The sequence below is a fragment of the Aureimonas sp. CAS genome (genome assembly GCF_059838215.1).
Window position 1 is genome coordinate 1,511,866 of sequence record NZ_CM187563.1, and the last position, 55,764, is coordinate 1,567,629.

Below are 55,764 nucleotides of genomic sequence, written 5' to 3' on the forward strand. Positions count from 1 at the left end.
CAGGCGGTGTCGCTGAAGGAGGTTCAGACGGCGGCGGACCAGATGGACAAGGTCACGCAGCAGAACGCGGCGATGGTGGAGGAGGCGACAGCTGCGGCCCAGTCTCTGGCGGCGGAGACGGACGAGCTGGGCCGGCTGATCGCGGAGTTCAAGCTGGCGAGCGCGCAGAGCCGCGCCGCAGCTCCCGCGCAGCGCACGGCGGCCAACCGCACGGCGCCGTCCCAGCGCCCGGTGGTGCAGATGCGCCCGACGTCCCAGGGCAACGCCGCGCTGAAGACGCTGGAGGACAATTGGGAGGAGTTCTGACGCGGAACGCCACACCGGGCTAGAACATGACGAACCCGCGGGTATCCCCCGCGGGTTCAACTTTTCGTGAAATTGCTTTGCCGCGACGCACGCGTGCCGGTTGTCAACATCTTGGAAGGATTCCGTCCGCCACATGGAGCCGTTCTAAGAATCTCGGCGGACCGAAGACGCGAACGGGCCTGCCGAGCCCCTTGGGGCAGGGCGTACGCACCCAAGGTTGCGACCGGATGGCGACGTGAGCCCGACCCCGCTGCTCGCGATGAGGTCGAACCATGATCCCCAAACTTTCGCTAGCCGCCAAGATCGTGGCGATGCTGATCGGCGGCCTTGTCGTTCTGACGAGCCTCAATCTGGCCGCGAGCTACATGCGTCTGGACGGCGAGGCGCGCGAGGCCGCAGCCGAGCGTCAGGCTCTCAACATGGCGATCGCCTGGGAGGTGCTCGGACGCTACGGCGACGATTTCCGCCTTGCGGACGGCGCCATCTACAACGGAAGCACGCGACTGAACGGGCTCGACGAAGCGGTCGATCGCATCACCGAGATCGGTGGCGGCACGGCGACGATCTTCATGGGCGACACCCGGGTGGCCACGAATGTGCGTGCGCCGCAGGGCGGGCGGGCGGTCGGAACGCAGCTCGCGGCGGGACCGGTCTACGACGCGGTGCTTCGCGACGGCCAGCCCTATCGCGGCGAGGCGATGATCCTGGGAACGCCGTTCTTCACGGCTTACGATCCGATCAAGGATGCGAGCGGCCGGACGATCGGCATCCTCTATGTCGGCATACCGCAGGCCGAGTTCTTCGCCGAGACGGTCGGACTGCTGCGCGATCTGGCGCTCCAGTCGATCGTGCTCACGCTGATCGTCGCGGCTCTTGGCTTCTGGTTCGCCCGGCGGACGCTCGCCCCGCTGCAGCGGCTGGTGCCGACGATCGCGGCCGTCGCCGAACGCCGTGTCGACGTGACGGTCTCGGCAACCGAGCGCCGCGACGAGATCGGCGGCATCGCGCGTGCCGTGGAGCATCTTCGCCTCGCCGTCATCGATCAGATGCGTCTGGAAGACGAGGCGCGCGCGGCGGCCGAGGCCCAGGAAGCCGATCGCGAGCGCAAGGCCGCGGCGGACCGGCAGACGCAGGCTGAGCTTCAGGAGTTCGTGGATTCGATCGAGGGCGGCTTCGCGCGTCTGTCGCAGGGCGACATGACGGTGCGCATCGGGCGCGCGGTGGCGGCGCAGTACGAGCCGATCCGGGGCCAGTTCAACGACACGGTCGAGAAGCTGGAATCGACGCTGGGCTCGGTGGTGACCTCGATCGGCTCGATCCGCACGGGCCTGGGCGAGATCAACGTGGCCTCCAACGATCTGGCGCAGCGCACCGAGCAGCAGGCGGCGAGCCTTGAGGAGACGGTGGCGGCGCTGGCGGAGGTGACGCGGGCGGTGAACGAGACGGCGCAGGATGCGGGCCGGGCGCAGGAATCGGCCGAGAGCGCCAACCGCAACGCGGCCAAGGGCGGCGAGATCGTCGGCAAGGCGGTGGAGGCGATGCGGGGCATCGAGCAGTCGTCGGAGAAGATCGGCAAGATCATCGGGGTGATCGACGAGATCGCCTTCCAGACGAACCTCCTCGCTCTGAACGCGGGCGTGGAGGCGGCGCGCGCGGGCGAGGCGGGCCGGGGCTTTGCGGTGGTGGCGCAGGAGGTGCGGGGTCTGGCGCAGCGCTCGGCGGAGGCGGCCAAGGAGATCAAGGACCTGATCTCGACCTCCAGCGAGCAGGTGGAGGCGGGTGTCGAGCTGGTCTCGGCCTCGGGGCGCTCGCTCGACCAGATCATCACCGAGGTCGGCGACATGAGCCGGACGGTGGCGGAGATCGCGCGCCGGGCGAGAGAGCAGGCGGTGTCGCTGAAGGAGGTTCAGACGGCGGCGGACCAGATGGACAAGGTCACGCAGCAGAACGCGGCGATGGTGGAGGAGGCGACAGCTGCGGCCCAGTCTCTGGCGGCGGAGACGGACGAGCTGGGCCGGCTGATCGCGGAGTTCAAGCTGGCGAGCGCGCAGAGCCGCGCCGCCTCGGCCCCGGCGCAGCGCCAGCCGGCTGCGGCGAACCGCGCCGCGCCGTCCCAGCGCCCGGTGGTGCAGATGCGCCCGACGTCCCAGGGCAACGCCGCGCTGAAGACGCTGGAGGACAATTGGGAGGAGTTCTGAAGCGGCACCGCGCCTGAACCCCGGACCGAACGAACACGAGGAAGGCCGGCGGAGCGATCCGCCGGCCTTCCTCGTTCCAGGGCGTGACGCCCATGACGGAGGACGGATGCCGCCGGATTCGTCACTTCACCCGACCGGAGGGGGTGGAGCCGTCTATCGCCTCGAGCGCAGCCATGCGAGCCCGGCATGGGTGTCGGCGCGCGGACGATACTCGCAGCCGATCCAGCCATCGTAGCCGGCTTCGTCGAGCCGATCGAACAGCCAGGGATAGTTCACCTCGCCCTCGTCCGGCTCGTGCCGGTCGGGCACGGAGGCGACCTGGATATGACCGACGCCGCTGCGATGGGTCTTGAAGAGGCGCCACAGGTCGCCGTCCATGATCTGGGCGTGATAGAAGTCCATCTGGACCTTCAGGTTCGGGGCCCCGATCTCCTTCATAAGCGCGTGGGCCTCGCGCTGGTGGTTCAGGAGATAACCCGGCATGTCGCGCGTGTTGATCGGCTCGATCAGGAGCGTAAGCGCGTCTTCTGCCAGCCGCTGCGCCGCGCGGGAGAGATTGGCCTTGTAGACCATGAGATGCTCTCGCCGGTCGGCGCCCTCGGGAACGAGCCCGGCCATGGCATGAAGGCGCTCGCAGCCGAGGGCCTTCGCGTAGGCGATGCCCGTCTCCACGCTTTCGGCGAACTCCGCCTCGCGACCGGGAAGGCCGGCGAGACCGCGCTCGCCGCCCGCCCAGTCGCCCGGCGGCAGGTTGAAGAGCGCCTGCGTCAGCCCATGGCGCCTGAGTTCGTCCGCGATCTCGGACGCGCCCCATTCGTAGGGGAACAGAAACTCGACGCCCGAGAAGCCCGCCGTCGCGGCCTGCGCGAAGCGCTCCAAAAAGGGCACTTCGTTGAACATCATGGTGAGGTTGGCGGCAAAGCGCGGCATGGCGGGTTCCTTGGTGCGGGTCGTTTCTACCAGACGGCCTTGAAGGCCTCGCGCAACGGCTGAATCTCCGCTTCGCCGAGCGTGCGCACGGGCCAACCATGCAGGAGGAGCACGAGGCGCGCGGTCTCTTCCAGCTCCTCCATGGCGCTCTGCGCCGCTTCCAGCGTGGGGGCCGAGACGACCGGCCCGTGATTGGCGAGAAGCACGCTCGTTATGCTACGAGCCGATAGCCGATCCCCGGTTCGGTGACGATGAGCCGGGGCGTCGACGGATCGTCCTCGAGCTTCTGTCGAAGCTGGCCGACATAGACGCGCAGATACTGCGTGTCGCCCTCGTTGGCCGAGCCCCAGACCTCCCGCAGCAATCGAGAGTGCGTGACGACCTTGCCGGCGTTACGCAGCAGAACGAGGAGAACGTCGAACTCGCGCCGCGTCAGCCGGATCTCGACCCCGGCCTTCCTGACCTGATGGGCCTCGACGTCGATCTCGATCGGCCCGCTTCGCATGATGCCGCCGTGGCCGAGGGTCTGTCGGGCATGGCGCAGCCCCGCCCGCAGCCGCGCCATCAGCTCGCCGACTCCGAACGGCTTCTCCACATAGTCGTCCGCCCCCAGATCGAGGGCCTGGACCTTCTCCGATTCCCGGTCGCGCGCCGACAGAACGACGATCGGAACCTGCGAGAGCTTGCGGATGCGGCGGATGACCTCCTTTCCGTCGAGATCGGGCAGCCCGAGGTCGAGGACGATGGCATCGGGCGGGCTTTCGGTCGCGGTCCGGACGGCCTCGGCGCCCGTCAGCGCCTGCACGACGAGGTATCCTTCGGCCGTCAGGACGGGTGTCAGGAAACGATGGATCGCGGGTTCGTCGTCGACGACGAGAATGGTCGGCTGGATCATGGGTTCGCTACGGGTTCCACCGGGAGGCGGATGCGGAAGGCGGCGCCGTGCGGGCGCGCGGCGTCGGGTTCGAGGAGTTCGACGCTGCCTCCGTGCGCCTCGACGATCCCCTTGGTGATGGCGAGGCCGAGCCCGGCGCTGTCGCCCCCGTCGGCGGCCGAGGTCCGCAGGCGCGCGAACTTCTCGAACACCTGGTCCCGGATGTCGGCCGGGACGCCGGGGCCGTCGTCGGCGATGTCGATCGTGACGGCATCAGCCCGGCTCCACGCTTGCAGCGTCACGGTCGCCTTCGCCCCGGCGTGCTTCACGGCATTGCCGACGACGTTGCCGACCGCCTGGTCGAGCAGGGTGCCGTCCCCCCAGCAGAGGACCGGCTCGGGCGGGCGATCGACGACGAAGCGTTGCGGTGCGCCCCGGCGGCGGGCCTGATCGACGATGCGGTCCAGCATTTCGCCGACGTCGACCCAGTTCTTCGTGATCTCCAGCGCCCCGGCCTCCAGCCGTGTCATCGAAAGGAGGTTGCGAACCATCTGGTCGAGATGGCGCGCCTCGTCGCGGACCTGTCCGAGAAGATCGTCCCGGGCCGGCGGGTCGAGGCGCTCGCGATACTCGATGAGCGCCGTCGAGGCGCCGAGGATGGAGGCGAGGGGTGTGCGGAAATCGTGGCTGATCGAGGCGAGGAGGATATTGCGCACCCGCTCGGTCTCGGCCGCCGTCCGCGCGCTGCGAACCTCCGTCGAGAGAACGGCGCGCTGGAAGGCGACGGCCGTCTGCTCGGCGAGAGCGGAGAGGAGGGCGCGGAGCTCCGGATCGGGCGCGGCGTCGTTCGGCGCCTGTTCGATGCCAAGCACTCCGATGCGGACGTCCTGCACGGCGAGCGGCAGAAAGGTCCAGCCGGCGGATGGCAGGGTCTGGCTGCCCGCGCCGGCCGTTTCGCCATGTTCGTGCGCCCAGCGCGCGGCGGTGCGGGCGGGCATGTCGAGCCGGTCGTCCGGCGGCCAGGAGGCGACGATCGAAAGGTCCGCGCCCTCGGGCCTGAGGATCGCGACGGCTCGTCCCGTCGCGGCATGGATCTCGCTGGCCGCGGCCTCGGCCACGGTCTGCGCGTCGGGCAGGGCCGAGAGCGTGCGGGTGAACTCGTAAAGCCGCCGCGCCGCGCGGGTGCGCCGGGCCGAAGCGCGCATCTGCTCGCGGGCTTGGCCTGCCACGGCCGAGATCACGACGGCGATGATCAGGAAGATCGTCAGCGCAAGCAATTCGTGCGGGCGCGCGATGGTGAAGGTCCCGGTCGGGTCCAAGAAGAGGTAGTTGTAGGCCGCGAAGGACAGGAAGGACGCCAGGACCGCGGGCCAGACCCCGTAGAGCAGCGCCGGCGCCAGCACCGCGAGCAGATAGAGCATCGAAACGTTGGGCAGCGAGACGAAGCGCGCCAGGACGTTGCCCGCGAACGAGGCGGCGACGACGAAGGCGATCGCGGCCAGATAGCCGGTCCAGCCGCCCGCCTCCGGCCACCGCAGTTTCGGCGCCAGCGGGGTGTCGCTCTCGGTCAGGACGAGCACCGACACGCCGCGCGCCCCGCGCACGATGGCGTCGGCGAGATTGCCTTCGTCCCAGGGGAGCCGGATCCACCGCGAGCGCGCCTTACCGACGACGATCTGGGTGACGTTCTCGAAGCGGGCGAAGCGCAGCAGCTCGGCCGGAAGGTCGGCGGCGGCGAGGTTGTGCGTCTCGGCGCCGAGGCTTTTAGCCAGCTGCAGCGAAGCGTCGAGCCGCGAGGCGGCGCCCTGTTCGAGCGTCGCGCCGGGGCGCTCGATCGTGACCGCGAACCATGGCGCGTGGAGGAGGTCCGCGAGCCGCTTGCCCTCACGCACCAGCCGCTCCGCCTGCGCGTCCGGGCCGACACAGACGAGAAGCCGCTCGCCCGCCGCCCAGGGCCCTTCGATGGCGCCGCCCTGCATGCGTTCGACCAGATCGGAATCGACCTGTGCCGCGACCTGCCGCAACGCGAGTTCGCGCAGCGCGGTGAGGTTCGACGGCTTGAAGAAGTTCTGCGTCGCGCGGGTCGCCGTGTCCTCGACATAGACCTTGCCCTCGGCAAGCCGCCGGATGAGCTCGTCGGAGGGAAGATCGACGAGCACGATCTCGTCGGCGACCGTCAGCGTCGTATCGGGCACGGTCTCGCGAACCCGAACTCCCGTAATGCGCTGCACGACGTCGTTCAGGCTTTCGACGTGCTGGACGTTCATCGTCGTCCAGACGTCGATCCCCGCCTTCAGGCACTCGGCGACGTCCTGCCAGCGCTTGGGGTGGCGCGATCCCTCGACGTTGGAATGCGCGTATTCATCGACGAGCAGCAGAGAGGGTCGACGCCTGAGAGCTTCGTCGAGGTCGAGTTCGGGAACGAGCCGTCCCTTGTAGGGGATGAGGCGGCGGGGCAGGATCTCCAGATCGGCGATCATCGCCTCCGTGTCGGCACGCCCGTGCGTTTCGACGATGCCGACGAGAACGTCGCGGCCGCCCGCCTTCTCGGGCCGCGCCGCCTGGAGCATTGCGTAGGTCTTGCCGACGCCGGGCGCTGCGCCGAGGAACATGCGCAGCTTGCCCCGACCCTCGCGCTCGGCCTGGCCGAGAAGGGCGTCGGGCGAGGCGCGGGGGCCGTCGTGTTCGCTCATGGAAGGTCTTCTACCGCCTTTTCGAGGCCCTCGGCCACGGGATGCCCGAGGCCGAACGGCCCATCGCGTCAGCTCCCCGAAGGGTTGGGCGCCAGCGCGTCGAGGCCGAGATTCACACCGAGGACCGAGACCCGCGGCTCCCCGAGGATTCCGAAGGTGCGGCCGGCGGTGTTCTCGGTGATCACGCGGCGCACCTCCTCGGCCGGGACGCCGCGCGCCTCGGCGATGCGGGGCACCTGGAGCGCGGCGAAGGCCGGCGAGACGTGCGGGTCGAGGCCGCTGCCGGAGGTGGTGATCGCATCCGCCGGAAGGAGGCTTGCGCCGGCGGCCCGGCTCATCGCCTCGCCGTCCGCCTTCAGCCGTTCGGCGAGTTCGGCGCTCGTCGGTCCGAGATTGGTGCCGGACGAGGCCGAGGCGTCGTAGCCGTCACCGGCCGCCGAAGGGCGCGGCTGGAGATAGCCGCTTCCCGAGAAGGACTGGCCGACCACGATGGAGCCGATCGCGGTCCCGTCCCGGATGACGAGGCTGCCCGACGCCTGGACGGGGAAGGCGAGGCCGGCGATGGCGGTCATGGCCAGCGGATAGGCGAGCCCGAGGAGAAGGGTGAAGAGACCGAGAAGCGTTGCGGCGGGCCGCAGTTGCGAGAGCATGGGGGTCGTCCTTGGGAAGGGGTCAGGCGAGGCCGAGCGCGGAGACCGCGACGTCGATCAGCTTGATGCCGAGGAACGGCACGAGGATGCCGCCGAGGCCGTAGATCAGGAGGTTGCGGCGCAGGACCGTCGCGGCGTCGAGCGCGCGATAGGGCACGCCGCGCAGCGCCAGCGGGATCAGCGCCACGATCACCAGCGCGTTGAAGATGACGGCCGAGAGGATCGCGCTTTCCGGCGTCGACAGGCCCATGACGTTCAGGACGCCGAGTTCCGGGATCGCGGCGATGAACAGCGCCGGGATGATCGCGAAGTACTTCGCGACGTCGTTGGCGATCGAGAAGGTCGTCAGGCTGCCGCGCGTCATCAAGAGCTGCTTGCCGATGCCGACGATCTCGATGAGCTTGGTCGGGTCGGAGTCGAGGTCCACCATGTTGCCGGCCTCGCGCGCGGCCTGCGTGCCGGTCTGCATGGCCACGCCCACATCGGCCTGCGCGAGCGCGGGCGCGTCGTTGGTGCCGTCGCCGCACATGGCGACGAGGCGACCCTGGCGCTGCTCGTTGCGGATGTAGTTCAGCTTGTCTTGCGGGGTGGCCTCGGCAATGAAGTCGTCGACGCCGGCTTCCGAGGCGATCGCCGCGGCGGTGACCGGGTTGTCGCCCGTCACCATGACCGTGCGGATGCCCATGCGCCGCAGTTCCGCGAAGCGCTCCTTGATGTCGGGCTTCACGACGTCCTTCAGATGGATCACGCCGATGAAACGGCCGTTCTCGGCAAGGCCGAGCGGCGTGCCGCCGCTCTTGGCGATGCGCTCCACCGCCGCGGTGAAGGCGGAGGGCTCGGGCACGTCGCGGCCTGCCGTCTCGCGCACGAAGCGGCGGACGGCTTCGATGGCGCCTTTACGGATGCGCGTGTCGCCGAAATCGACACCCGACAGGCGGGTGACGGCGGAGAATGGAATGAAGGTCGAGCCCTCCCGCGGGGCATCGGGCACGGCGATGCCGTAGCGCTCGCGCGCGAGCGTCAGGATGGAGCGGCCCTCGGCGGTCTCGTCGGCGAGCGAGGCCTCGACGGCGATGTCAGCGACCTCGATTTCGGTGACGCCCTGCACGGCGACGAACTCCGAGGCCATGCGGTTGCCGAAGGTGATCGTGCCCGTCTTGTCGAGGAGGAGCGTGTCGACGTCGCCCGACGCCTCGACGGCCTTGCCGGACATGGCGAGGACGTTGTGCCGGATCAGCCGGTCCATGCCGGCGATGCCGATCGCCGACAGGAGGCCGCCGATGGTCGTCGGGATGAGGGTGACGAGAAGCGCGATCAGGATCGGCACCGAGACCGCCGCGCCGGCATGGGCCGACAAGCCCGTCAGCGTGACGACGGCGATCAGGAAGATCAGCGTCATGCCGACGAGGAGGATCGTCAGCGCGAGCTCGTTCGGCGTCTTCTGCCGCTCGGCGCCTTCCACCAGCGCGATCATCCGGTCGAGGAAGGAGGAGCCGGGCGCGGCGGTGATGCGGACCACAAGCCAGTCGGAGACGACGGTGGTGCCGCCGGTGACGGCCGAGCGGTCGCCGCCCGCCTCGCGGATGACCGGCGCGGATTCACCCGTCACCGCCGCCTCGTTGACGGACGCGATGCCCTCGACGATCTCGCCGTCACCCGGAATGAGGTCCCCCGTCTCGACCAGCACATGGTCGCCCACCTTCAGGTCGAGCGCCGAGACCGACTGCACGGCGCTGCGGTCCCTCGGCGAGGCCAAGCGCCTGGCGACCGTGTCGGTGCGGGCCTGTCGAAGGCTGTCGGCCTGCGCCCGGCCTCGCCCTTCTGCGATGGCTTCCGCGAAGTTGGCGAAGAGGACGGTGAACCAGAGCCAGGCCATGATCTGGCCGGTGAAGAGGAGCGGGTTGCCCGCGAGGACGTCGCGCACGAACAGGATGGTGACGACCAGGGCGACGATCTCGGTGACGAAGATCACCGGGTTGCGCAGGAGGGTGGCGGGGTTCAGCTTCTTGAAGGCGTCGACCGAAGCCCGGCCGACGAGGTCGGGCCGGATGGTAGAGTGTGTGGCCTTGGCAGCCATGGAGTGTGTCCTTGTGGTCAGATACGCATGGGACCGACGGGAAATGGAGACGGGTTGGAGAGGCGGCCCGCGCATGGGGCCGCCTCCGGGTCGTCAGAAGGTCTTGCCCGAGAGCATCTGCACCTGTTCGGCGATCGGGCCGAGGGCGAGCGCGGGGAAGAACTGAAGCCCGCCGAGGATCAGGATGATGCCGGCGAGGAGACCGACGAAGAGCGGTCCGTGCGTCGGGAAGGTGCCCGCCGACGGCGCCAGCTTGGTCTTGGCGACGAGCGAGCCGGCGATCGCCATCATCGGCACGATGTAGGCGAAGCGGCCGAGCAGCATGGCGAGGCCGAGCGTCGTGTTCCACCAGGGCGAGTCGGCCGACAGGCCGCCGAAGGCCGAGCCGTTGTTCCCCGCCGCCGAGGCGTAGGCGTAGTAGATTTCGCTTAAGCCGTGCGGCCCGGCGTTTCCGAGCCCCGACAGCGCCGCCGGCAGAACGGCGGAGACGGACGAGAAGCCGAGGATCGCCGCGGGCAGGACGAGGATCGCGAGAATCGCCATCTTCATCTCCTTGGCCTCGATCTTCTTGCCGAGATATTCGGGCGTGCGCCCGACCATCAGCCCCGCGACGAAGACCGTGACGATGGCGATGACGAGCATGCCGTAGAGGCCGGCGCCGACGCCGCCCGGCAGCACTTCGCCGAGCATGATGAGCACCATCGGCACCATCCCGCCGATCGGCGTGAAGGAGCCGTGCATCGAATTGACCGCGCCGTCCGACAGGCCCGTGGTGACGGCCGCGAACAGGGCGGAGGCGGCGAGGCCGAAGCGGACTTCCTTGCCCTCCATGTTGCCGCCGGCGGGATCGATCCCCGCCGAGGCGAGGACGGGGGTGCCCGCCGCTTCCGCCCAATAGGCGACGCCGATGCCCGTTACGAGCAGGAGCCCCATCACCGAGAGGATCGCCACGGCCTGCCGCCGGTCGCCGATCAGGCGCCCGAAGGCGAAGACGAGCGCGACCGAGACCACCAGCATCTGCCAGACGGTCAGCGCGTTCGAGAGCGGCGAGGGGTTCTCGTAGGGGTGCGCCGCGTTGACGTTGAAGAAGCCGCCGCCATTCGTGCCGATCTGCTTGATGGCGATCTGCGAGGCGACCGGACCGAGCGCCAGCCTCTGCTCGCCGCCTTCCAGCGTCTGGACCGTGGCCGAGGCCTCGAGCGTCTGCGGCGTCCCCATCGCGACCTGCGCGAGACCCGTGACGACCGCGAGCGGCAGGAGGACGTAGAGGGTCGCCCGCGTGACGTCGGTGAAGAAGTTGCCGACGGTCTGCGCCCCGGAGCGCGCGAAAGCGCGCACGAGCGCCACGGCGAGCGCGATGCCGGTGGCGGCCGACAGAAAGTTCTGGACCGTCAGCCCGGCCATCTGGCTGAGATGGCTCATCGTCGTCTCGCCGCCATAGGCCTGCCAGTTCGTGTTGGTCACGAAGGAGACGGCCGTGTTGAAGGCGAGATCGGGTTCGAGACCCGCGAACCCTTGCGGGTTCAGCGGCAGCGCGCCCTGGAACCTCAGAAGCAGATAGAGAAGCAGGAAGCCGCCCGCGTTGAAGGCGAGCATGGCCAGCGTATAGCCGAGCCAGCCCTGCTCCTTGGCGGGATCGACGCCCGCGAGGCGGTGAAAACCCAGCTCGACGGGGCCGAGCACGGGCGAGAGGACGTGGCGCTCGCCCGAGAACACCTTCGAGAGGAAGGCGCCGAGCGGCACGGCGAACGCGACGACGGCCGCGAGGATGACGAGGATTTGCAGCCAGCCGACGACGGACATGGCACCTGCCTTTCGGTGGGAAAAGGGTTCAGAACCGCTCTGGGCGCACGAGGGCGAAGACCAGATAGCCGGCGAGGAGACACGCGACGGCGCCGCCGAGGACGAGGTCGAACATCGTCAGGCCCGCCCGGCCCAGCGCGCATAGGCGCCCATCAATGCGAAGAACCCCAGCCCCGTGGCCAGGTAGAGAAGATCGAACACGAGCGAGCCCTCCTTTCGGGATCGCCCGCCAAGTGGACCCGACCGGCATAAAGGCGCCATACGAATTTCGAGGCGGCCGGAGAGGCGTCGCGACCGCGTTTAGGCGCTGGCACCGCTCCCCGGACCGCGGACGCGCACGCCACCCGCTGCCGCGGACCGCGGCGTCATCTAGTCTTTCAGCGCACGCGCATGCCGTTGAAAAGCAGGTCCACCAGATGGTCGACGCGGGGTGCCGGTGCGCTGTCCTTCTCGACCGCGATGGAGATCGCGCTCACCACGCAGATCACGTCGTCGAAGCTGGCGTCTTCGCGCACGACGCCGGCCTCCTTCGCGCGTCGAAGAAGGCGATGCCCTTCCTCGGTGATGGCGTTGCAGCCGGGCGTTCCGTGCTGGATGACGGTGCCGAGCGAAGCGGCGAGGCTTTGGTAGACGCTCGTGTTCAGCGCAAGCTCTGCGAGGAAGCGGCGTAGCGCTTCCTCGGGCGCATGATCCACATCCCGCCCGCGGCTCGCGTCCGCGACCGACATGAAGCGCTCGTCGCTGGTGGCCGCAAGAAGCGCTTCCCGCGTCGGGAAACGGCGGTAGAGCGTGCCGGCCCCGACCTTGGCCCGCTTGGCCACCTCGTCGAGCGATACGCCCGCTCCCCGTTCGAGGAAGAGCTCCTCCGCCGCGACGAGGATGCGTCGGCGGTTCCGTTCCGCATCGGCGCGCAGCCCGTTTTCGCTCATGCTTCCTCCTCGGCTTGCAAAGTGGAGAATGTCTCCATATCGTAAGTGGAGAAGCAGTCCACTTGTTGGGATGATATGATGGCAAAGCGGTTCGAAGACAAGGTCGTGGTGGTCACAGGCGGAAGCGACGGGATCGGTTTGGCGTCCGCCCGGCGCTTCGCGCAGGAAGGCGCGCGCGTCTACATCACCGGACGGCGGCCGGATCTGCTCGACGAGGCGGTCGACCGGATCGGACACGGCGCCGTCGGCGTGCGGGGCGACGCCGCGAACCTTGCAGACCTCGCGTCGCTCTACGAGCGCGTCGGGCGTGACCACGACAGGGTCGACGTCGTCTTCGCGAACGCGGGCATTCACCAGCCCGTCCCGCTCAAGGCGATCGAGGAAGCGCATTTCGACGCGACGTTCGGCCTCAACGTGAAGGGCCTGCTCTTCACCGTGCAGAAGGCGCTGCCCCTGATGCCGCAAGGGGGCGCCATCGTCCTCAACGGCTCGATCGCGGGATCGAAGGCCTATCCCGGACAGTCGCTCTACAACGCCAGCAAGGCCGCGGTCCGCTCTTTCGCGCGAAGCTGGACCATCGAGCTGAAGGACCGCGGCATCCGCGTGAACGTCGTCTCGCCCGGGGCGACCGAGACCCGGCTGATGCGCGGATACTTCGACGCCGCTCCGGGGGCCGAGGAGGAGGTCGTCAGAGGCGTTCCGCTCGGGCGCCTGGGGCATCTAGAAGAGGTCGCGGCGGCCGTGCTGTACCTCGCGTCGAGCGAAAGCAGCTTCGTCGCGGGCCACGAGCTCTTCGTCGATGGCGGGGTCGCGGCGGTCTGACGGGCGGGCGCCGGACATCAGGACGCGGAGGGAGCGACGCTCGATGCGCTCCCCCATTTCAGGAAGGACATACGATGCTGATGAAGAGAACCATGGTTGCCGCGCTGCTGGCCCTGTCGGTCGCGGCACCTGCCTTTGCCTCGGGATCCACCGACGCCGGAGCGCCGAACGCGGTCGTCGCATCCGCCTCGGCACCGGCGAGCCACGTCGTGCTGGTGCATGGCGGCACGACGGATGGCTCGGGATGGAAGGATGTCTTCGAAATCCTGCGATCGAAGGGTCTGACGGTCACCATCGCTCAGTTGCCGCATACCAGCCTTCAGGACGACATCGCGGCGGTGAAGCTGGCCGCCTCCTCGTCGGACGGCCCGACCGTTCTGGTCGGCCACAGCTACGGCGGCGCCGTCATCACCGAGGCCGGAGTCGCGCCCAACGTGACGGCCCTGGTGTACGTCGCCGCCCTCCAACCCGACAGGGGCGAGAGCCTGGCCGAGATCAGCAGCCGCTTTCCGATGGGCATCGATTCGAGGATGCTCGACGACGAGAGGTTCGTTCCCAACCGATCGAGCTATCACGACATGATCGGCGCCGACCTTCCCGTCGACGTCACCGACTTCATGGCGGCGTCGGCCAAGCCGATGAGGGTGGACACGTTCCAGATGCGGTTCGAGAACGCCGCATGGCACGACAAGCCGTCGTTCGGCATCGTGACGACGGAGGACAAGGTTCTCTCCCCCGACTTCCTGCGCTGGATGTATGACCGCACCTCGACGAAGGTGAAGGAGATCAGGTCGAGCCACATGGTCTACATGTCGCATCCGCAGGAAACGGCCGACGTCATTCTCGAGGCCGTCAACGCCGGGATGTGACGGAGGTCACAGCCGACGAGCGCGCCGCCGGGACAGACGCCCGTCGGATCGCTTCCATCGGGACCGCTCTTCGTCCGCGCCACGAGCCTTTTGTTGCAGCTGACGGCTGCCGCAGGCCGAGAAGACCGACCCATGCCAACCGATCGGGGGCGGGGTCGCGATGCACCTGCCTCAGTCAGCCTGCCACCAGCGAAGCTGTCGTTCACGGGCTCGGAAGCTGAATAGGCGGATCGTCGTCGTCGGGTAGACCAAGGGAATGCGAGCCTCGAATGCCCGCTTCCGATTGCCTGCCGGAACAACGTGTACGTCTTATGCGGGTTACCGGAGGGACCGTTCGCCGGCCTCCGGTTCGCGAGGTTGGCCAAAGCAGGCGATGATCCATGCCATATCGATGACGCGGGCTCGCCGAACCTTGGAGAGGTGCCGCGCTTCGGCGGAAGAAAGATCCTTCTCGCGATCCTCATTTCCTTCCTATGACGATTGCGACGAAACCACCTGCCTCCGTCGCCCTGACTGCCGAAAGGCGGTTCCCGACGAGGGCGACCATAGGTTCGGCGGTGCCCGCCAAAGGCATCGAGCGAGAATGGAAAGCACGTCTCGCATCTACCAACCGGAAGCATCCGGCCATCGAAACCGGGCAGGTCCGCCTGGCCTTCGACGCCGGTAAGGCCGATCGGGAATGCTGAGGATACGAAATCGGGGTAGACAGCAAAGTAAGCTGCCCACCCCGTTCCATCTAAGTCCCTGTTACTTCCAGGTTAGGTCCGAACTCTGGCGCCCATGTCTCGCGCGTCACCGCATCTCGCTCGAGGCGGCAAAAACGCTATAAAGACATATTTTATGAGTTCTCGCGGATCCGTTCGACATCGCGATCCGCCGCGGCGCGATCGGCACCGACAGCGCACCCTTCCTGAAAGAGACGTGCGTTCCAGTGGCGAGTCCAGCGCTTCTCGCGCGCCGACCGGTCGAGACGATCCGCGATCTCGACGTGCACACGCTCCTTCATGCCGGATCCGTGCCCTATCTTTGGCCGGACTGGCTCAAGCTGGCGGGCGATGTCGATCTGCGGGGCGTGAAGCAATTGCGATTCGAGCCGCTGTATCACTCGCTCCAGGCGGCGATCGACGGTGTGGGGATCGCCATGGGGCCGAGCGCGCTGGTCGAGGCGGATGTCGGCGCGGGACGTCTGGTCCAGCTCTTTCCCGAGCGTCCGCTCGCGATGGCGCCGTTCCATGTTCTCGCCGTGTCCGGTCGCGATACGGGGCGACGGCGGCAGGCGTTCCGGACCTGGATCGAAGGCGAGGCCACGGCGGTACAGCTCTCGGAGCGCCGGACCTAAGTAGAGACAGGGGCGGAACCAAGCAAAGCTGCGTTAGTCGACCGAGCGCTTAGGTGCGAACCGGTCTCGCGTCGCCTCCGAGCACCAAGCGCAGGCCCAGCGCGACCAAAACGATGCCGGTGAGTCGAACATCCCGAAGCTCCGTTTTCGCGTTGCGGCGACCTATCGCGCGACCATATGCCCATAGCGGTCCGCGACCAATGAGAATCGCCGATGGGTGGGCGCCGTCATTCTGCGACCTCGAACACGATAGAGGTCGATCCCGAACACGATCGAGGGCAAGGACGAAGCTCCGTCCGCCTGGCCCGATCCGACCACCCATGATCTTCGTTCCGCTCCCCTTCGTCCTTGCGCTCTTCCTCCTCACCGTTCTCGCCCAGGCTCTCCGACGCGACGGGGAGGGGGTTAGGACCAACCCGCTCTTCGTCGCGCTGATCGCGGTCTCCGCCTTGCAGTCCATCCTCGTCGGTCTGCGCTGGGGTTACGACTGGCGCGGCATCGTGCCTCTGATGGCGAGCGTGGCGACGTTGATCCCGCCACTCGGGTGGCTGAGCTTTCGAAGCCTGACGAGAGAAGAGCCGACGACGGTCGCGACCCTCTGGCCGCATCTGCTGCCGGCAACGGCGGTCGTCGTCTTGACGAACCTGTGGCCCGATCCGGTCGGCGCCGTCATCATCGCCGTCTTCGCGACCTATGGGGTCGCACTCCTATGGACGGCCCGGAGCGGCCCCGACGCGCTCATCGCCTCCCGCCTCGACGGGGCCGTGCGCTCTCACCGCGCCATGCAGATCACCGGCATCGCGCTGCTCGCCTCAGCCGTGACCGACATCCTGATCGGTCTCGATGTCGCTTGGGGAGGCGGTGAGCACGCCGGGCTCGTGGTTGCCGTCGGCAACGTCCTCGCTCTTTTCGTTCTCGGCGCGGCGGCCTCCGTCGCCGGTAGCGGTGTCGCATCGAGAACTGATGCGGACCGGGAAGAAGACCCCGCTTCGACGAACGTCGCCACGGACGACGATCTCGCCACCGCCACGCTCGTCGAGGATCTGATGCGGGAGCGTGAGCTCTACCGGGACATCGACCTGAACCTCGACAGGATCGCCCACAAGCTCGGTCGCCCGGCTCGCGAGGTGTCCACGGCGATCAACCGGACGCATGGCATGAGCGTCTCGCAATACGTCAACGGCCACCGCGTCGAACGGGTCTGCCGACTTCTGCGCGAGACGACAGAGCCGATCACCCGGATCATGCTGGAGGCCGGATTCGGCACGAAGTCGAACTTCAACCGCGAGTTCCAGAGGGTGACCGGGACGACGCCGAGCGCCTACCGGCGTGCCTCCAATGGACCGTCCGTTACTTCTTCGGACGGCAGCTTCGACGTCTGATCGGGTCGGAATACGGGGTGGTCCTCGATCGCGATCTGGGACGTCCGACAACGCGTTCGAAGGCGCGCCGCCTCGCTCGACCCTTCATCGATCCAACCGAGGCCCATCGGCAGGCGAACGGGCCGTGCGGTGATCATGCCGGTTCGGAGGAAAATGATGAAGGTCGGAAAGTTGGTCCGGTGTCTTGCGCAGGCTCTGGGGTTCTTCGGTTCGGGTCTCACCTTCGCGGTCCCCGCATCCGCGGAGATCGGCGTTGCTCGAATCGAGGTCCCGTCATCGCCCAAGGAGCGGCCCTTTGCGATCACCGTGTGGTACCCGGCCGCTTCCAAGGGCGAGACAGTGGTGCTGGGCGAGAGCCCGTTCTTCGTGGGCACGTCTGCCGAACTCGATGCGCCGATCGCGGACGGCCGGTTTCCGCTCGTCCTTCTATCGCACGGTGCCGGTCTCGCCGGGCAGGCTGAGGCGATGAGCTGGATGGCTGCTCCCCTGGTTGAGCGCGGCTTCGTCGTCGCGGCCCCGACCCATCCGGGCAGCGGCGGCCCGAACCGATCGGCCGCCGAGACCATGAAGCTCTGGCTTCGCGCGTCCGACATGTCCCGCACGCTCGACGCCGTGGCGGTGGACCGTCGCTTTGTACCCCATCTGCGCCCGGAGGCCGTCGGCGTTCTCGGACTTTCAATGGGCGGCGGCACGGCGCTGGCGGTGGCCGGCGCCCGCTTCGATCCAGAGCGCCTGGCGACCTATTGCGACGTGCCGGCCCGCAATCCCTCCCTTTGCGGGTGGATGCGCCAGAGCGGCGTCGATCTCCACGCCCTGAACATGGAGGGCGCCGATAGGAATCGCCGCGACGAACGCATCCGCTTCGCCATGGCGATCGATCCGGCGCCGGTCGATGTCTTCGACCCCGCCTCGCTTCCGACGATCGGCACTCCGGTCGAACTCGTAAACCTCGGCCGGCTGGACGCGATCCCGGCGACCGCCGACGCATCGACGATCGCCGCCGCCATTCCGGGCGCCGGCTATTCGGTCATCGAGGACGCGAGCCACTTCAGCATGTTCGGGGTCTGCAAGACCGGTGCCGAGCAAGCTGCGTTGCAGGCGGAGATCGAGGATCCGATCTGCTCCGACGGCACGGGCACTTCTCGCTCGGCGATCCACGCCGTCCTCGTCGACACGGTCGAAGCAGCGTTCCGCGACGGGTTGGGTCTCACCGCTCGATAGGCAACGTCGGCACCCTCACTGCGCAACGCTATCGGGATTTCCGTCCAGCGATACAGTCGTAAGCGGAATTCGATGCTCGAATGGGCCCCACCGTCCCAGGAGGTCGGAACGGGTGGGAAGGCGACGGTCGGCTTCCGAACGAGGTTGGTAATAAGCTGCCATTCGCGACCGCAACTAGTTTTCACAAATCCGATCGTTGAGCGGGAATGGCGCAGCCTCCCCAGAACCAGTCTGCCGCTGGCTTCGGGATGGCCTCTTTACCTCTTGTCCAACAATCAGCCCGAGCTTACCAAGGCGTCTCGCCGCTCGCCTCCACGAAGCGGCCGGATACGGCGTCGTCCCCGAGCAGCGCGTATTCGACCGGCAGCTTGGCGCCTTCCTCGGCCGTCATGAAACCGTTGTGCCCGGTCAGGTCAGTCTTCACATAGCCGGGGCTGACCGAGTTGATGACGTGCGGCGTATCGCGCAGTTCCTCGGCAAGCTGCACGGTCAGCATGTTCAGCGCGGCCTTGGAGGCGTTGTAACCGATCAGCCGGGCCGAATAGTAGGGCGACGCCGGATCGCCGTTGAGCGCGAGCGAGCCGAGCGATGAGGACAAGTTCACGATGCGGGCAGCCGACGACAGGCGCAGCAGCGGCAACATCGCCTGCGTGACCGCCAGCGTGCCGACGAAGTTGGCGTCCATGATGCGCCGAGCTGCCTCCGGTGCGCCCGTTGTCGGCGGGCCATCCTCGGCATCGACGATGCCGGCGTTGTTGACGAGAATATCGAGCCGGCCATGCTCGGCGCGGATCGTCTCGGCCGCCGCAGCGATGCTCGGCAGATTGTTGAGGTCGAGGGTGACGGATCGGACCGACAGGCCGGCGTCCGACAACCCGGCCACTGCCGCGCCGGCACGATCGGGGTCGCGAGCGCCGATGATGACGGCGACGCCAGCCTGAGCGAGTTGGCGGGCAATCTCCAGTCCGATGCCCTTGTTCGCGCCGGTGACAAGCGCGATGCGGTTGAGGTCGGTCATGTTGGTGTCCTTGGAGGTTCGTTCTGGTGGCACTCCAAGATATGAAGGATGGTTCGGTTTGAGGATTCGCTTATGGCTTCGGCGCGGCCGCTCCACCTAAACCCCCGGAAATCGCCGCGTCAGGCACGGGCGACGGCGACGCTGGACGCCATGTTCGAGGCGACCATTCAGGTTCTGGTGAGCGCTGGACCGCACCGGCTGACGACCACGCGGGTCGCGCAGCGCGCGGGCGTCTCGGTTGGCACCATCTATCAGTATTTCCCGCACAAGCAGGCGCTGTTCTATGCGCTCAACGAACGCTACCTCGACACGCTGGCGGCAAGGATAGAGGCGGCGTGCCTCGCGCAGCACGGCGCGGCCATCGCGCAGATGGTCGACGCTTTGGTGACCACCTACTGGCACGTCAAGACAGAGCGGCCGGAAGTAACGCGCGCGCTTTATCGCTCCGTCGTGGAGATCGACAACGAGGTGCTGATCGCAGCCTTCGCCTCCCGCGTCGATGCCGCGACCGCCGCGATGCTGCGAACCGCATCCGACGCCACCTTTGCCGATCTGCCGACCGTCAACCTGACGCTGCTCTCCACAGTGTTCGGCACGGTCCGCAACGTGTTCGAGCGCAATCTGCCTCTGCACGAAGAACAGGCCGTTCGTGGGCAACTCGTCCTGATGTGCAACGCCTACCTGGAGGCGGCACGATCGCCTGCTTGAAGCGCTGGCATCGGCAAAGCCGCGTTCCCGAGAAGAGACTTTCTCCGAACGTTCGAATGGCCGCTTCCGAGTGAACGCTTGAAGCCTCCAAAGCCATTGAAGGATCGTTAGATGCCGGGCGGTCCGCCAAGAGGTCCTTTCACGGAAACTCTCGCCACTCACCGGGCGTCGTCCCGGTCGCCGCTTTGAAGTTCTTCGTAAAGTGGCTCTGCGAGGCGTAGCCGCAGGCGAGCGCGATCTCGGCGAGCCGCAATCCGCCCGATCTCAGCAGCCGCTTGGCACGCTCGATCCGGCGTGCGGCGAGGTAGCGGTGGGGCGGCAGGCCGAAGCTGATTCGGAACATCTTGGCGAAGTGGAAGGTGCTGAGCCGCGCCTCCTCCGCCAGCCGGTCGAGCGTCAGCGGTTCGTCGAGATGCGCTTCGATCAGGTCGGCGATCCGGCGCTGCGTCGCAGGCGACAGGCCGCCTCGAACGGCGGCGTTCGGGCCGACATACTGGCGCAGGAGCCGGTGGAGAAGGAGATGGCAGGCCGCGTCGAGCGCCGACCGCTCGCCGGGCTCCGTCCAGTCGAGCGGCATGACGGCGCCGCGCACGATCGCGGCCATCGCCGGATCGTCGGTGAAGGTCGTGTCGCAGAGGTCGACGCGCCGCGGGTCGATGTCGAAGGCCGTCAACGCGCGATAGGCGAGCGTCTCGGGCTCGATGTAGAGGTGGAAGAGGCGCAAGGGGCCGCCGATCCGCCAGCGGCTCTCGTGCCCGGCGGGCAGGAGGCAGAGCTTGTCCGGCGCGCCGCCCGACAGGCGAAGGTCCTCGCGCACCACGCGTTCGCCGCCCGCGAGATAGAGGCTCAGCGTGTGATGACCGGGGCGGTCGTAGCGGGTCCGCGTGTCGCGGTTGCTCCATTCCGCCAGAGAAAGGCCGCGCCCGATCGTCGCTGCCCGTTGGAGCTCCGCCCCGGAGCAGGCGAGGGCGACGGCGACGCTGGGAGAAGGCTGTTCCATCGGGGACCATCGGGAGGGCGGGCGATCATCCATGCCCGGCGCCCCGAGCCGGCGCAACGCCTTGCCGACAAAAACCCAAGATCGTGCAATGGCGCCGCCGGATCGTGGAAGCGCGGACCCGCGAAACCGTGCTTCCTGCCGATGCCCGAACGCCCGCAGGACAAGAACCTTGACCGCCTTCCTCTATGTGCTGACCGTCCTCATTTGGGGCACGACCTGGATCGCCATCGCGAACCAGCTCGGTTCCGTCCCGGTCGAAGCCTCGATCGCCTACCGCTTCGCGCTGGCCGGGCTGGTGCTGTTCGTCGCGCTCGCCGCGACACGGCGCCTCCAGCCGATCCCGCTGCGCCAGCAGCCCTTCGTCCTCCTCCAGGGCGTCTTCCTGTTCTCGTGCAACTTCCTGTGCTTCTACACGGCGACGGGGTTCGTCCCGAGCGGGCTGGTCTCCGTGGTGTTCTCGGCGGCCACGATCTTCAACATGGGCAACGCCTTCGTCCTCCATCGCAGGAAACCGGAGCCCCGCGTGCTCGGCGGCGCGATGCTCGGCGTCGCGGGGATCGGCTGCCTGTTCTTCGAGACGGTGACGGGCACCGCGTTCAGCACGCAGACGGCCTACGGGCTCGGTCTCGCACTTCTCGGCACATGGTTCTTCTCGGCCGGCAACCTCGTCTCGGCCCGCAACCAGCGCCAAGGGCTGGAGGTCGCCTCGGTGAACGCCTGGGCGATGCTCTACGGCGCCGGCATCATCTCGCTCGCGGCGCTGGCGCAGGGCGTGCCGTTCCGTTTCGATCCCTCACCCCTTTATGTCGGCTCGCTCCTTTACCTCGCGATCCCCGGATCGGTGATCGGCTTCACGGCCTATCTGACCGTCGTCCATCGCCTCGGCCCCGAACGGGCGGCCTACATGACCGTCCTCTTCCCCGTCGTGGCGCTGACGATCTCGATCTTCGCCGAAGGCTACCGCGTCACGCCGCTGGCCGGCGTCGGGCTCGTGTCGATCCTCGTCGGCAACCTCCTCGTCTTCGCCCGCTGGCGCCGCCGCCCGACGGGGCAGGTTCCCGCAGCGAAGGTGTAGGGTAGGCGAGCAGGACGTTCAGGTTCGGAAGACCGTCTTCGAGCCGTCAGGACCGGCTGTGCGCTCCGGCGTCGTCAAAGCATCGAGCAGCAGGTCCGCAAAGGCATCGACGGCGGCGGATGCCGTTCGCGCGCGATGGAGAATGAGATCGACCAATCCCGGATCGGGGAGGCCAATCTCCGACCGTCCCATCTCGCGAAGGTTTGGCGGGATCGCGTCGGCGGTCCGCAGCGTGATGCCGAGCCCGGCGCGCACCGCCGCCCAGACGCCGAGGAGGCTCGACGTCGCGAAGGCGGGGCGCCAGGGAAGGCCTGCCGCATCGAGCGCTTCGGTCGCACGGCGCTGGAAGGCACAGGGCGCATCGAAGGCGACGAGCGGGATCGTCTCTCCCGCGACGAGGCGATGGTCGGACGCCGTCGGGCATGGCCGCACGATATCACGGTCCGATCTGCGATCGCCTGCGGCTTCTTGCGTCAGCCAGAGCTCCGAGGCCCGCTTGGGCCTCGGAGAAACTTCGGCAAACCTACCGTGCCGCGATGGCGTCTTCAAAGTGCCCTGAGGCAAACCACCGTGCCTCGGACATTCTCGTCAAATATCCCCGGCGGTCAGCTGCAGCCGCTGGTCGAGCCGCAGGTGTCGCACTTCAGACAGGTGCCGTTGCGCACCATGGTGAAGTTCGAGCATTCCGAGCAGGAGTCGCCGGTATAGCCCTTCATCATCGCCTCGGCCCGGCGTTCCGCCGCCACCGCCCGGGCGCTCGGCTCGGACGCCTCGCGGCGTTCGCGCTCCGACGCCGGGAAGGCGAGGGGGCTGTCGAAGAGGCCCTGCGCCGGCGAGACGTCGGCCGTCGGCGCGGGTTCGGAGACGGGTGCGTTCTCGTACTCCCGCTTGAAGGCCGTCGCGGTGCCCGTCGCCAGCGCCAGGGCGCCTCGCGAGGAGGCGAGCGCGATGGTCGACCCGCCGCTCGCCTCGGCGCGCGCGCCGGACGGAGCCTGCGCCGAGGCCGTCACCGGCGGCTTGACCGAGGAGGCCGCCTTTCCGCCCGTCGGGGTGGCCTGGCCGCCCGCCGAGCCCTGCGGCTCGGCGGAGGAGACGAGGCGGAACTTCTGCGTCTGGCCGCGCACCATGCCGCTCGAGATCGGCAGCGGCGCGGGCTTGTCGCCCTCCACGCCCCGTCCGACCGTGGAGGCGGTGATGTCCTCGGGCTGGACGTGGGCGAGGTCGTGGCGGTCGAGATAGGAAACCGCCAGCTCGCGGAACACGTAGTCGAGGATCGAGGTCGCGCTCTTGATCGCCTCGTTGCCCTGCACCATGCCGGCCGGCTCGAAGCGCGTGAAGGTGAAGGCCTCCACATACTCGTCGAGCGGCACGCCGAACTGCAGGCCCAGCGAGATGGCGATCGCGAAATTGTTCATCATCGCGCGGAAGGCGGCGCCCTCCTTGTGCATGTCGATGAAGATCTCGCCGAGACGCCCGTCGTCGAACTCGCCGGTGCGCAGATAGACCTTGTGCCCGCCGACGATGGCCTTCTGCGTGTAGCCCTTGCGCCGGTTCGGCAGCTTCTCGCGGTCGCGCACCACCTTCTCGACCGTGCGCTCCACGATGCGCTCGACGATCCGCTCGGCGACCTCCGCCGCGCGGGCCGGTGCCGGAGCCGCGATCAGCGCCTCGGTCGCCTCCGCGACCAGATCCTCGTCCTCGTCGCCGTCGTCCACCAGGGAGGCGTTCAGCGGCTGGGAGAGCTTGGAGCCGTCGCGGTAGAGCGCGTTCGCCTTCAGCGCGAGCTTCCAGGACAGCATGTAGGCCGCGTTGCAATCCTCGACGGTCGCCTCGTTCGGCATGTTGATCGTCTTGGAGATGGCGCCCGAGATGAAGGGCTGGGACGCCGCCATCATGCGGATATGGCTCTCCACCGAAAGCGAGCGCTTGCCGATCCGCCCGCAGGGCGTGGCGCAGTCGAAGACCGGAAGATGCTCGTCTTTCAGGAAGGGCGCGCCCTCCAGCGTCATCGCACCGCAGACATGGACGTTCGCGGCCTCGATGTCGGCCTTGGAGAAGCCCAGGAAGGGCAGGAGCTCGAAGGAGAAGTCGTTGAGCTGCTCGTCGGTCAGGCCGAGCGTCTCCTTGGCGAAGGCTTCTCCGAGCGTCCACTTGTTGAAGGCGAACTTGATGTCGAAGGCGCTCTTGAGCGCCCCGTTCAGGGCCTCGATCTGCTCATCGCCGAAGCCCTTGGCGCGCAGGGATCCGGGGTTGATGGCCGGCGCCTGGTTCAGATTGCCGTGGCCGACCGCATAGGCCTCCATCTCGGCGATCTGGCTCTCCGAATAGCCGAGCGTGCGCAGCGCCTCCGGAACGGCCCGGTTGATGATCTTGAAGTAGCCGCCGCCGGCGAGCTTCTTGAACTTCACCAGCGCGAAGTCCGGCTCGATGCCGGTCGTGTCGCAGTCCATCACGAGACCGATCGTGCCGGTCGGCGCGATGACGGAGACCTGGGCGTTGCGGTAGCCGTTCTTCTGGCCGAGCTCGACCGCCTCCTGCCAGACCGCCTTGGCGCGGGCCGAGAGGCGCTTGTCCTTCAGGTTCGCATGGTCGAGCGGCACCGGATCGACCGAGAGCTGCTCGTAGCCGTTGGCGATGCCCTGCGCGGCGCGGGCATGGTTGCGCATGACGCGGGCCATGCCCTCGGCGTTGCGCTCGTAGTCGGGGAAGGCGCCGAGGATGCCCGCCATCTCGGCCGAGGTCCGGTAGGACTGGCCGGTCATGATGGCCGAGATCGCACCGCAGATCGCGCGCCCTTCCGCCGAGGAATAGGGGATGCCCGCGGTCATCAGCAGGCCGCCGATATTGGCGAAGCCGAGCCCCAGGGTGCGGTAGTCGTAGGAACGCTGGGCGATCTCCTTCGACGGGAACTGCGCCATCAGGACCGAGATCTCGAGGACGATCGTCCAGAGACGCGTGGCGTGCTCGAAGCTCTCGATGTCGAAGCGCGCCTTCTCGTCGCGGAACTGCAGAAGGTTCAGCGACGCGAGATTGCAGGCCGTGTCGTCGAGGAACATGTACTCCGAGCAGGGGTTCGAGGCGTTGATCGCCCCGGCCGCCGCGCAGGTGTGCCAGTCGTTGATCGTCGTGTGGAACTGGATGCCGGGGTCGGCGGAGGCCCAGGCGGCGTAGCCGATCTGGTCCCACAGCTCGCGCGCCTTGACCGTCTTCGTCACCTTGCCGGTGATGCGGGCGATCAGGTCATGCGTGCCGTCCTCCTCGACCGCCCGGAGGAAGTCGTCGGTGACGCGGACCGAATTGTTGGAGTTCTGGCCGGCCACCGTCAGGTAGGCCTCCGAGTCCCAGTCGGTGTTGTAGACCGGAAAGTCGATGTCGGTGTAGCCCTGCCGCGCGAACTGGATGACGCGCTTGACGTAGTTCTCCGGCACCTGCGCCTTCTTAGCGTCCTTCACCGCGCGCTTCAGCGCCGGGTTCAGGTTCGGATCGAAGCAGTCCTCGCCCGAGCCCTCGCAGTTCACGCAGGCCGACAGGATGCTCTTCAGGTGCTTGGAGACGGTCTTGGAGCCGGTCACGAGCGCGGCGACCTTCTCCTCCTCCCGCACCTTCCACATCACGTAGTTCTCGATGTCGGGATGGTCGATGTCCACCACCACCATCTTGGCCGCGCGCCGCGTCGTGCCGCCCGACTTGATGGCGCCCGCCGCGCGGTCGCCGATTTTGAGGAAGCTCATCAGGCCGGAGGACTTGCCGCCGCCCGACAGCTTCTCGCCCTCGCCGCGGAGCGCGGAGAAGTTGGAGCCCGTGCCCGAGCCGTATTTGAACAGGCGCGCCTCGCGCACCCACAGATCCATGATGCCGCCCTCGTTGACGAGGTCGTCGGCCACGGACTGGATGAAGCAGGCGTGCGGCTGCGGGTGCTCGTAGGAGGAGGTCGAGCGGGTCAGCTCGCCCGTGCGGTAGTCGACGTAGAAATGGCCCTGGCCGGGGCCGTCGATGCCGTAGGCCCAGTGCAGGCCCGTGTTGAACCATTGCGGCGAGTTCGGCGCGACGCGCTGCGTCGCCAGCATGAAGGCGAGCTCGTCGCGGAAGGCCGCGGCGTCCTCCTCGGACGCGAAGTAGCCGCCCTTCCAGCCCCAGTACGTCCAGGTGCCGGCGAGCCGGTCGAAGACCTGCCGCGCGTCGGTCTCCGAACCGTAGCGCTCGCCTTCGGGGAGGGCCTCCAGCGCCGCCTCGTCGGCGACCGACCGCCACAGGAAGGAGGGAACGTCGTTCTCCTCGATACGCTTCAGGCGCGCCGGCACGCCGGCCTTGCGGAAATATTTCTGGGCGAGGATGTCGGCCGCGACCTGGCTGAACTGGGCCGGGACGTCGATGTCGGCGAGCCGGAAGACGACGGAGCCGTCCGGGTTGCGGATCTCGCTGGTCGCCTTGCGGAACTCGACGCCGCCATAGGCACCGCCTTCGGCGGTCGTGTTGCGGCGCTCGATCTTCATGCCCATCGTCCAGTCCCTTCCTCGGATGGCGGAGTGCCGGCACTTCATGCCGAAAACGGAAGATCCCCCGACCGGTCCGCTGCACTATCACGCTTCGTTGTCATCATCTGGGGCGGCTTGGCGCCACTGACACTAGATATAGTGCCAAAATATCCCTGATGGAGTCTTAAAGACTCGTGGATCGTCCCATCCGGCCTCTTGCATTCAGCCTCGCGCAAGAACGAATCGAGCCGGCCCTTCGACGTCCGCGTCACGATACGCCTGCCGTGCAGGGCACTCCACGTGAAGGAGCCGTGAACGGCCCGGCCGGGCGGATAAAAGGACGGCCTGTGAACGGGCCGGCGTGAACTATGGGGATAACGGGGTAATCGGCGGGTGAGGCTTGCGGGCCACGCGGAGCCGGATCGCGGCTTTGAGCGAGGGCGCGACGGAGCAAACGGCGCTCGAGCACCCGCCGCGGTTCCTTCGCACTTGGGAAAGGCCGATATTGTAAGGCGGAATGGAAGAAGCCTTCAGCGAGAGCGCCGATGCCCCAGCTCGTCTACGTCCTCAACGGTCCGAATCTGAACCTTCTGGGAAAGCGCCAGCCGGAGATCTACGGAAGCGAGACGCTCGCCGACGTGGAACGGGACTGCGCCGCGCTCGGAGACGAGCTCGGCCTGTCCGTCCGCTTCCTGCAGTCGAATCACGAGGGCGAGATCGTCACCTGGATTCAGGAGGCGAGGGAGGCGGCGGCGGCGATCGTCATCAACCCGGCCGCCTACACGCACACCTCGGTCGCCATCCTTGACGCGCTCCACGCCTTCGAGGGGCCGGTCTTCGAGGTCCACATCTCCAACGTCCACAAGCGGGAGAGCTTCCGCCACCGGTCCTACGTCTCGCTTCGCGCGGACGGGGTGATCGCCGGTTGCGGAACGGAGGGCTACCGGCTGGCGCTCAGGCGCGTGGCGACGCTTATGTCGGTCGCTCGCGACTGAACCGGGCGAGCGCCCGGCTCACTGTCTCGGGTCGGGGGAGGGCGCTTAGCCCTTGCCCTTGCCGATCGGGGCCTGGAAGGACAGGCCGAGATCCCAGGGGAAGTAGATCCAGGTGTCCTGGCTGACTTCCGTGATGAAGGTGTCGACCAGCGGCCGGCCCTTGGGCTTGGCATAGACGGTCGCGAAATGCGCCTTCGGCAGCATGGCGCGGACGAGGGCGGCGGTCTTGCCCGTGTCGGTCAGATCGTCGACGATGAGGATGCCTTCGCCGTCCTCCTCGCGCAGCGCCGGGGTGATCTCCTTCAGGACCTGCAGCTCACCCTGCCTGTCGTAATCGTGATAGGAGGCGATGCAGACCGTCTCGATCTGCCGGATGCCGATCTCGCGGGCGATGATGGCGGCCGGAACCAGACCGCCGCGCGTGATGCAGACGATCGCCTTCCACTCGCGCCCCTGGTCGTTCAGCCGCCAGGCCAGGGCCTTGGCGTCGCGGTGGAACTGCTCCCAGGAGACGGGGAAGGACTTCTCTGCGGTGGACATCGGCGGGCTCGTTCTGGAAAGGCTTGAAGGTTGCGATAGCTTCTGGCGAGGGTAGCGGCAAGAGGTGCGGGGGGGCGGTGGACGGCCGATGACGAAGCGAAGCTGGCGAAGGCGCCTCGCGCTCGGCCTCACCGTCACGCTCGCCGCCTATGCGGCCGCGGCCTACCTCCTCCTTCCCGCCTTCTGGCGCACGGACGACGACCGGCACCCCGTCGCCTTCGGCGAGATGGTGACGCGAACCGGCGACGGCCGGCCGGGCGATCCCCTCAACATCGGCATCGAGGCCGCCCCGGCGGGCCTGATGAACGCCTTCGGCCGGGCCGACTGGCGGCCGGCGGACCCGATCACCTTCGAGACCAGCGTCGGGATCGTCGGCAGCGTCGTCTTCGACCGGCCCGATCCGGACGCGCCGGTCTCGCCGCTCTATTACGAGGGGCGCCGCGAGGATCTGGCCTTCGAGAAGCCGGTCGGTTCGAGCGCGGACCAGCGACAGCACGTCCGGCTCTGGCGCCTGGATCGGGAGGGCGAGCCCTTCTGGATCGGCGCCGTCACCTTCGACGCCGGCGTCTCTCTCAGCCATTACACCGGCGCCGTCACCCATCGGATCGCGCCCGACATCGATGCGGCGCGCGACGCGCTGGTCGAGGATCTCGACGCGACGGGTCTCGTGACGCGCACCTACGAGATCGAAGGCATCGGCGCGACGCAGGACGGCCGCAACGGGGAGGGCGACCTCTACCGGACCGACGGCATGGCGACAGTCGTGGTTCTCGGGGAGAACTGATGGCGCTACAGCATCGGCCCGAAAATCGGAATCGATCTTCGGAAAGCCTGATGCGTAGAATCAAGCAGATAGAGCGACCTTTGTGCCTCCGTTCGGACGCACGGCGCTCTGGGCGCCGAGCCCTTCTCCCCTCGGGGAGAAGGTGCCGGCAGGCGGATGAGGGCTCCACGGGGTGCCGGCTCGCAGATGTGCTTCGCAGGGGTGACGTGCGCTGACATGCCTTCTCTTTCGGCACGCGGCGCCTAAGACTGTGGAATGAAGCGCCGCATCCTCCTCGCCATTCTCGTCGTCCTTCTGGTGGCCGGTGCGCTCGCCTGGGTCTTTGGCCCGCGCCTGACCGTCGACCCCTCGGTTTCCTTCGACCCCGCCACCATCGGCGGAGACCCGCAGGCCTATGTCGAGGCGCAGGAGGCGGCCATCGACGGGCTGACGGAGGAGACGGCGAAGGAGATCGTCTGGGCTTACCCGGCCTCGCGCGCCCGCACGCCGCTCTCCATCGTCTATGTGCACGGCTATTCGGGCGACAAGCGCGAGCTGCGTCCCGTGCCCGACGAGGTGGCCGAGCGCCTGGGTGCCAACCTCTTTCTGACGCGCCTGTCCGGTCACGGCCTGGACTTCGCCGCGCTGGCGGAGCCCTCGGCCAACGACTGGCTGAACGATTTCGTCGAAGCCCTGGCGATCGGTCGCCGGCTCGGCGAGCGTGTGATCGTCATCTCTACCTCCACCGGCGGCACCCTGTCGGCCTGGGCGGCCTCGGAAGGGCTGACCGACGACGTCGCGGGCTTCGTGATGGTCTCCCCGAACTTCCGCCTGCAGGACTGGCGCGCGCGCCTCGTCAGCCTGCCCTTCGCCGAGCGCGTCCTGCCGCTCTTCGTCGGCGACGGGGTGGAGCTGACGCTCGCCGAGCCGGACGCGAACGGCAACGAGACCGCCGTTTTCCCCTCGCGCGCGCTGCTGCCGATGGCCGCGCTGGTCGAGGCGGTGCGCGGCATCGACGTTTCGGCGATCCGCACGCCCGCGCTCTTCGTCTATTCGCCGCGCGACGAGGTGGTCGATCCGACCGCGACGGAAGAGGTGATCCGCGAGTGGGGCGGCCCGAGCGAAGTGCTCCTCGTCGAGAACGCCGAGGATCGCCTCCAGCACATGCTGGCGGGGGACTTCTTCTCGCCGTCCACGACCGAGCCGGTCGTCGACGCGATCGTGCGCTGGGTCGAGGATCTGCCGGACGCGCCCTGACAGGCGTGTCCGAACGCGCTTAGAGTCTGGTGACGCTGGAGCGCTGGATCAGCTCGACCGGAAGCACCTCGCCGTCGGCCGACGCATCGCCCTCTTCGATCAGGTCGAGGACGATTCGGGCGGCCCGCTCGCCGATCACCCGGCGCGGCTGGCGGATCGTCGTGAGTGCGGGCGTCAGATGGGCGCTGACCTCGATGTCGTCGAAGCCGACGACCGAGACGTCCTTCGGCACCTCGACGCCCGAATGCTGCAGTCCCCCGATGAAGCCGCAGGCCATCTCGTCGGAGGCGCAGAAGACCGCCGTCGGCCGCTCGTCAAGCGCCAGCCAGCGCTCGGCCGCCGCCGCGCCGGAGGCAAGGCCGAAATCCCCGGCGAAGACGTGATCGTCGCGCAGTTCGAGACCCGCCTCGGCCAGGGCGCGGCGCACGCCCGAAAGGCGGCTTTGGGTCAATACGTTCGCCGCCGGCCCCGTGACATGGCCGATCACGCGGTGCCCGTGTTCGAGCAGATGGCGGACGGCCAGGACCGCGCCGCCCTCATTGTCCACCCGCACGCTCGGAAGGCGCCGGCCGGACCATTCGCAGGCGAGAACCAGCGGCGTGCGCACGCCGTCCAACGGCATGCTCTCCGGCAACCGGCCGTCGAAGATCACGGCGCCGTCCGCCATGCCGCCGACGAGATAGTCGTTCAGGCGCGTGGCCGGGTCCGGGCCGATCTGCGTGTCGCCGACGAGCAGGCCGGAGCCCGATTCCGCCAGCACGTCGGAAAGGCCGGACAGGATCTCGGAGAAGAAGGGATTGGCCAGATTGGGGACGAGCGCGAGGACGCTGCCGCTGCGTCGGCGCCGCAGATTGCGCGCCGTCCGGTTGATCCGGAAGTCGGTGCGGCGGACGGCGTCCATCACGGCGGCGCGCGTCGGCTCGGCCACCCGCTCGGGATGGGACAGCGTCCGGCTCACCGTCGCGGTCGAGACCCCGGCCTCTCGCGCGATATCCTGAATGGTCGCTGGTTTCGTCACCCGTCTCTTCCTCGCGGCGGCGCGCGACCATGCCGACTGGCAGGGGGCTTGTAAACGGAAGAGTGCACGGATAACGTCCGCCTGCAAACGATTACATCGGATGCATCCGGTCAGGAGGCCGGCGGGAGGATTTGATGCGGACGATCAAGGGTCCGGCCCTGTTCCTGGCGCAGTTCGCCGGCGACGCGGCGCCGTTCGATTCATGGGCTTCCATCACGCGCTGGGCCGCCGATTGCGGCTATGCCGGCGTTCAGGTGCCGAGCGGCGATCCGCGCCTGATCGACCTCGATCTCGCTTCGACGTCCAAGGACTATTGCGACGCGTTCGTGGGGCAGGCGGCCGAGAACGGCGTCGTCGTCACCGAACTCTCCACTCATGTCCAGGGCCAGCTCATGGCCGTCCACCCGGCCTACGACACGCTGATGGACGGTTTCGCCGCGCCTCACGTTCGTGGAGACCCGAAGGCCCGGCAGGAATGGGCCGCCGACCAGTTGCGCAAGAGCCTTCTCGCCTCGCGCAACCTCGGTCTCGGCGCGATGGCGACCTTTTCGGGCTCTCTCGCCTGGCCCTATCTCTACCCTTGGCCGCAGCGCCCCGCCGGTCTCGTCGAAGCCGCGTTCGACGAATTGGCCCGCCGCTGGCACCCGATCCTCGATCTCGCCGAAGAGTGCGGCGTCGATCTCTGCTACGAGATTCATCCGGGCGAGGATCTGCACGACGGGGTGACGTTCGAGATGTTCCTGGAGCGGGTCGGCGGGCACGAGCGCTGCAACATGCTCTACGATCCGTCGCACTACGTGCTGCAGGCGCTCGACTATCTCGACAATATCGACATCTATGCGGACCGCATCCGCATGTTCCACGTCAAGGACGCCGAGTTCCGGCCGACCGGGCGCCAGGGGGTCTACGGCGGCTACCAGTCCTGGGTGAACCGGGCAGGGCGCTTCCGCTCGCCCGGCGACGGGCAGGTCGATTTCGGCGCCGTCTTCTCCAAGCTCACCGCCAACGATTTCGACGGCTGGGCCGTCGTCGAATGGGAATGCGCTCTGAAACATCCCGAGGACGGCGCGCGCGAAGGCGCCCAATTCGTGAAGGACCACATCATCCGCGTCACCGAACGGGCTTTCGACGATTTCGCCGCCGCCGGCACCGACGCCGCGGCCAACCGCAAGCTTCTGGGGCTGTCCGCATGAGCCGCTTCTCGACCCGCACCGGACCCATTCGACTTGGCATGGTCGGCGGCGGGGCCGACGCCTTCATCGGCGCGGTCCATCGGATCGCCGCGCGCATGGACGGACATTTCGAGCTCGTCGCGGGCGCTTTGTCCTCCACGCCGGAACGGGCGCGCGCCAGCGGCGAGGCACTCGGGCTCGATCCCGCGCGCAGCTACGGCTCCTTCGAGGAGATGGCGGCCGCCGAGGCCGAGCGCGAGGACGGCATCGAGGCGGTGTCGATCGTCACGCCCAACCATCTGCATGCCAGCGCCGCTGCGGCCTTCCTCAGGCGCGGCATCCACGTTCTCTGCGACAAGCCGCTGACGGCGACGCTCGAACAGGCCGACGAACTGGCCTCGATCGCGGGAGAGAGCGACGCCCTGTTCGTGCTGACGCACAATTACACCGGCTATCCGATGGTGCGCGAAGCGCGCGCCATGGTCGCGAGCGGAGCGCTCGGGGCCTTGCGGCTCGTCAATGTCGAATATCTGCAGGACTGGCTGACCGAGGCGGTGGAGGCGACGGGAGCCAAGGGCGCCGAATGGCGCACCGATCCCGAGCGTTCGGGCGCGGGCGGCGCGACGGGCGACATCGGAACCCATGCGCACAACCTCGCCTGCTTCGTTTCCGGGCTCGCCGTGGAGAAGCTCGCGGCCGATCTCGACAGCTTCGTTCCGGGCCGCCGGCTCGACGACAACGCCCATGTCATGCTGCGCTATGCGGATGGCGTGAAGGGCACGCTCGCCTGCTCCCAGGTCGCGCCCGGCAACGAGAACCGTCTGGTGCTGCGCGTCTACGGCGAGCGCGGCGGGCTGGAATGGAGCCAGGAGGACCCGAACCGCCTGTGGCACACCGTTCACGGCGAGCCGAAACGCCTCCTGACGCGCAACGGCGCCGGAACGGGCAAGGCGTCCGCCGGCGCATCGCGCATCCCGGCCGGGCACCCCGAGGGCTATCTCGAAGCCTTCGCCAACATCTATGCCGACGCGGCCGAGGCGATCCGGTCGCATCGCTCCGGTGGACGCGAAGCCGCCGAGACGCTGCCGGGCATCGCCGCCGGACTGGCGGGAATGCGCTTCGTGGACGCCTGCGTGCGCTCCTCGAAGGCCGACGCCGCCTGGGTGACGCTGTGACGACACCGGTCCTCGCGCTCCGGACGGTCTCGCGCCGCTTCGGCCCGGTGCAGGTGCTGACCGATGTCGATTTCGATCTGCGTGCAGGCGAGGTCCATGCGCTGATCGGCGAGAACGGCGCTGGCAAGTCCACGACCATGAAGATCCTCGGCGGTTATCTGGCGCCCTCCGAAGGTCAGGTCCTGCTCGACGGGAACCCGGTCGAATTTGCTTCGTCCGATGCGGCAGAAAACGCCGGTATCATCCTGATCCATCAGGAGTTCAATCTCGCGTCTCAGCTGACAGTGGAGGAGAACGTCTTCCTCGGTCGCGAGCTGAAGCGCGGACCCTTCCTGGCGCGCCGGGCGATGGAGGATCAGGCGAAGGCGCTGCTCGCCCGTCTCGACTGCCATGTGGACCCGCGCGCCCGCATTTCCGACATCTCGGTGCCGAACCGGCAGATGGTGGAGATCGCCAAGGCGCTCGGCCGCAACGCGCGCGTCCTCATCATGGACGAGCCGACGGCCGTCCTGACCGCGCGCGAGACCGACACGCTGCTGGCCCTCATCGAGCGGCTGCGTGCCGAGGGCACGGCCATCCTCTACACCTCGCACAAGCTCAACGAGGTCGCGCGCATCGCCGACCGCATCACCGTGCTTCGCGACGGCCGCAAGGTCCACGAGGCGTTGCGGGGCATTTCCGAGAACGAAATGGCCGAGGCGATGGTCGGCCGCGAATTGTCCGACCTCTTCCCGCCGAAGACGGCCGCGAGCCCGGAAACGGTCCTGAAGGTCCGCAATCTCGTCGTGGAGGGCCTGTCCGGCTCCGCGAGCTTCGAACTGCGCCGAGGCGAGGTGCTGGGCTTTGCCGGCCTCGTCGGCTCGGGCCGCACCGAGCTCATGGAAGGCGTCGTCGGACTGCGTCCGGCGACGGGCGAAGTCCGCGTGTCGGGCCGTCCCCTCGCGCTCGGCTCCGTCCTCGCGGCGCGCGAGGCCGGGCTCGTCTATCTCACCGAGGATCGCAAGGAGAAGGGCCTGCTTCTCGGCAAGAACCTTCGCGAGAACCTCACCCTTCTGTCCCTCGACCGCTTCACCGCGCACGGGCTGATCGACATGAAGGCGGAAGAGGAGGCGCTGACGAAGGCCGTCTCCGAGTTCGACATCCGCGCCGGGGACCGCTCGATGAACGCCGGCAACCTGTCGGGCGGCAACCAGCAGAAGCTGCTTCTCGCCAAGACCATGCAGGCCGGGCCCGACATCGTCATCATCGACGAGCCGACGCGCGGCATCGACATCGGCACCAAGCAGCAGATCTACGAATTCATCCGACGCCTCGCCGAGAGCGGCAAGAGCGTCATCGTCGTCTCTTCCGAGCTCCCCGAGGTGATCGGGCTGGCCAGCCGCGTCGTCGTGATGGCGGCGGGCCGGATCGCGGGCGAGGTCGAGGGCGCGGACGTCAACGAGAACGCCATCGTGAAACTCGCGATGGGATTGGGCCCGAGGGAGGCCATCGCGTCATGAGCGAGGCAGCGCTGCCCGCCCGAACCAAGCCGCGCCGCGGCGGAGTCAACCTGCATGTGCTGGGACCGATCCTGGCGCTGCTTCTGCTGATCGCCCTGGGCGCCTGGCTCAACCCGAACTTCCTGTCCTACGGCAACGTCACCAACGTGCTCGCCCGCTCCGCCTTCATCGGCATCATCGCGGTCGGCATGACCTTCGTCATCACGGCGGGCGGCATCGACCTCTCGGTCGGCTCGATGGCGGCCTTCGTCGCGGGAACGATGATCCTGGCGATGAACGCGCTCGTGCCGGTTCTCGGAGTCGGCCTGCCGCTGGTGCTGGCCGGCATGGGCGTGGCAATGCTCACGGGCTTCGCCGCGGGCCTCATCAACGGGGTGCTGATCGCGAAGGTGCGGATCGAGGCCTTCATCGTCACGCTCGGCTCGATGGGCATCTACCGCTCGCTCGTCACCTGGCTGGCGGACGGCGGCACGCTCTCGCTCGACTCGGCATCGCGCACGCTGCTCCGGCCGATCTATTACGACGGTCTCTTCGGCGTCACCTGGCCGATCATCGTCTTCGCGCTCGTCGCGATCCTGGGCGAGGTGCTGATGCGCCGCACGGCCTTCGGCCGGCACTGCGCGGCGCTCGGCGCCAACGAGCAGGTCGCCCGCTACTCGGCCGTCAACGTCGACCGCGTCCGTATGGCGACCTTCGTCCTGCTCGGCGTGCTCGTGGGCATCGCCGTCATCATGTACGTGCCGCGCCTCGGCTCGGCCTCGGGCGGCACCGGCGTCCTGTGGGAGCTGGAGGCGATCGCCGCCGTCATCATCGGCGGCACGGTGCTGAAGGGCGGCTTCGGCCGGGTCTGGGGCACCGTCGTCGGCGTCCTGATCCTGAGCCTCATCGGCAACATCCTGAACCTCGCCTCGATCGTCAGTCCGTATCTGAACGGCGCGATCCAGGGCGTCATCGTCATCCTCGCTGTGGTGCTGCAGCGGGACTCCAAATCCGCCTCGTCGCGGTAGAATCCAAGGGAGGAAATGAAATGACCCGCAAGACATTCCGGACCGCCATCGCCGCATCTACGATGCTGGCGGGCACCCTCGCAGGCCTGCCCGCCATGGCGCAGGAGGACGCCGAGAGCTACACGATCGGCGTCGCCATCCCGTCGGCCACCCACGGCTTCATGGGCGGCCTGAACTGGCACGCGCAGGACACGATCTCGCGCCTCGGCGAGACCTATCCGAACATCGAGTTCGTCCTCTCCACGGCGGGCGACGCCTCGACCATGGTCAACGACATCGAGGACATGGTCGCCACGCGCGGCATCGACGCCCTCGTCGTCCTGCCCTTCGAGAGCGAGCCCCTGACCGCGCCGGTCCAGTCGGTCGCCGACCAGGACATCTGGGTGACGGTCGTCGATCGCGGTCTCTCGGAAGACGGGATCGAGGATCTCTACGTCGCGGGCGACAACACCGGCTTCGGCCGCGTCGCGGGCGAGTATTTCGCCGAGAACCTGGAGGAGGGCGACAAGATCGTCGTCCTGCGCGGCATTCCGACCACGCTCGACAACGAGCGCGTCGAGGCCTTCCAGGCCGCCATCGAGGGCTCGGGCATTGAGGTGCTCGACATGCAGCACGGCAACTGGAACCGCGACGACGCCTTCAACGTGATGCAGGACTATCTGTCCCGCTTCCCCGAGATCGACGCCGTCTGGGCGGCCGATGACGACATGTCGATCGGCGCGCTGGAGGCCATCGCGCAGGCGGGCCGCCAGGACGAGATGTGGGTCGTCGGCGGCGCTGGCATGAAGGAGATCATCCAGCGCATGATGGACGGCGACCCGCAGCTGCCGGTCAACGTCACCTATCCGCCGGCCCAGATCTCGACCGCGATCGAGCTGACCGCCCTGGCGCTGACCTCGAACGCGCCGGTCACCGGCCGCTTCATCATCGGCTCGCAGCGCATCACGCCCGAGAACGCCGAGAACTTCTACTTCCCCGACAGCCCTTTTTGAGGCTGGCGGACGGCCGGGCGGCGCGCGCCGCCCGGTTCATCCTCCGACGCGAACGGCTCGAGGACCGGTCCAGGTCTTCGAGCCGTTTTCGTTTCGCGAAAGCACGATGCAGCGGCGCCGCTTATAAGGCGACGTGTTCCGCCCGGTACGTCTTCGGCAGTCCGACGCGGGCGATCGAGCCGGTGAAGCGCTCGCCCGGAAGCCAGCCTTCCACCGTCTCGCGAAGGCGCAGAAGCGCGTCGAGATCGACCCCGGTCGAGAAGCCAAGTTCTTCGAGGAGGTAGACGCAGTCCTCTAGATTGACGTTGCCCGTCGCGCCGGGCGCGAAGGGGCAGCCGCCGAGCCCGGCGAGCGAGGCGTCGAAGCGGCGCACGCCGGCCCGCGCGGCGGCGGTGACGTTGGCGAGGCCGAGGCCGCGCGTGTCGTGGAAATGCGCGGCGACGGGCAGGGCGCCCAGCCGTTCCACGATCCGCCCGAGAAGCCGTTCCACCTTCGCGGGATGCGCATAGCCGATCGTGTCGGCGACCATGATCTCGTCCGCCCCGCTCGCCGCGAGACGGTCGACGACCTCGTGGACGCGGGCTTCCGGCACCTCGCCCTGCAGCGTGCAGCCGAAGGCGGTGGCGACGCCCGGCGAAAGCTCCACCGTTTCGGCCAGCCCGCGCGCGGCGCGCTCCGCGACGATCCGGTCGAACTCCTCCAGCGCCTCGTCCGTGGTCCGGCGGGCGTTGGCCTGGCTGTGCGCCTCGCTGGCGGAGACGACGTAGTTCACCTTGCCGAAGCCGGCCTCGAAGGCGCGGATCGCGCCTTTCAGATTGACAACCAGCGCCGACATCTGCGCGGACCGGCTGGCCGCGACGCCTTCGGCCACCGCGTCCGCATCCGCGAACTGAGGCACGATCTTCGCGGGCACGAAGGAGGTCGCCTCGATCTCGGGGATTCCGGCCGAGGCCGCGCGCTCGCACCACTCGATCTTCGCTTCGGCCGGCAGAATGGTCTTCACCATCTGCAGGCCGTCGCGCGGTCCGACCTCTCGCAGGCGCACGGGTCCCGTCATCGCATCTCCTCCGCCAGGGCGCGTCTCAGCGTTTCCAGATAGGGGTTCGCCTTCCGCACCTCGGCATAGCGCGCGGGGTCGAGATCGGCGACGAGATGGGCCGGGCTCGTCTCGTCGGCACTCGCCAGCTTCGTGCCGTTCGGATCGGCGACGACCGAGAGGCCCTGATATTCGAAGCGCTCGTCCCGGCCGCAATGGTCGGCATAGGCGACGAAGATGCCGTTCTCGAAAGCGCGCGCCGGGATGATCGTGGAGGCGATGAAATCGGCGCCCGCAAGCTTCGGCAGGGCGGTGGGCACGAGGACGAGATCGGCCCCGGCCAGCGCGAGTTCGCGCACGCGCTCGGGAAACTCCGCGTCGAAGCAGACGAGCATGCCCATCGTCAGCCCGCCCCATTCGACGAGGGCGGAGCGCTCCTGTCCGGGCGCGAAGATCGCCTTCTCGTAGTCGCCGTAGAGGTGACGCTTGAGATAGGGGCTCGGCGGGTGGCCGGGGCGGAACAGGACGGCCGCGTTGCCGACGGTGCCGTCCGGCAGGCGCAGCGACAGTCCGAGGCAGACCGCGATGCCATGCGCATCCGCCAGGCGCTGGCCGGCGGCATCGGGCAGGTCGGACAGGGACGCGGCCTTCGCCAGCCGGTCGGCGGCGCGGCCGTAGCCCTCGCAGGCGAGTTCGGGGAAGAGGACGAGCGCGCTGCCGGCCGCAGAGGCCTCCGCGACGCCCGTCTCGATGGCGCGTTCGCGTTCCGCTCCGTCGAGCGCGGCGTCGAGCTGGACGACCGAAAGCCTCATCGCTCGCCACCCCATGCGCCGAGCAGCTTCGGCAGGTCGCCGAGCTTCGCGACGATCGAGAACAGCACGGCCGCGACGAGAACGAACAGGATCGAGACGCTCGCCATGGTCGGCGTGTAGCCGTAGCGCAGCGAGTTGAAGATCTTGATCGGGATCGTCTCCAGCGTGAAGCCGACGGTCATGTAGGCGACGATGTACTCGTTCAGCGACAGGACGAAGGCGAAGGCGAAACCCGAGATCATGTAGGGCAGGATCGTCGGCAGCACGATCGTGCGCAGCACCGTGGCCTCGTTCGCGCCCATGGTGCGCGCCGCCTCCACCATTTCGCGCTCCACCGTGGAGAAGCCGAGCGAGAGCGTCACCAGCGGCAGCGAGGTGAAGAAGACCGCATGGCTGATCACGACGGTGAAGTGCTGGCCGTAGAAGCCGGCCGTCGCCCAGAAGGAGAGGGCGCCGAGCGCCGTGATCACGGGCGGCAGCACGAAGGGGGAGACGCCGAGAAGCTGCACCAGCCGGCCGAAGGCCGTGACGCGCTTCCACAGCGCGTAGGCGATGGGCAGGGCGATGGCGAGCGACAGGAGCGAGGCGAGCGCCGCGACGCTGACCGATGCGATCAGCGCCGAGCGCCAGCCGTCGTCGGTGAAGATCTGCGCGTACCAGTCGAGCGAGAAGCCCTGCGGCGGGAAGGTCAGCGCCCTCTGTTCGTTGATCGAGACCCCGGCGATGACGACGAGCGGCCCGGCCAGGAACAGGGCGACCAGAACGAAGAGCACGCGGTCGAAGAGGCTCGTCTTCATGACGGCACCCTGTTTCGGCCGAGCGCGACGGTCAGGAGCACCAGAAGCACGCTCGTGATGACGAGGAACACCGCCATCGCGGCGGCGAAGGGCATGTTGGACTGGTAGATCGCCTGATCGGTGATCAGGACCGACAGCGTCCAGTGCTGCGGGCGGCCGAGAAGCTGCGGCAGCAGGTAGGCGCCGAGGGCGAAGACGAAGACGACGATGAAGGTCGCGGTGATCGCCGGGCGAAGTGCCGGCAGGACGACCGTCGCGAAGGCCCTCCAGGGCGGCGCGCCGAGCGTGCGGCTCGCCTCGGCAAGCGAAGGGTCGAGCCGCGAGAAGGCCGGGTAGAGCACGAGAATGGCGTAGGGCAGGGCCTGGTAGACCATGCCGAGCAGCACTGCGAGAAAGCTCGGCGTATAGGCCTCGGACGTCTCGGCCAGACCGAGCGCGACGAAGAGATTGCCGATCCCGGCCGTTCGCGAGAGCAGCGTCGACCACGCGAAGCCGATGATGACCTCGGACAGGGACAGGACGCAGAGGAGCGCGATGAGCCAGGGCACCTGAGCGCGGCGCGGCAGCCGCGTCAGCGCCCGCGTGAACGGCACGCCGATGGCGACGCAGATGGCCGAGACCAGCGCGGACAGTCCGAGGGAGAAGAGCAGAACGCGGCCGAAGAAGAGGCTCCAGAAGCGCGCGTAGTTCTCGGTCGTGAAGGAGGGCTCGTAGAACGCGCCCTGCACCCGCTCGAAGAAGGAGACGGCGATCATCGTGCCGAAGGGCACGACGAAGAAGGCGCCGAGCATCAGAGCCGGAAAGAGGATCGGCCACTGGCTCGGGACGAAGGAGCGCGCGTGGGCATGGCTTGCGACGGTGGCGCGTCCGCTGGCCGCGCTCACGCCGCGCGATCCGGGGCCAGTGCCACGAGCGCCCGCTCGTCCACGGCGAGCGAGACGGTGTCGCCCACCGCAGGCCGCGTACCCGCCGGGGCGAGGGCGACGAGCCGCGTCTCGCCCGCGTCGAGATGGATCTCGACGCTCGAGCCGATGTCGCGGACGAAGGCGACGACGGCCGCGATCGGCGCCGCGCCGACCGGGCGGATCGCGATGTCCTCTGGCCGCACGGAGGCGGTCCCGCCCTCCTGCGCCAGCTGCGGCATCGCGGTCGCCAGGATCGAGCCGGCGCCGAGCGGCAGGAGGTTGGTCTGGCCGATGAAGTCGGCGACGAAGGCGTTGGCCGGGCGCCGGTAGACCTCGACCGGCGGTGCCGCCTGCTGAATGCGGCCCTCGCGCATCACGACGATCCGGTCGGCCATGGTCATGGCCTCGCGCTGGTCGTGCGTCACGACGATGGTGGTGATGCCGAGGCGCTGCTGGAGCTGGCGCAGCTCGACCTGCATCGCCTCGCGCAGCTTGGCGTCGAGCGCCGACAGCGGCTCGTCGAGAAGGAAGAGCTTCGGCGAGACCGCCAGCGCGCGGGCGATGGCCACCCGCTGGCGCTGGCCGCCGGAGAGCTGGTTGGTGGCGCGTTCGGCAACGCCGGGAAGGCGCACGAGCTCCAAGAGCTCTTCGGCCCGCCGCATCCGCGTCGCCTTGTCCACGCCGCGGATCGCCAGCGGATAGGCGATGTTGTCGCCGACCGACAGGTGCGGGAAGAGCGCCAGCGACTGGAAGACCATGCCGATGTCGCGCTTGTGGACCGGCCGGTCCGTGATGTCCTCGTCGCCGAAGAGGATGCGGCCCTCGGAGGGCTGGTCGAGCCCGGCGATCATGCGCAGAAGCGTCGTCTTGCCGCAGCCGGACGGGCCGAGCAGGCAGACGAAGCTGCCCGGCTCGACCGTCAGGTCCACGTGATCGACGGCCGCCAGATCGCCGAAGCGCTTGACGATCGAGTTGAGGGTCAGGCCGCTCATGAAGTCCCTTCGGCTGTAGGCACGCTTCGCGTGGGCGATCAGCCCGCGATCAGCTCGGTCCAGCGCTGGTTCAGCCAGTCGGCCCTCTCGACATACATGTCGTAGCGGGGAACGACCGGGTCGATCTCGGAGGCGACGGCGTCGAACTCCTCGTCGCTCAGATCGGTCATCGAGCGCTCGATGGTCGGCGCCGTGCCGATCCGGCGCGACATCAGCGACTGGATTTCCGGCTGCGAGGCGAAGTTGATGAACTCGTGCGCCTCGTCCGACTTCGTCGAGGCGCGCGAGATCGCCCAGCAGCCCGAATCCGAGATGCCGCCCTCCTGCGGGAAGGTGGAGCGGACCGGGAAGCCGTCGGCCGCCGCAAGTCCCGTCACGTCGTGATAATACTGGCCCATGGGGATTTCGCCCGAGCGCAGCGCCTGCTCGAACTGCGCCTCGTCGCGGTACCAGAGCTGCACGTTCGGGCGAACCTCCGCGAGCTTCTCCATGACCTGGAGGATGCCTTCCTCGGTGTCGAGAATCTCGGTGCCGCCGAAATGGGTCTTGGCCGTCACTTCCAGAAGGAAGGAGTTCGAGACGAGGGCGAGCAGGCCGAGGCGGTTGGCGTTGGCCGGGTCCCAGAGCGCGTTCCAGGAGGTCGGGGCCTCCGGATAGACGTCGGTGTTGGTGACGAGCGTGATGTACCACGCGACCGCGCCGACGCCCGCGATGCGCTCGTCAGGGTAGCGGACGACGAAGGGCGGCAGGATGGCGTCGAAGCCCTGGATGCGGCTCTGGTCGATCGGCGCCCAGAGTTCGGTCGCCACGCCCTTGCGCATCGCCACCTGGCTCATCATCGAGACGTCGGCCGGGGCGACGTTCGCCCGCGCCGCCTGTTCGAGCTGCACGAGCCACGCTTCGCCGGTGGGCTCGGCGATCAACTCGACGTTGATGCCCGTCGCCTCGGTGAAGCGCGGGAAGATGTGCTCGTCGAAGGATTCCTTGAAGTAGCCGCCATAGACGCCGACGGAGAGCGTGCGGTCCTGAGCGCGCAGGATCGACGGCATGAAGAGGGTCGCGGCGCCGGCGGCCGAGCCGGCGAGAACCTGACGGCGGTTCAGGTGGAAGCGGGACATGTCGCAATCTCCAGGGTCGGACGCCTCATTATAGGGCGTTCTCGTCTCATGCGTCATTCGACGTCAGCGTCAGAGTGTCAACCGTTCGCGTCCGAGCGCAAGACGGTCCGCGAACCGCCTTATGCCGTCTTCCGCGACATTGGCGAAGGCGACGCGGACATGCCCGTCCTGGCCCGGCCCGAAGAAGGCGCCGGGAAGCACGAGAAGGCCGAGCCGTTCGGCCATGGCGCGTGCGACCTCCACCGACGAGGATTGCGGGAAGGGATGCGCGACGTAGGCGAAATAGGCGCCGAGGCTGTCGATGCGCCATTCGGGAAGGGCGGCCAGCGCCTCCCGGAACGCGTCCGCGCGCTGCGTCATCTCCGCCGCGCGCTCCCGCCGCCAGGGACGGCTCTCCTCCATTGAGGCGAGGAGCGCGGCCTGGCTCGGACGCGGCGGGCAGATCTGCACGCAGTCGAGGATCTTCACGCAGGCGTCGAGGATCGCCGGGCCGGCGGCGATCGCCCCCAGGCGGTGGCCGGGGATCGCGTGGGATTTGGAGAAGGAGTAGAGCGAGATCAGATGGTCCCGCCAGCCCGGCCGGGCGAAGAGATCGTGCGCGGGAGCGGAGGCTTCGGGCCGGAAGTCGCGATAGGTCTCGTCGAGGATGAGGTGGAGCCCGCGTGAGACCGCGAGTTCGAAGAAGGCCGCGATGGTCTCGGGCGGATAGATCGCGCCGGTCGGATTGTTCGGCGTGACGAGGACGATCGCCCGCGTCCGTTCGTCGAGAAGCCGCTCGGCCTCCATGACGTCCGGCACGAAACCGGCTCCGGCGTGAGCCGGCAGCCCTCTCGCCTCGACCCCCAGCATGCGACACGTCATCTCATGGTTGAAGTACCAGGGCTGCGGCAAAAGGACCGAGCTTCCGGGCTCGGCCACCGCCATGATCGCGGCGAGGAAGGCCTGGTTGCAGCCGGCGGTGATCGCGACGTCGGCCCCGCCGAGATCGGCGCCGTAGGCCGCGCTCGTCTCCTCGGCATAGGCCGCGCGCAGGGCGGGATCGCCGAGGATGTCGCCATAGGTTGCGGTCGCCGGAAGCGCGGCGGCCTCCAGGAAGCGCGTCTGGAAGCTCGGGGAGGGCGCGTGGCCGGGGACGGCCTGGCTGAGATCGACCGCGGGGCCGAGGGTCCCGTCATAGCGGGTCAGCCAGCGCTTGGCGGCGGCGATCGGCGGCACCTGAACGGCGGCGAGCAGCGGGTTGAGCCGGGCGCCTGAGGGAAGGTGCGTTTGTCCTGCCGTCGAGTATGCCATCGTGATCCGTCGCTGCGTGGGGTGCCCTTCGGGCGGTCGGGCCGATCGTCCGGGCCGATGCTGTAGACCCCTCGGGGCGTTCGCGAAAGGGACGCGCGCCCGGCCGAGAGGCGGCGACGGTTCCAGCTTGGGGAATGTGTAGCCGTCGCCGGATTCGACGGGGCGCATCCAGACGCCTTCTCCTGCATTATCCTTTCCAAGAATCCGGCGCGTCGAAAGGACGGCGCCGCTGCGGGGTGGAGCGTGGCAGTGGACAAGGCCGAGATGGTGCGTGAGCGAGCCTACCTTCTATGGGAGGCAGGTGGACGGCCTTGCGGCCGGGAACACGAGTTCTGGGCGAAGGCCGCCCAGGAGATCGAGGACGAACAGGGTCCCCCACCGGAGACGGGCAAGGGCGAGAACAGATTCGTCGCCCGCTGAGGCGCTTAAGACCCCCCGAACTCAGACGGGCGGTCTCTTTGTTCCCCTCACGCTCCCGGCCTTTCGAACGACCGTACCCGGTTTCGAAGGACGGGATGCCAGGGCGTGTCGCTCAGGACTCCACCTTCTCGCGCTGGCGGGTGGCGGCGGCCAGCGCCACGGCCTTGTCCAGCGCCGTCTCGTCGTAGGGCTTCTGAAGAAGCTGCGCCGTGGCCTCGCTCGCCACGCTGGCGTCACCGGTCGCGAACACGATTCCGATGTCGGCGCGAAGCGAAAGCGCCCGCTCGGCCAGTTCGGGCCCCGAGAGACCCGGCAGGTTCACGTCCGTGACGAGGACGTCGATCGGCGCCGTCTGCAGCGCGACGAGCGCGTCCTCGGCCGAACCCGCCTCTACGACCACGTGGCCGAGGCCGCTGAGCATGTCGGAGGTGTTCATGCGGATCAGCGGATCGTCCTCGACGAGGAGGACGGTGAAGGGGGTGAAGCTGCGCGGCCGCTCCGACGCGGCGGGCGCCTGCGCCGGACGTGAGCCCCCCGGCGCCCGTGCGGCCCGACGCTGCGCCTCGTTGGCGATGACGTGGCGGACCTTCCGGGCCAGCGCCTCCCGCGTGTAGGGCTTGGAGAGCAGCTCGACCCCGGCGTCCAGCCGGCCGCCGTGAACGATCGAGTTCTCGGTGTAGCCGGAGGTGAAGAGCACCGCGAGATCGGGCAGGCGCTCCTTGGCCTTGCGCGCCAGCTCCGGGCTCTTCAGCGTGCCGGGCATCACCACGTCGGTGAACAGGAGATCGATCGGAATGCCGCTCTCCACGACGGTGAGGCCCGACTGCGCATCGACGGCCTTCAGAACGCGGTAGCCGAGGTCGGTCAGCATCTCGACGACGGTCGCGCGGACCTCCTCGTCATCCTCTACGACGAGGATCGTCTCGTTCCCGCCGGTGACCGGGCCGGCGTCCACGACGACCTCGATGTCTTCCGCTTCCATGGCGCGGGGAAGGTAGAGCTTGATCGTCGTGCCCTGACCGACCTCCGAATAGATCTTCACGTGGCCGCCGGACTGCTTCACGAAGCCGTAGACCATCGAGAGGCCGAGACCCGAACCCTTGCCCTCGGCCTTGGTCGAGAAGAAGGGCTCGAACACCTTGTCCACGATCTCGGGGCTCATGCCGCAGCCGGTGTCGGACACCGCGAGCATGACGTACTGGCCCGGCTCCACGTCGTGCTGCGTGCGCACATAGGCATCGTCGAGACTGGCGTTGGACAGCTCGATCGTCAGCTTGCCCTGGCCGTCCATCGCGTCGCGCGCGTTGATGGCGAGGTTCAGAAGCGCGTTCTCGATCTGCGTCGGGTCGATGAAGGTGTTCCAGAGGCCGCCACCGAAGACGGTTTCGACCTCGATGCCTTCGCCGATGGCGCGGCGCAGAAGATCGTCCATCCCGTGGACGAAGCGCGAGATGTTGACGACCTTGGGCTCGAGCGCCTGCCGGCGGCCGAAGGCCAGGAGCTGCGAAGCGAGCTTCGCGCCGCGCTGGACGCCCGCCATCGCGTTGGCGACGCGTCGCTCGGCGCGCTCGTTGCCGGCGATGTCCTTGGCCAGAAGCTGCAGATTGCCGGAGACGACCTGGAGCAGATTGTTGAAGTCGTGAGCGACGCCCCCGGTCAGCTTGCCGACGCTTTCCATCTTCTGGGACTGGGCGAGCGCGGCCTGGGCCTGCCGCCGCTCCTCCAGCGCCGAGACGACGCGGTTCTCCAGCGTCTCGTTGAGCTGGCGGAGCTGCTCCTCGGCGCGCTGGCGGTGGCGGACCTGCCGCTCCAGCGCGGCCGCGTGTTCGATCAGCCCGATCTCGGCCGCGCGCTGTTCGGTCATGTCCGTGTGGACGCCGACCCATTCGAGCAGCGTGCCGTTCTCCATGACGGGCACGGCCCGCGCGGCGAAGTCGCGCCACACGCCGTCATGGCGACGCACGCGGTGCTCGCAGATGAAGGTGGTGCGGGTCGCGACCGCGTCGTTCCAGGCCTCGATCGTGTGGGCCACGTCGTCCGGGTGGATCGCCGCGGACCACCCGAAGCCCTCGTATTCGGCCTCGGTCTGGCCGGTCAGGGTCGCCCAGCCCGTCTGCTCGCCGACCATCCGCCCGTCCGGGCTGTTGGTCCACAGGACGCCGCTCAGCGCCTCGACGGCGGCACGGAAGCGCAGATTGCTTCGCTTGAGGGCGGTCGTGACGCAGACCTTCTCGGTCGTGTCGAGAACGGCGCACAGAACGCCGGCGACCGCTCCGTTCGGGTCGTGGATCGGCGAGTAGAACAGGTCGAAGGTCACCTCCTCCTCGACCCCGTTGCGCATCAGCCGCATCGGCTGGTCGCGGAAGCTCTGGACGCGCCCGGCGAACCCGTCCGCCAGGATCTTCCGGTTCCAGTCCCAGATTTCGGGCCAGATTTCGGGAACGGTCCCGCCGAGGGCGCGCGGATGGTTCTGCCCGGCGATCTCCACATACCCGTCATTGTAGATCATGACGTGGTCCGGCCCCCACATGAGGACCTTCGGGATCGGCGAGTTGACGATCGTGTTCACTTCGAAGCGCAGGTGAGCCGGCCAGTCCGCGATCGGACCGAGCGAGGTCTTCGACCAGTCGAAAGCGCGAATCAGCTCACCCGTCTGCCCACCGGCGATCGGCCAGTCCACATTCGTCATCGCGTTCATTTGTCCGGGTTTCTCCGCCGTCCCGCCGTCCCGCCGGCGCGAAGGGTTGGCTCGTCTCGCCAATCATTGTGTCCGAAATCCGCTCATGTCCACGCCTTCATTCAGAAGAGCGACATCCAAGGGGACGGACGGTGCCGCCGTGATGCCCTTCCGCTGCACCGCTTTCCCGAAGAAGCCCTGCAGCGCTGGCGTCAGTTCGCGACGGACAATCCTATAGGTAGGGCTTCGCGGAGCGGCAGGGAGACGACGCTCGACCCGGACCCCGCGAGGCGGATGGACCCTCGGGTGAACAGCTCCGCCGGGATCCTGTCGGCGGGCGTCGGCCGGCCGAAATAGAAGCCCTGGAGCTGATCGCAGCCGAAGGACCGCAGGAGCTCGGCCTGCTCGCGGGTCTCCACGCCCTCGGCGGTGACCCGCAGCCCCAGATGGTGCGCGAGAGAGACGATCGTCTGGACGATCTTCGGAGCGTTGGATTTCGCCTCGTCGAAGGCGCGCATGAAGGACTGGTCGATCTTCAGCTTGTTGAAGGGGAAGCGCCACAGATAGCCGAGCGAGGAATAGCCGGTTCCGAAATCGTCCATGTCGATGGAGATGCCGAGGGCCTGCAGGGCGCGGAGTTGCTCCAGCACCTCGTCCGACTGTTCGAGCAGGAGGGTTTCGACCACCTCGATCCCGAGGCGGCGCCCATCGATGCCCGCCGCCGACAGCGCGTTGCGGACGACTTCGACCAGATCGCCGTCGCGGAACTGGACCGGCGAGAGATTGACCGAGACGAAGATGTGATCGGGCCATTTGGCGGCCTGCCGCGCGGCCTCGCCCAGAACCCAGGTTCCGATGGCCTTGATGTAGCCGCGCGCTTCCGCGATCGGGATGAAGTCGGCCGGCGAGACGTAGCCGCCGTTCCCGTCCGGCATGCGGATGAGCGCCTCGAAGCCGACGAGGGTCCGTCCGTCGCCGCTTATGATCGGCTGATAGAAGAGTTCGAACGCGCCCTCGGCCAGGGCCGAGCGGAGCATCTGCTCGATGACGCGACGCTGGTGCGCCTCCTCGTCCATCCGCGGCTCGTAGACGGTGTAGTCCTCGCGCTTCGTGCTCTTCTGATGCAGGAAGGCGAGTTCGGCGTGCTTGACGAGTTCGGCATAGGTGCGCCCGCCGTCCGGCGTCAGGCAGACGCCGAGCGTGATGCGTGGCGAGACCGACGCCCCGTTGACGTCGATCGGCCGGTTGGTCGCCTCGATGATGCGAAGGGCCAGGAAGCGGATCTGATCCTCGCTGCGCACGCCGCGCTGAAGTATGGCGAAGTCGTCGGACCCGGTGCGCGACAGAAGGTCGGTGCGCTCGACGGCCTCGGCGAGCCGGCCGGCCGTGACGCGAAGCACCTCGTCGCCCGCCGCCTGCCCGTGCATGTTGTTGACCTCCGCGAGCCCGTCGACGTCGAGGTACCAGAGGGCGACGCGCTCGCGCGTGGCGCGGGCCGTCGCCAGGATGCGGTCGACCTCCTCACTCATCCGGCGGCGGTTCAGGAGCTTGGTCAGCGGGTCGTGGTTGTGGAGGAAGTAGATGCGCTCGTCCGCCTCTTCGACCCTGCGCTTGCGGCGGATGTAGAGGAGGGCGGGGCCGCCGGTGACGAGCGCGACGATGGTCAGAAGCTGGGTGAAGGCCCAGGCGAGCGTGGTCTGATAGGCCTCGCGCTCGGCCGTCAGGTCCACTTCGGCGGAAAGGAAGGCGACCGGGCGCCCGTTCTCGCGAAGGGGCATGACGACGATGGGCTGCCCCCGGTCGCCCTCGATGACCTCGTGCCAGTCGCCGTCCTGATGGGCGACCGGCTCGGAGAGATGGGACTGCAGGGACAGCCCGCCCGGACGGTTGCGCAGGAGCCATCCGTGATCGGCGGAGCGCGTCGCGAAGGTCTCCTGGCCCTCGGCGTCGAAGATCGAGAACGCGGTGACGTGCGACAGCGTGCCGACCGTACGCACCTTCGTCTCCAGATCGGGGTCGCGGGTCACGCCGAGGAGAAAGGCGTCCAGCCGGCGCCGATCGGAGAGGAGGAAGTGCGCGAAGGTGGTCGCGCGGCTGCTCGCGCCCGTTTCGATCATGTGATCGACCGTTCGCGTGCCGAGCGTCAGACCGCCGACGAACACACCCGTGGCGATCATCGCGATCCAGGCGACCGTGCGCCAATGAGTCCTTACAGTTGAAACAAGCATCGCTCGCCCAGCCCCCGTTGAAACGTAGGCGAGCGAAGTAAACAAACCCTGCCAAGCAGAGGGGATTGCGGCGTTATTTCTTCCGCGGCGGAGGCGCCTCGACCAGCCAGCGCCGGTGGAACCACATCCACTGGTCGGGGTGTTCCCGGACCCAGGACTCGACCGTGTCGTTCAGACGCTGGCAGCTGGCCGCGACGTCGATCTGGCCGTCGGCGCCCCGGGGCAGATCCAGCCGCGGCATCAGCTCCAGACGGTAGCGACCGTCGGGAAGCCGGATGGAGCGCGCCGGATAGACCTCGGCGCCGAACTGTCTGGCGAGCTTGGGGACGAGCGGATTGGTGCGTACGGGCCGGCCGAAGAAGGTGCCGGGAATGCCGCGCGCGAACTTCTGATCGACGAGCATGCCCACCGATCCGCCACGTTCCATCGCGCCAGCCAGCGCCCAGACGGCACCCGCCTTCGAGGGTACGAGGTGACCGCCGGCCGTGCGCCGTGCGCCCAGCACGCGCTCGGCGATGTAGCGGTTGTTCGGCGGGCGGAAGAGCGCGGTGACCTCCAGCCCGAAGGTCGCTGCGCAGACCGGCAGAAGCTCGAAGCAGCCCTGGTGCGCGGTGAAGAAGATGAACGGTCCCTTGCGCTCGCGAAGCTCCAGGAACAGTTCGGCGCCCTCCACTTCGACGAGGCCGCGTTCGCCGGCGGGCCGCTCCGGATCGTAGTCGAAGATCGAGTCGAGATAGATGTATTCGGCCGCGAGCCGGCCCATATGGCCCCAGTTCTCGCGTGCGGTCCGCCGGATGAAGCCCTCGTCGCGCTCCGGAAAGGCTTGCCGCAGATTGTCCACGGCCAGCCTGTGGCGCGGCGTCAGGGGACCGAGCGTGCGCGCGATGCCGGCGGCGATCTCGATCCCGGTGCGCGCCGGAACGAGGCGCAGGACGGCCGAAAGGGCGAAGAGAACCTGCGCGATCACCCAGTCCCGCGCGCGGTCGACCCGCTTGAGGAACCGCGCCAGACGCTGCTTGGCGGGACTCATGCGGCCTGTGCGCCGTCCCGCATGTCGAGCACGATCTTTCCGAAGACCTGCCGGCCTTCCATCCGTTCGAGCGCGGTGGCGATGCCGTCCATCGTCACCATCGTGTCGACGACGGGACGGGCGAGGCCGCGCGCCATCTTCTGCATCGCGTCGGCCATGTTCTCCATGCGGCAGCCGAAGGAGCCGATGAGACGCAGCTGCTGCTGGAAGAGCATCATGAGGTTCACCTCGGTCGAGACGCCGGAGGTGGAGCCGCAGGTGACGAGCCGTCCGCCGCGCTTGAGGCAGAGCATGGAGCCGGCGAAGGTGTCCTTGCCGACATGCTCGAAGACGACGTCGACGCCCTTCTTCTTCGTCAGCTTGCGCACGACGCCTTCGAAGCGGTCCGAGCGGTAGTTCACCACGTGGTCGGCCCCGAGCGCCCTGGCGGGCTCGATCTTCTCGTCCGAGCCGACGGTCGTGATGACGGTCGCGCCGTGGCGCTTGGCGAGCTGGATCGCGGCCGTCCCGATGCCCGATCCGCCGGCATGGACGAGGATCGTCTCGCCCGGCTCGAGCCTGGCGTTGTCGAACAGCATGTGCTCCACGGTCCCGAAGGTGACCGGGGCGAGGGCGGCGCCGATGGCGTCGCAGCCCGGAGGGGCGGGCACGAGCAGCCGCGCGGGAAGGTTCACGCGCTCGCAGGCGAAGCCGTCGAGGTGGAAGCCGTGAACGCCGGAGACGTGCTCGCAGAGATTGTCGCGGCCCTCGCGGCAGGCCTTGCAGAGCCCGCAGGTGCGCGCGCCGTAGATCGAGACCAGTTGGCCGGGCAGGAGCGAGGAGACGCCGGGGCCGATGGCCTCCACGACGCCCGAGGCTTCCGCGCCGACCGTCAGAGGCATCTTGCGCTTGGCGAAGGCCATGCCGCGCCAGCCCCAGACGTCGATGTGGTTGAGCGCCACGGCGGCGATCTTCAGCGTGACCTCGCCGGGACCCGGAGCGGGGACGTCCTCGATCTCGACCTGCCTCAGGTCGCGGTCGCCGACGAGTTGGAGTGCGCGCATTCTCAGTCTTCCACGAAACGGACGGCGTTCAGCCGCGAGGCTCGCGGCCGAGAACGAGGCTGACGTTCTGGCCACCGAAGCCGAAGGAGTTGGAGAGGACGGCCGAGACGTCCGCCGAACGCGAGGCGTTCGGGACGGTGTCGAGCGGGATGGCCGGGTCCGGATTGTCGTAATTGATCGTCGGGGGCAGAACGCCCTCGCGCATCGCCTTGATCGAGACCACCGCCTCGATCGCGCCCGCCGCCGTCAGCGTGTGTCCGATCATCGACTTGTTGGACGAGATCGGGGTCTTCGCCAGATCCTCGCCGAAGACCGAGGACAGGCCGAGATACTCCATCCGGTCGTTCTCGGGCGTCGAGGTGCCGTGGGCGTTGATGTAGCCGATGTCCGCCGGGGTCAGACCCGCGTCCTCCAGGCCCGCGCGGATCGTCGCGATGATCGGCGAGCCGTCCGGCTTGGAGCGGGTGCGGTGGAAATCGTCCGCCTTCTCGCCGCAGCCATGGACGATGCCGAGGATCGTCGCGCCGCGCGCCTTGGCCGATTCCAGCGACTCCAGAACCAGCGCGCCCGCGCCCTCGGCCATGACGAAGCCGTCGCGGTCCTTGGAGAAGGGCTTCGACGCCTTTTCGGGCCGCTCGTTCTGGGTCGAGAGCGCGGACAGGAGGGAGAAGCGGATCAGGGCTTCGGCGCCCACGGACCCGTCCGTGCCGATGGCGATGCAGCGCTCGGTCTCGCCGCGGCGGATCGCCTCGACGCCGAGCTGGATGGCAGTGGCGCCCGAAGCGCAGGCCGTCGACAGCGTGACCGGAAGGCCCGTGGTGCCGAGCCGCTCGGACAGGCGCTCGGAAATGCCGCCGAAGAGGGTCGTGTCGTAGGTGCGCTGCGAGCGATGCTGGCGGGCGAGCTCCAGAAGCCGTGGATAGCCGGCCTCCTCGGGGGCGTCGCCGTCCAGCCGGTCGAGGCCCAGCCGCGCTTCCCATTCGAGCTCGATCGGCGGGGCCGCGAGGAAGAGAGGGCCACCGAAGCCGCGCTGCGAAAAGCCGGCCATGGCGAGCGCTTCCGAGCCCGCGCTCTCCGCCAGCGCATAGGAGAGATCGCTGCCGTTCCACGGGCTGACGCCCATGAAGTCGACTGTCCCGGCGATGGTGGTGCGAAGGCCCTCGGTCGAGAAGCGGGTGATCGAATGGATGCCCGAGCGCCCCTCGCGGAGCCCGGCCCAATTGTCGTCGAGGCCGCGGCCGAGCGAGGAGACGAGGCCGAGCCCCGTCACCGCGACGATCGGACGGCCGAATGCGTCGAGATTGACGGACATGTCGCTCATGCGCTCCTCTCCAGGAGACCGACGGCTTCGCCGCGCGCGTGGCCGACCGCCGTCACCAGAGCCGATTTCGGCGCGAAGGCCGCCTCGCGCTCCTCGCCGCCGGGGGCGGGGGAAGGGTCTCGCCGCGCGAAAGGCAGGCCGCCGCCAGCGCCAGGCCGGCGGTGAAATGCGCTTCGAAGGAATGGCCGATCAGGCTGCCATAGGCGCGAAGGCCGGCGTTCGGGAACCGCTCCTGAAGGAGCGCGCGCTCGGCCTGGGTCGGGCCGCCGAGCCCGCTCGCGCCGGAGAGGACGAGCAGATCCTCGTCCGACGGGCCGGACGTGTCGATCAGGGCGCCGAGCCGCTGCGCGATGCCGCCCTCTCCCCCGCGATCGCCGGCCACATGCCGGATCCGCGCATAGGAGAGGGCGCCGCGCGCCTTGGCATGCGCCTCGGATTCGAGGACCAGGAACGCGCCGACGCTGCCGGGCACGAGTCCGCCGCGGCCCTGCCGCGAGAAGACCGGACGCCAGTCGCCGTCGAGAAGGAGGTCCGCCAGCTCGTAATTGACCAGGAGGTCGATCCGGTCGGCAGAATAGGCGCCGCCGACGAGGCAGATGTCGCTCTGGCCGGCCCGGATGCGCGCGGCGGCGACCTGAACCGCCGAAACGCCCGCGCCCTCCTCGCCCATGAAGGTGCGCGAGGAGCCGGTCACCTTGTGGACGATGGAGATGTTGCCCGCGACGAGATTGGAAAGCTGGGCGAGGAAGAGCGTCGGGCGCAGCTCGCTCGACAGGACCTCGTTCAGCACCGGCTCGGGATCGTCGAGCCCGCGCGCCCGTGCCATGGCCATGGCGTCCACGGCGGGATCGCGCTCGCCGCCGCCGGCCGAGACGATCATGTCGATGCGCGAGCGGGTCTCCTCGTCGGCCGCGACGCCGGCGTCGGACAGGGCGAGACCGGCCGTGTAGACGCCGAGACGCTGCCACGTCTCCATCTGGCGCTGATCCTTCTTCGGGATCTGCGCCGACCAGTCGATCGCCGGCAGCGGATGGATCGCGCGCGGTGCGTAACGCTGCTCTTCCAGCACGGGCCGGGGCGCAGCGCCGCTCTCGTCCCGGCGCAGATGGGCGTCGATCCCCTCGCCGAGCGAGGAGACGAGGCCGATGCCGGTGATCAGGACTTCGGATGCCGGTGGGTTCGCCATCGGATGGGGTGCCATCGGGGCCTCCGCCACGTTTGACGTCAGGCGGACTTCGCCTCGCGCAGTTCGTCGATCTTCGCGACGAGGTTCTTCATGACGAAGTATTCCTCGGTCTGCGCCTCGCCTTCGTTGACGCGCTGCGTCCACTTCTCCAGCGGGATCTTGATGCCGAACTCCTTGTCGATCGCGAAGACGATGTCGAGGAAGTCGAGCGAATCGATGCCGAGGTCGTCGATCGTGTGGCTCTCGGGGGTGATCTGGTCGCGGTCGATCTCGCTCGTTTCGGCGATGATGTCGGCGACCCGGTCGAAGGTGGAAGACAAGGCGGTCCCTCGGGGTTCGCGGTGCGTTCTGGAAAATCGCGGCGAGCTATAGGCGCTCGGGCGCTGTTTGGGAAGCATTCTATAGTGGCGCGGAGAGGGCACGCTCCGTCGGGCCGGTCGGCGTGCGCTCCGCTCGCGCCCTCACTTCCAGCCGCCGAACTGCTTGAAGGCGGCGTAGACGCCGCCGATGGCGAGGCCGACGAGGATGTAGGGAAGCAGATCGGCCAGCAAGGGCGCTCCTCCTGGTTTCGGGTTTGGAAGTCGGCCGTTAAGCCTGTTCGTCAACGGTGCGGAAACCATCGCGGGCCACACTGGCGCGATGATGGCACATCCGATCCGCCTGTTGTCGGTCGTCACGGTCGCCGTTCTGGCCGGCTGTGCGTCGCCTCCGACGCAGACCTCGAACGCCTGCGCGATCTTCGCCCAGAAGAGCGGCTTCCTGTCGAGCTGGCGCGGCGACGCCGAACGCGTGTCGCGGACCTACGGCGTGCCGGTCTCGGTGCTGATGGCGACGATCCAGGCCGAATCGAACTTCGACGGCCGTGCCCGTCCGCCGCGCCGGACCATTTTCGGCTTCATCCCGGGACGCCCCATCTCGACCGCCTACGGCTATGCGCAGGCGCTGGACGGCACGTGGTCCGACTACCAGCGGGTCACCGGCCGTCATTCGGCCCGGCGCAACAATTTCGCGAACGCGATCGAGTTCGTCGGCTGGTATCATTCGGAGAGCCATCGCCGTCACGGCATAGCGCTGAACGACGCGCACCGGCTCTATCTCGCATACCATTCGGGCCATGCTGGATACCGGCGCGGCGTCTATCGGAACCGGCCCGAGGCCCTGCGCGGCGCGCGCCGTGCGGCGGAGATGGCCGCGCGCTACGAGGCGCAGCTCCGAGGTTGCTGAGGGCGGCCGCCGCCCGGCGTGAGATACGGGGCTCGCCGCGCTGCGGCCTAATCTCCGCATCCCTCGTCGATCGTGATCTCAGTTCGTGCGCCGCCGCGAGCCGAAGTCGTGCGTATCGAAGTCGACATGGCTTTTGCGGACGTCGTCCAGCGGGTTGCCGAAGGGATGGTAGAGTTCGACGAGGGGACGCTCCTCCTGGTGGAGGTCTCTCCGTTCGTTCTCGCTGCGCTTCATCGGGCCGCTCCTTTCGAAAGCCGACCCTCTACAGTTCACGCGCCGGTGAATGGTGACTCAATTGCCACTAGCCGGCGTTGAGAAGCATGATGCCGACAGCAAGAGAGGCCATCACCACGCCGTTGGCGAGCAACAGCAGGAGCATCAGCTCGTCGGGCAGGTTTTGATCACGCATTGAAACTCTCCGTCACGAGCCGTGAACGGTAAGGGCCGCACCCTTAATCGTTTCTTACCGCCCGAGGACCGCGATCGACGTCCGTGGCATCGGCTATTGCCCGACGCCGAGCGGATAGATCGGACGGAAGAGCGTCGGCCCAGCGATTTGCTACATGGGAGTGCGGTTGCTACGGCGTAGCGAAACCGTGCCGAAAGGCGGAGGCGACGAAGAACGATGCAGAGCCGATGATCGTCAGAAATCCAGAGGAAGCCGGCCTTTCCGCCCGGTCCGACGCGCGGATATTCGCCGTCGCGCCGATGATCGATTGGACGGACCGGCACTGCCGGTTCTTCCATCGGCAGCTGACGAAGCGGGCACTGCTCTTCACGGAGATGGTCGTCGATCAGGCGATCCTGCACGGCGACCGCGAGCGCCTTCTCGGCTTCGACGCGCGAGAACATCCGGTCGCCCTGCAGCTCGGCGGGTCCGATCCCGACAAGCTGGCCG

At 68.3% G+C, this 55,764-nt stretch carries 50 protein-coding genes (2 of these 50 cut by a window edge); 20 read left to right on the forward strand and 30 right to left on the reverse strand.

Annotation, left to right across the window (positions count from 1 at the left end):
• Positions 1 to 306: the final stretch of a methyl-accepting chemotaxis protein gene (locus AC6R2M_RS07385; protein WP_500486965.1), read on the forward strand. The gene continues 1,617 nt to the left of window position 1, outside the view; only the last 306 of its 1,923 coding nucleotides appear in the window; the start codon falls outside the window, past its left edge; its stop codon occupies positions 304 to 306.
• Between the two features lie 272 nt (positions 307 to 578).
• The gene (locus AC6R2M_RS07390; protein ID WP_500486967.1) at positions 579 to 2,504 is read left to right on the forward strand and encodes a methyl-accepting chemotaxis protein; all 1,926 of its coding nucleotides are present in this window, start codon (positions 579 to 581) and stop codon (positions 2,502 to 2,504) included.
• Between the two features lie 153 nt (positions 2,505 to 2,657).
• On the opposite strand, the gene otnI is transcribed toward AC6R2M_RS07390, so the two are convergent.
• From otnI to AC6R2M_RS07435, 9 genes are all read right to left on the reverse strand, one after another.
• Positions 2,658 to 3,434 carry a 2-oxo-tetronate isomerase gene (otnI, locus tag AC6R2M_RS07395; RefSeq protein ID WP_500486969.1) on the reverse strand — a complete coding sequence of 259 codons (777 nt, stop codon included), beginning with the start codon at positions 3,432 to 3,434 and terminating at the stop codon, positions 2,658 to 2,660.
• A gap of 26 nt (positions 3,435 to 3,460) precedes the next feature.
• Positions 3,461 to 3,640, reverse strand: coding sequence for a class II aldolase/adducin family protein (locus AC6R2M_RS07400; protein WP_500486971.1), 180 nt, complete (start codon positions 3,638 to 3,640; stop codon positions 3,461 to 3,463).
• A 5-nt stretch (positions 3,641 to 3,645) separates the two neighbouring features.
• Positions 3,646 to 4,329, reverse strand: coding sequence for a response regulator (locus AC6R2M_RS07405; protein WP_500486973.1), 684 nt, complete (start codon positions 4,327 to 4,329; stop codon positions 3,646 to 3,648).
• Positions 4,326 to 7,001, reverse strand: a complete 2,676-nt coding sequence (locus AC6R2M_RS07410; protein WP_500486975.1) for a DUF4118 domain-containing protein — start codon at positions 6,999 to 7,001, stop codon at positions 4,326 to 4,328. Before AC6R2M_RS07410 ends, AC6R2M_RS07405 begins: the two co-directional genes overlap by 4 nt.
• Before the next feature lie 68 nt (positions 7,002 to 7,069).
• The gene (kdpC, locus tag AC6R2M_RS07415) at positions 7,070 to 7,651 is read right to left on the reverse strand and encodes a potassium-transporting ATPase subunit KdpC (protein ID WP_500486977.1); all 582 of its coding nucleotides are present in this window, start codon (positions 7,649 to 7,651) and stop codon (positions 7,070 to 7,072) included.
• A gap of 22 nt (positions 7,652 to 7,673) precedes the next feature.
• Positions 7,674 to 9,728 carry a potassium-transporting ATPase subunit KdpB gene (kdpB, locus tag AC6R2M_RS07420; RefSeq protein WP_500486979.1) on the reverse strand — a complete coding sequence of 685 codons (2,055 nt, stop codon included), beginning with the start codon at positions 9,726 to 9,728 and terminating at the stop codon, positions 7,674 to 7,676.
• A 93-nt stretch (positions 9,729 to 9,821) separates the two neighbouring features.
• Positions 9,822 to 11,531 carry a potassium-transporting ATPase subunit KdpA gene (gene kdpA, locus AC6R2M_RS07425; protein ID WP_500486981.1) on the reverse strand — a complete coding sequence of 570 codons (1,710 nt, stop codon included), beginning with the start codon at positions 11,529 to 11,531 and terminating at the stop codon, positions 9,822 to 9,824.
• 28 nt (positions 11,532 to 11,559) lie between these two features.
• Complete coding sequence (gene kdpF, locus AC6R2M_RS07430; protein WP_500486983.1) at positions 11,560 to 11,781, reverse strand: K(+)-transporting ATPase subunit F; 222 nt, start codon at positions 11,779 to 11,781, stop codon at positions 11,560 to 11,562.
• Positions 11,782 to 11,908: 127 nt separating this feature from the next.
• Positions 11,909 to 12,460, reverse strand: coding sequence for a TetR/AcrR family transcriptional regulator (locus AC6R2M_RS07435; protein WP_500486985.1), 552 nt, complete (start codon positions 12,458 to 12,460; stop codon positions 11,909 to 11,911).
• 78 nt (positions 12,461 to 12,538) lie between these two features.
• On the opposite strand from AC6R2M_RS07435, the gene AC6R2M_RS07440 reads away from it, so the two are divergent.
• From AC6R2M_RS07440 to AC6R2M_RS07460, 5 genes are all read left to right on the forward strand, one after another.
• Positions 12,539 to 13,282 carry an SDR family NAD(P)-dependent oxidoreductase gene (locus tag AC6R2M_RS07440; protein WP_500487526.1) on the forward strand — a complete coding sequence of 248 codons (744 nt, stop codon included), beginning with the start codon at positions 12,539 to 12,541 and terminating at the stop codon, positions 13,280 to 13,282.
• A 74-nt stretch (positions 13,283 to 13,356) separates the two neighbouring features.
• Complete coding sequence (locus AC6R2M_RS07445; RefSeq protein ID WP_500486987.1) at positions 13,357 to 14,151, forward strand: alpha/beta hydrolase; 795 nt, start codon at positions 13,357 to 13,359, stop codon at positions 14,149 to 14,151.
• An 871-nt stretch (positions 14,152 to 15,022) separates the two neighbouring features.
• Positions 15,023 to 15,490, forward strand: coding sequence for a LysR substrate-binding domain-containing protein (locus AC6R2M_RS07450; protein WP_500487528.1), 468 nt, complete (start codon positions 15,023 to 15,025; stop codon positions 15,488 to 15,490).
• A 320-nt stretch (positions 15,491 to 15,810) separates the two neighbouring features.
• Positions 15,811 to 16,872 carry a helix-turn-helix domain-containing protein gene (locus tag AC6R2M_RS07455; protein ID WP_500486989.1) on the forward strand — a complete coding sequence of 354 codons (1,062 nt, stop codon included), beginning with the start codon at positions 15,811 to 15,813 and terminating at the stop codon, positions 16,870 to 16,872.
• A gap of 171 nt (positions 16,873 to 17,043) precedes the next feature.
• Positions 17,044 to 18,093 carry an alpha/beta hydrolase family protein gene (locus AC6R2M_RS07460; protein ID WP_500486991.1) on the forward strand — a complete coding sequence of 350 codons (1,050 nt, stop codon included), beginning with the start codon at positions 17,044 to 17,046 and terminating at the stop codon, positions 18,091 to 18,093.
• A gap of 286 nt (positions 18,094 to 18,379) precedes the next feature.
• Here AC6R2M_RS07460 and AC6R2M_RS07465 read toward each other — a convergent pair whose 3' ends face one another.
• Positions 18,380 to 19,111 (reverse strand): SDR family oxidoreductase, encoded by a 732-nt coding sequence (locus tag AC6R2M_RS07465; protein WP_500486993.1) that lies wholly within the window; start codon positions 19,109 to 19,111, stop codon positions 18,380 to 18,382.
• Between the two features lie 150 nt (positions 19,112 to 19,261).
• Between AC6R2M_RS07465 and AC6R2M_RS07470 the strand changes: the two genes are divergently transcribed.
• Complete coding sequence (locus tag AC6R2M_RS07470) at positions 19,262 to 19,819, forward strand: TetR/AcrR family transcriptional regulator (protein ID WP_500486995.1); 558 nt, start codon at positions 19,262 to 19,264, stop codon at positions 19,817 to 19,819.
• Positions 19,820 to 19,958: 139 nt separating this feature from the next.
• Here AC6R2M_RS07470 and AC6R2M_RS07475 read toward each other — a convergent pair whose 3' ends face one another.
• Positions 19,959 to 20,819: a helix-turn-helix domain-containing protein gene (locus AC6R2M_RS07475; RefSeq protein ID WP_500486997.1), complete on the reverse strand. Its 861-nt coding sequence runs from the start codon at positions 20,817 to 20,819 to the stop codon at positions 19,959 to 19,961.
• A 169-nt stretch (positions 20,820 to 20,988) separates the two neighbouring features.
• On the opposite strand from AC6R2M_RS07475, the gene AC6R2M_RS07480 reads away from it, so the two are divergent.
• Positions 20,989 to 21,894: a DMT family transporter gene (locus AC6R2M_RS07480; protein WP_500486999.1), complete on the forward strand. Its 906-nt coding sequence runs from the start codon at positions 20,989 to 20,991 to the stop codon at positions 21,892 to 21,894.
• 18 nt (positions 21,895 to 21,912) lie between these two features.
• On the opposite strand, the gene AC6R2M_RS07485 is transcribed toward AC6R2M_RS07480, so the two are convergent.
• On the reverse strand, positions 21,913 to 22,443 hold the full coding sequence (locus AC6R2M_RS07485; RefSeq protein ID WP_500487001.1) for a LysR substrate-binding domain-containing protein: 531 nt from the start codon (positions 22,441 to 22,443) through the stop codon (positions 21,913 to 21,915).
• Between the two features lie 56 nt (positions 22,444 to 22,499).
• Positions 22,500 to 26,387, reverse strand: coding sequence for a vitamin B12-dependent ribonucleotide reductase (locus tag AC6R2M_RS07490; RefSeq protein WP_500487530.1), 3,888 nt, complete (start codon positions 26,385 to 26,387; stop codon positions 22,500 to 22,502).
• A gap of 527 nt (positions 26,388 to 26,914) precedes the next feature.
• Between AC6R2M_RS07490 and aroQ the strand changes: the two genes are divergently transcribed.
• The gene (aroQ, locus tag AC6R2M_RS07495) at positions 26,915 to 27,364 is read left to right on the forward strand and encodes a type II 3-dehydroquinate dehydratase (RefSeq protein ID WP_500487003.1); all 450 of its coding nucleotides are present in this window, start codon (positions 26,915 to 26,917) and stop codon (positions 27,362 to 27,364) included.
• 45 nt (positions 27,365 to 27,409) lie between these two features.
• On the opposite strand, the gene gpt is transcribed toward aroQ, so the two are convergent.
• Entirely contained in the window at positions 27,410 to 27,904 is a 495-nt protein-coding gene (gene gpt / locus AC6R2M_RS07500) for a xanthine phosphoribosyltransferase (protein ID WP_500487004.1), read from the reverse strand.
• 88 nt (positions 27,905 to 27,992) lie between these two features.
• Between gpt and AC6R2M_RS07505 the strand changes: the two genes are divergently transcribed.
• The gene (locus AC6R2M_RS07505; RefSeq protein ID WP_500487006.1) at positions 27,993 to 28,688 is read left to right on the forward strand and encodes an LssY C-terminal domain-containing protein; all 696 of its coding nucleotides are present in this window, start codon (positions 27,993 to 27,995) and stop codon (positions 28,686 to 28,688) included.
• Positions 28,689 to 28,943: 255 nt separating this feature from the next.
• The gene (locus AC6R2M_RS07510; RefSeq protein WP_500487009.1) at positions 28,944 to 29,924 is read left to right on the forward strand and encodes an alpha/beta hydrolase; all 981 of its coding nucleotides are present in this window, start codon (positions 28,944 to 28,946) and stop codon (positions 29,922 to 29,924) included.
• A 19-nt stretch (positions 29,925 to 29,943) separates the two neighbouring features.
• Here the strand turns inward: AC6R2M_RS07510 and AC6R2M_RS07515 are convergent, their stop codons facing one another.
• The gene (locus AC6R2M_RS07515; protein WP_500487011.1) at positions 29,944 to 30,942 is read right to left on the reverse strand and encodes a LacI family DNA-binding transcriptional regulator; all 999 of its coding nucleotides are present in this window, start codon (positions 30,940 to 30,942) and stop codon (positions 29,944 to 29,946) included.
• 134 nt (positions 30,943 to 31,076) lie between these two features.
• Between AC6R2M_RS07515 and AC6R2M_RS07520 the strand changes: the two genes are divergently transcribed.
• Genes AC6R2M_RS07520 through AC6R2M_RS07540 form a run of 5 tightly spaced genes read left to right on the forward strand, consistent with a single transcriptional unit; the run spans position 31,077 to position 36,787 of the window.
• Positions 31,077 to 32,135, forward strand: coding sequence for a sugar phosphate isomerase/epimerase family protein (locus tag AC6R2M_RS07520; protein ID WP_500487013.1), 1,059 nt, complete (start codon positions 31,077 to 31,079; stop codon positions 32,133 to 32,135).
• Positions 32,132 to 33,289 carry a Gfo/Idh/MocA family protein gene (locus AC6R2M_RS07525; RefSeq protein WP_500487015.1) on the forward strand — a complete coding sequence of 386 codons (1,158 nt, stop codon included), beginning with the start codon at positions 32,132 to 32,134 and terminating at the stop codon, positions 33,287 to 33,289. The genes AC6R2M_RS07520 and AC6R2M_RS07525 overlap by 4 nt, the downstream gene beginning before the upstream one ends.
• Positions 33,286 to 34,788 carry a sugar ABC transporter ATP-binding protein gene (locus AC6R2M_RS07530; RefSeq protein ID WP_500487017.1) on the forward strand — a complete coding sequence of 501 codons (1,503 nt, stop codon included), beginning with the start codon at positions 33,286 to 33,288 and terminating at the stop codon, positions 34,786 to 34,788. The genes AC6R2M_RS07525 and AC6R2M_RS07530 overlap by 4 nt, the downstream gene beginning before the upstream one ends.
• On the forward strand, positions 34,785 to 35,795 hold the full coding sequence (locus tag AC6R2M_RS07535; RefSeq protein ID WP_500487019.1) for an ABC transporter permease: 1,011 nt from the start codon (positions 34,785 to 34,787) through the stop codon (positions 35,793 to 35,795). Before AC6R2M_RS07530 ends, AC6R2M_RS07535 begins: the two co-directional genes overlap by 4 nt.
• A 20-nt stretch (positions 35,796 to 35,815) precedes the next feature.
• Positions 35,816 to 36,787: an ABC transporter substrate-binding protein gene (locus AC6R2M_RS07540; RefSeq protein ID WP_500487021.1), complete on the forward strand. Its 972-nt coding sequence runs from the start codon at positions 35,816 to 35,818 to the stop codon at positions 36,785 to 36,787.
• Positions 36,788 to 36,908: 121 nt separating this feature from the next.
• On the opposite strand, the gene AC6R2M_RS07545 is transcribed toward AC6R2M_RS07540, so the two are convergent.
• The 7 genes from AC6R2M_RS07545 to AC6R2M_RS07575 all read right to left on the reverse strand — a co-directional run bounded on the left by AC6R2M_RS07545 (position 36,909) and on the right by AC6R2M_RS07575 (position 43,737).
• A complete protein-coding gene (locus AC6R2M_RS07545; RefSeq protein WP_500487023.1) occupies positions 36,909 to 37,844 on the reverse strand; it encodes a hydroxymethylglutaryl-CoA lyase in 936 nt (311 codons plus the stop codon).
• A complete protein-coding gene (locus tag AC6R2M_RS07550) occupies positions 37,841 to 38,635 on the reverse strand; it encodes a nitrilase-related carbon-nitrogen hydrolase (RefSeq protein WP_500487025.1) in 795 nt (264 codons plus the stop codon). Before AC6R2M_RS07550 ends, AC6R2M_RS07545 begins: the two co-directional genes overlap by 4 nt.
• Positions 38,632 to 39,432, reverse strand: a complete 801-nt coding sequence (locus tag AC6R2M_RS07555; protein ID WP_500487027.1) for an ABC transporter permease — start codon at positions 39,430 to 39,432, stop codon at positions 38,632 to 38,634. Before AC6R2M_RS07555 ends, AC6R2M_RS07550 begins: the two co-directional genes overlap by 4 nt.
• On the reverse strand, positions 39,429 to 40,223 hold the full coding sequence (locus tag AC6R2M_RS07560) for an ABC transporter permease (protein WP_500487532.1): 795 nt from the start codon (positions 40,221 to 40,223) through the stop codon (positions 39,429 to 39,431). The genes AC6R2M_RS07555 and AC6R2M_RS07560 overlap by 4 nt, the downstream gene beginning before the upstream one ends.
• Before the next feature lie 89 nt (positions 40,224 to 40,312).
• Positions 40,313 to 41,329, reverse strand: a complete 1,017-nt coding sequence (locus tag AC6R2M_RS07565) for an ABC transporter ATP-binding protein (protein WP_500487029.1) — start codon at positions 41,327 to 41,329, stop codon at positions 40,313 to 40,315.
• A gap of 38 nt (positions 41,330 to 41,367) precedes the next feature.
• Positions 41,368 to 42,447 carry an ABC transporter substrate-binding protein gene (locus AC6R2M_RS07570; RefSeq protein WP_500487031.1) on the reverse strand — a complete coding sequence of 360 codons (1,080 nt, stop codon included), beginning with the start codon at positions 42,445 to 42,447 and terminating at the stop codon, positions 41,368 to 41,370.
• Positions 42,448 to 42,516: 69 nt separating this feature from the next.
• Positions 42,517 to 43,737, reverse strand: a complete 1,221-nt coding sequence (locus AC6R2M_RS07575; protein ID WP_500487033.1) for an aminotransferase — start codon at positions 43,735 to 43,737, stop codon at positions 42,517 to 42,519.
• Between the two features lie 264 nt (positions 43,738 to 44,001).
• On the opposite strand from AC6R2M_RS07575, the gene AC6R2M_RS07580 reads away from it, so the two are divergent.
• Positions 44,002 to 44,157, forward strand: a complete 156-nt coding sequence (locus AC6R2M_RS07580) for a DUF2934 domain-containing protein (protein WP_500487533.1) — start codon at positions 44,002 to 44,004, stop codon at positions 44,155 to 44,157.
• Positions 44,158 to 44,269: 112 nt separating this feature from the next.
• Here AC6R2M_RS07580 and AC6R2M_RS07585 read toward each other — a convergent pair whose 3' ends face one another.
• The 7 genes from AC6R2M_RS07585 to AC6R2M_RS07615 all read right to left on the reverse strand — a co-directional run bounded on the left by AC6R2M_RS07585 (position 44,270) and on the right by AC6R2M_RS07615 (position 53,962).
• Positions 44,270 to 46,846 carry a hybrid sensor histidine kinase/response regulator gene (locus tag AC6R2M_RS07585; RefSeq protein WP_500487534.1) on the reverse strand — a complete coding sequence of 859 codons (2,577 nt, stop codon included), beginning with the start codon at positions 46,844 to 46,846 and terminating at the stop codon, positions 44,270 to 44,272.
• 200 nt (positions 46,847 to 47,046) lie between these two features.
• The gene (locus AC6R2M_RS07590; RefSeq protein ID WP_500487035.1) at positions 47,047 to 49,011 is read right to left on the reverse strand and encodes a putative bifunctional diguanylate cyclase/phosphodiesterase; all 1,965 of its coding nucleotides are present in this window, start codon (positions 49,009 to 49,011) and stop codon (positions 47,047 to 47,049) included.
• A 124-nt stretch (positions 49,012 to 49,135) separates the two neighbouring features.
• The gene (locus AC6R2M_RS07595; protein WP_500487037.1) at positions 49,136 to 50,092 is read right to left on the reverse strand and encodes a lipid A biosynthesis lauroyl acyltransferase; all 957 of its coding nucleotides are present in this window, start codon (positions 50,090 to 50,092) and stop codon (positions 49,136 to 49,138) included.
• Positions 50,089 to 51,135, reverse strand: coding sequence for a zinc-binding dehydrogenase (locus AC6R2M_RS07600; RefSeq protein ID WP_500487039.1), 1,047 nt, complete (start codon positions 51,133 to 51,135; stop codon positions 50,089 to 50,091). Before AC6R2M_RS07600 ends, AC6R2M_RS07595 begins: the two co-directional genes overlap by 4 nt.
• A gap of 28 nt (positions 51,136 to 51,163) precedes the next feature.
• Positions 51,164 to 52,447: a beta-ketoacyl-ACP synthase gene (locus tag AC6R2M_RS07605; RefSeq protein ID WP_500487535.1), complete on the reverse strand. Its 1,284-nt coding sequence runs from the start codon at positions 52,445 to 52,447 to the stop codon at positions 51,164 to 51,166.
• A 61-nt stretch (positions 52,448 to 52,508) separates the two neighbouring features.
• Entirely contained in the window at positions 52,509 to 53,657 is a 1,149-nt protein-coding gene (locus AC6R2M_RS07610) for a beta-ketoacyl-ACP synthase (protein WP_500487041.1), read from the reverse strand.
• A gap of 23 nt (positions 53,658 to 53,680) precedes the next feature.
• Positions 53,681 to 53,962 carry an acyl carrier protein gene (locus tag AC6R2M_RS07615; protein WP_500487043.1) on the reverse strand — a complete coding sequence of 94 codons (282 nt, stop codon included), beginning with the start codon at positions 53,960 to 53,962 and terminating at the stop codon, positions 53,681 to 53,683.
• 319 nt (positions 53,963 to 54,281) lie between these two features.
• Between AC6R2M_RS07615 and AC6R2M_RS07620 the strand changes: the two genes are divergently transcribed.
• Positions 54,282 to 54,866, forward strand: coding sequence for a transglycosylase SLT domain-containing protein (locus AC6R2M_RS07620; protein ID WP_500487045.1), 585 nt, complete (start codon positions 54,282 to 54,284; stop codon positions 54,864 to 54,866).
• A 78-nt stretch (positions 54,867 to 54,944) separates the two neighbouring features.
• On the opposite strand, the gene AC6R2M_RS07625 is transcribed toward AC6R2M_RS07620, so the two are convergent.
• On the reverse strand, positions 54,945 to 55,100 hold the full coding sequence (locus AC6R2M_RS07625; protein WP_500487047.1) for a hypothetical protein: 156 nt from the start codon (positions 55,098 to 55,100) through the stop codon (positions 54,945 to 54,947).
• Between the two features lie 402 nt (positions 55,101 to 55,502).
• On the opposite strand from AC6R2M_RS07625, the gene dusA reads away from it, so the two are divergent.
• Positions 55,503 to 55,764, forward strand: the 5' end (the start) of a protein-coding gene (gene dusA, locus AC6R2M_RS07630) for a tRNA dihydrouridine(20/20a) synthase DusA (RefSeq protein ID WP_500487049.1). Its footprint extends 761 nt past the window's final position; only the first 262 of its 1,023 coding nucleotides appear in the window; it begins with the start codon at positions 55,503 to 55,505; its stop codon lies beyond the right edge, outside the window.

What these genes read in the sequence shown, in the direction of transcription:
- AC6R2M_RS07390 (WP_500486967.1), top strand. Translation starts at nt 579, where the DNA reads ATGATCCCCAAACTTTCGCTAGCCGCCAAGATCGTGGCGATGCTGATC.
- otnI (WP_500486969.1), bottom strand. Translation starts at nt 3,434, where the DNA reads ATGCCGCGCTTTGCCGCCAACCTCACCATGATGTTCAACGAAGTGCCC.
- AC6R2M_RS07405 (WP_500486973.1), bottom strand. Translation starts at nt 4,329, where the DNA reads ATGATCCAGCCGACCATTCTCGTCGTCGACGACGAACCCGCGATCCAT.
- AC6R2M_RS07410 (WP_500486975.1), bottom strand. Translation starts at nt 7,001, where the DNA reads ATGAGCGAACACGACGGCCCCCGCGCCTCGCCCGACGCCCTTCTCGGC.
- kdpC (WP_500486977.1), bottom strand. Translation starts at nt 7,651, where the DNA reads ATGCTCTCGCAACTGCGGCCCGCCGCAACGCTTCTCGGTCTCTTCACC.
- kdpB (WP_500486979.1), bottom strand. Translation starts at nt 9,728, where the DNA reads ATGGCTGCCAAGGCCACACACTCTACCATCCGGCCCGACCTCGTCGGC.
- kdpA (WP_500486981.1), bottom strand. Translation starts at nt 11,531, where the DNA reads ATGTCCGTCGTCGGCTGGCTGCAAATCCTCGTCATCCTCGCGGCCGTC.
- kdpF (WP_500486983.1), bottom strand. Translation starts at nt 11,781, where the DNA reads ATGCCGGTCGGGTCCACTTGGCGGGCGATCCCGAAAGGAGGGCTCGCT.
- AC6R2M_RS07435 (WP_500486985.1), bottom strand. Translation starts at nt 12,460, where the DNA reads ATGAGCGAAAACGGGCTGCGCGCCGATGCGGAACGGAACCGCCGACGC.
- AC6R2M_RS07440 (WP_500487526.1), top strand. Translation starts at nt 12,539, where the DNA reads ATGGCAAAGCGGTTCGAAGACAAGGTCGTGGTGGTCACAGGCGGAAGC.
- AC6R2M_RS07445 (WP_500486987.1), top strand. Translation starts at nt 13,357, where the DNA reads ATGCTGATGAAGAGAACCATGGTTGCCGCGCTGCTGGCCCTGTCGGTC.
- AC6R2M_RS07455 (WP_500486989.1), top strand. Translation starts at nt 15,811, where the DNA reads ATGATCTTCGTTCCGCTCCCCTTCGTCCTTGCGCTCTTCCTCCTCACC.
- AC6R2M_RS07465 (WP_500486993.1), bottom strand. Translation starts at nt 19,111, where the DNA reads ATGACCGACCTCAACCGCATCGCGCTTGTCACCGGCGCGAACAAGGGC.
- AC6R2M_RS07470 (WP_500486995.1), top strand. Translation starts at nt 19,262, where the DNA reads ATGTTCGAGGCGACCATTCAGGTTCTGGTGAGCGCTGGACCGCACCGG.
- AC6R2M_RS07475 (WP_500486997.1), bottom strand. Translation starts at nt 20,819, where the DNA reads ATGGAACAGCCTTCTCCCAGCGTCGCCGTCGCCCTCGCCTGCTCCGGG.
- AC6R2M_RS07490 (WP_500487530.1), bottom strand. Translation starts at nt 26,387, where the DNA reads ATGAAGATCGAGCGCCGCAACACGACCGCCGAAGGCGGTGCCTATGGC.
- aroQ (WP_500487003.1), top strand. Translation starts at nt 26,915, where the DNA reads ATGCCCCAGCTCGTCTACGTCCTCAACGGTCCGAATCTGAACCTTCTG.
- gpt (WP_500487004.1), bottom strand. Translation starts at nt 27,904, where the DNA reads ATGTCCACCGCAGAGAAGTCCTTCCCCGTCTCCTGGGAGCAGTTCCAC.
- AC6R2M_RS07505 (WP_500487006.1), top strand. Translation starts at nt 27,993, where the DNA reads ATGACGAAGCGAAGCTGGCGAAGGCGCCTCGCGCTCGGCCTCACCGTC.
- AC6R2M_RS07510 (WP_500487009.1), top strand. Translation starts at nt 28,944, where the DNA reads ATGAAGCGCCGCATCCTCCTCGCCATTCTCGTCGTCCTTCTGGTGGCC.
- AC6R2M_RS07520 (WP_500487013.1), top strand. Translation starts at nt 31,077, where the DNA reads ATGCGGACGATCAAGGGTCCGGCCCTGTTCCTGGCGCAGTTCGCCGGC.
- AC6R2M_RS07525 (WP_500487015.1), top strand. Translation starts at nt 32,132, where the DNA reads ATGAGCCGCTTCTCGACCCGCACCGGACCCATTCGACTTGGCATGGTC.
- AC6R2M_RS07535 (WP_500487019.1), top strand. Translation starts at nt 34,785, where the DNA reads ATGAGCGAGGCAGCGCTGCCCGCCCGAACCAAGCCGCGCCGCGGCGGA.
- AC6R2M_RS07540 (WP_500487021.1), top strand. Translation starts at nt 35,816, where the DNA reads ATGACCCGCAAGACATTCCGGACCGCCATCGCCGCATCTACGATGCTG.
- AC6R2M_RS07545 (WP_500487023.1), bottom strand. Translation starts at nt 37,844, where the DNA reads ATGACGGGACCCGTGCGCCTGCGAGAGGTCGGACCGCGCGACGGCCTG.
- AC6R2M_RS07550 (WP_500487025.1), bottom strand. Translation starts at nt 38,635, where the DNA reads ATGAGGCTTTCGGTCGTCCAGCTCGACGCCGCGCTCGACGGAGCGGAA.
- AC6R2M_RS07555 (WP_500487027.1), bottom strand. Translation starts at nt 39,432, where the DNA reads ATGAAGACGAGCCTCTTCGACCGCGTGCTCTTCGTTCTGGTCGCCCTG.
- AC6R2M_RS07560 (WP_500487532.1), bottom strand. Translation starts at nt 40,223, where the DNA reads ATGCTCGGCGCCTTCTTCGTCGTGCCCTTCGGCACGATGATCGCCGTC.
- AC6R2M_RS07565 (WP_500487029.1), bottom strand. Translation starts at nt 41,329, where the DNA reads ATGAGCGGCCTGACCCTCAACTCGATCGTCAAGCGCTTCGGCGATCTG.
- AC6R2M_RS07570 (WP_500487031.1), bottom strand. Translation starts at nt 42,447, where the DNA reads ATGTCCCGCTTCCACCTGAACCGCCGTCAGGTTCTCGCCGGCTCGGCC.
- AC6R2M_RS07575 (WP_500487033.1), bottom strand. Translation starts at nt 43,737, where the DNA reads ATGGCATACTCGACGGCAGGACAAACGCACCTTCCCTCAGGCGCCCGG.
- AC6R2M_RS07580 (WP_500487533.1), top strand. Translation starts at nt 44,002, where the DNA reads ATGGTGCGTGAGCGAGCCTACCTTCTATGGGAGGCAGGTGGACGGCCT.
- AC6R2M_RS07585 (WP_500487534.1), bottom strand. Translation starts at nt 46,846, where the DNA reads ATGACGAATGTGGACTGGCCGATCGCCGGTGGGCAGACGGGTGAGCTG.
- AC6R2M_RS07590 (WP_500487035.1), bottom strand. Translation starts at nt 49,011, where the DNA reads ATGATCGCCACGGGTGTGTTCGTCGGCGGTCTGACGCTCGGCACGCGA.
- AC6R2M_RS07595 (WP_500487037.1), bottom strand. Translation starts at nt 50,092, where the DNA reads ATGAGTCCCGCCAAGCAGCGTCTGGCGCGGTTCCTCAAGCGGGTCGAC.
- AC6R2M_RS07600 (WP_500487039.1), bottom strand. Translation starts at nt 51,135, where the DNA reads ATGCGCGCACTCCAACTCGTCGGCGACCGCGACCTGAGGCAGGTCGAG.
- AC6R2M_RS07605 (WP_500487535.1), bottom strand. Translation starts at nt 52,447, where the DNA reads ATGTCCGTCAATCTCGACGCATTCGGCCGTCCGATCGTCGCGGTGACG.
- AC6R2M_RS07610 (WP_500487041.1), bottom strand. Translation starts at nt 53,657, where the DNA reads ATGGCACCCCATCCGATGGCGAACCCACCGGCATCCGAAGTCCTGATC.
- AC6R2M_RS07620 (WP_500487045.1), top strand. Translation starts at nt 54,282, where the DNA reads ATGATGGCACATCCGATCCGCCTGTTGTCGGTCGTCACGGTCGCCGTT.
- AC6R2M_RS07625 (WP_500487047.1), bottom strand. Translation starts at nt 55,100, where the DNA reads ATGAAGCGCAGCGAGAACGAACGGAGAGACCTCCACCAGGAGGAGCGT.